Origin of the sequence: Pseudomonas sp. EMN2 (genome assembly GCF_009650555.1) — a bacterium.
In the GTDB taxonomy this organism is placed as follows: domain Bacteria; phylum Pseudomonadota; class Gammaproteobacteria; order Pseudomonadales; family Pseudomonadaceae; genus Aquipseudomonas; species Aquipseudomonas sichuanensis.
The window spans coordinates 1-43,196 of sequence record NZ_VZZR01000065.1 but is presented as its reverse complement, the minus strand read 5'-3'; the positions used below and the strand labels follow the sequence as shown (position 1 = coordinate 43,196).

The 43,196-nt window shown below is 63.9% G+C and carries 33 protein-coding genes; 14 read left to right on the top strand and 19 right to left on the bottom strand.

What is annotated here, in order from left to right:
• The first annotated feature begins 60 nt into the window (after positions 1 to 60).
• A protein-coding gene (locus F6X61_RS19225; RefSeq protein WP_153787961.1) for an IS5 family transposase occupies positions 61 to 914 on the top strand; the annotation gives its coding sequence in 2 pieces (ribosomal slippage) (positions 61 to 415 and positions 415 to 914; 855 coding nt in all).
• 3 nt (positions 915 to 917) lie between these two features.
• Here the strand turns inward: F6X61_RS19225 and F6X61_RS19220 are convergent.
• Complete coding sequence (locus tag F6X61_RS19220) at positions 918 to 1,832, bottom strand: LysR family transcriptional regulator (RefSeq protein WP_153787960.1); 915 nt, start codon at positions 1,830 to 1,832, stop codon at positions 918 to 920.
• Between the two features lie 208 nt (positions 1,833 to 2,040).
• Here F6X61_RS19220 and F6X61_RS19215 point away from each other — a divergent pair, with 208 nt between their 5' ends.
• Entirely contained in the window at positions 2,041 to 3,063 is a 1,023-nt protein-coding gene (locus tag F6X61_RS19215; RefSeq protein ID WP_153787959.1) for a zinc-dependent alcohol dehydrogenase family protein, read from the top strand.
• Positions 3,064 to 3,446: 383 nt separating this feature from the next.
• On the top strand, positions 3,447 to 4,856 hold the full coding sequence (locus F6X61_RS19210) for a hypothetical protein (RefSeq protein ID WP_153787958.1): 1,410 nt from the start codon (positions 3,447 to 3,449) through the stop codon (positions 4,854 to 4,856).
• A gap of 187 nt (positions 4,857 to 5,043) precedes the next feature.
• Here the strand turns inward: F6X61_RS19210 and F6X61_RS27300 are convergent, their stop codons facing one another.
• The gene (locus tag F6X61_RS27300; protein ID WP_256671385.1) at positions 5,044 to 5,340 is read right to left on the bottom strand and encodes a hypothetical protein; all 297 of its coding nucleotides are present in this window, start codon (positions 5,338 to 5,340) and stop codon (positions 5,044 to 5,046) included.
• A gap of 27 nt (positions 5,341 to 5,367) precedes the next feature.
• On the opposite strand from F6X61_RS27300, the gene F6X61_RS19205 reads away from it, so the two are divergent.
• From F6X61_RS19205 to F6X61_RS19190, 4 genes are all read left to right on the top strand, one after another.
• On the top strand, positions 5,368 to 7,353 hold the full coding sequence (locus F6X61_RS19205; RefSeq protein ID WP_256671384.1) for a TonB-dependent siderophore receptor: 1,986 nt from the start codon (positions 5,368 to 5,370) through the stop codon (positions 7,351 to 7,353).
• A gap of 140 nt (positions 7,354 to 7,493) precedes the next feature.
• Positions 7,494 to 8,006 carry a sigma-70 family RNA polymerase sigma factor gene (locus F6X61_RS19200; RefSeq protein ID WP_153787956.1) on the top strand — a complete coding sequence of 171 codons (513 nt, stop codon included), beginning with the start codon at positions 7,494 to 7,496 and terminating at the stop codon, positions 8,004 to 8,006.
• On the top strand, positions 8,007 to 8,981 hold the full coding sequence (locus F6X61_RS19195) for a FecR domain-containing protein (protein WP_256671383.1): 975 nt from the start codon (positions 8,007 to 8,009) through the stop codon (positions 8,979 to 8,981).
• A 190-nt stretch (positions 8,982 to 9,171) separates the two neighbouring features.
• Entirely contained in the window at positions 9,172 to 11,601 is a 2,430-nt protein-coding gene (locus F6X61_RS19190) for a TonB-dependent receptor (protein ID WP_153787955.1), read from the top strand.
• A gap of 15 nt (positions 11,602 to 11,616) precedes the next feature.
• Here F6X61_RS19190 and F6X61_RS19185 read toward each other — a convergent pair whose 3' ends face one another.
• From F6X61_RS19185 to F6X61_RS19145, 9 genes are all read right to left on the bottom strand, one after another.
• The gene (locus F6X61_RS19185) at positions 11,617 to 13,140 is read right to left on the bottom strand and encodes a glycosyltransferase family 39 protein (RefSeq protein WP_153787954.1); all 1,524 of its coding nucleotides are present in this window, start codon (positions 13,138 to 13,140) and stop codon (positions 11,617 to 11,619) included.
• Between the two features lie 3 nt (positions 13,141 to 13,143).
• The gene (locus F6X61_RS19180; protein WP_153787953.1) at positions 13,144 to 13,416 is read right to left on the bottom strand and encodes a lipid-A-disaccharide synthase N-terminal domain-containing protein; all 273 of its coding nucleotides are present in this window, start codon (positions 13,414 to 13,416) and stop codon (positions 13,144 to 13,146) included.
• Positions 13,413 to 14,156, bottom strand: coding sequence for a glycosyltransferase family 2 protein (locus F6X61_RS19175; protein ID WP_153787952.1), 744 nt, complete (start codon positions 14,154 to 14,156; stop codon positions 13,413 to 13,415). The genes F6X61_RS19180 and F6X61_RS19175 overlap by 4 nt, the downstream gene beginning before the upstream one ends.
• A gap of 35 nt (positions 14,157 to 14,191) precedes the next feature.
• On the bottom strand, positions 14,192 to 15,166 hold the full coding sequence (locus tag F6X61_RS19170; protein WP_153787951.1) for an NAD-dependent epimerase: 975 nt from the start codon (positions 15,164 to 15,166) through the stop codon (positions 14,192 to 14,194).
• The gene (locus tag F6X61_RS19165) at positions 15,154 to 16,491 is read right to left on the bottom strand and encodes a UDP-glucose/GDP-mannose dehydrogenase family protein (RefSeq protein ID WP_153787950.1); all 1,338 of its coding nucleotides are present in this window, start codon (positions 16,489 to 16,491) and stop codon (positions 15,154 to 15,156) included. Before F6X61_RS19165 ends, F6X61_RS19170 begins: the two co-directional genes overlap by 13 nt.
• 298 nt (positions 16,492 to 16,789) lie before the next feature.
• Complete coding sequence (locus F6X61_RS19160) at positions 16,790 to 17,002, bottom strand: hypothetical protein (RefSeq protein ID WP_153787949.1); 213 nt, start codon at positions 17,000 to 17,002, stop codon at positions 16,790 to 16,792.
• On the bottom strand, positions 16,995 to 20,171 hold the full coding sequence (locus F6X61_RS19155) for an efflux RND transporter permease subunit (RefSeq protein WP_153787948.1): 3,177 nt from the start codon (positions 20,169 to 20,171) through the stop codon (positions 16,995 to 16,997). Before F6X61_RS19155 ends, F6X61_RS19160 begins: the two co-directional genes overlap by 8 nt.
• A gap of 83 nt (positions 20,172 to 20,254) precedes the next feature.
• Positions 20,255 to 21,430: an efflux RND transporter periplasmic adaptor subunit gene (locus F6X61_RS19150; protein ID WP_153787947.1), complete on the bottom strand. Its 1,176-nt coding sequence runs from the start codon at positions 21,428 to 21,430 to the stop codon at positions 20,255 to 20,257.
• A gap of 74 nt (positions 21,431 to 21,504) precedes the next feature.
• Entirely contained in the window at positions 21,505 to 22,713 is a 1,209-nt protein-coding gene (locus tag F6X61_RS19145; RefSeq protein WP_153787946.1) for an MFS transporter, read from the bottom strand.
• A 134-nt stretch (positions 22,714 to 22,847) separates the two neighbouring features.
• Here F6X61_RS19145 and F6X61_RS19140 point away from each other — a divergent pair, with 134 nt between their 5' ends.
• The 4 genes from F6X61_RS19140 (at position 22,848) to pgm (ending at position 29,476) form a co-directional block, all read left to right on the top strand.
• Complete coding sequence (locus F6X61_RS19140; protein WP_153787945.1) at positions 22,848 to 23,750, top strand: LysR family transcriptional regulator; 903 nt, start codon at positions 22,848 to 22,850, stop codon at positions 23,748 to 23,750.
• 107 nt (positions 23,751 to 23,857) lie between these two features.
• The gene (locus tag F6X61_RS19135) at positions 23,858 to 25,507 is read left to right on the top strand and encodes a VRR-NUC domain-containing protein (protein ID WP_153787944.1); all 1,650 of its coding nucleotides are present in this window, start codon (positions 23,858 to 23,860) and stop codon (positions 25,505 to 25,507) included.
• Complete coding sequence (locus F6X61_RS19130; protein WP_153787943.1) at positions 25,504 to 27,759, top strand: ATP-dependent DNA helicase; 2,256 nt, start codon at positions 25,504 to 25,506, stop codon at positions 27,757 to 27,759. The genes F6X61_RS19135 and F6X61_RS19130 overlap by 4 nt, the downstream gene beginning before the upstream one ends.
• 79 nt (positions 27,760 to 27,838) lie before the next feature.
• Positions 27,839 to 29,476 (top strand): phosphoglucomutase (alpha-D-glucose-1,6-bisphosphate-dependent), encoded by a 1,638-nt coding sequence (pgm, locus tag F6X61_RS19125; RefSeq protein ID WP_153787942.1) that lies wholly within the window; start codon positions 27,839 to 27,841, stop codon positions 29,474 to 29,476.
• Between the two features lie 162 nt (positions 29,477 to 29,638).
• On the opposite strand, the gene F6X61_RS19120 is transcribed toward pgm, so the two are convergent.
• From F6X61_RS19120 to F6X61_RS19095, 6 genes are all read right to left on the bottom strand, one after another.
• Complete coding sequence (locus F6X61_RS19120) at positions 29,639 to 31,219, bottom strand: aldehyde dehydrogenase (NADP(+)) (RefSeq protein ID WP_153787941.1); 1,581 nt, start codon at positions 31,217 to 31,219, stop codon at positions 29,639 to 29,641.
• Between the two features lie 151 nt (positions 31,220 to 31,370).
• The gene (gene garD, locus F6X61_RS19115; protein WP_153787940.1) at positions 31,371 to 32,924 is read right to left on the bottom strand and encodes a galactarate dehydratase; all 1,554 of its coding nucleotides are present in this window, start codon (positions 32,922 to 32,924) and stop codon (positions 31,371 to 31,373) included.
• A gap of 79 nt (positions 32,925 to 33,003) precedes the next feature.
• Positions 33,004 to 34,359, bottom strand: coding sequence for an MFS transporter (locus F6X61_RS19110; protein WP_153787939.1), 1,356 nt, complete (start codon positions 34,357 to 34,359; stop codon positions 33,004 to 33,006).
• Positions 34,360 to 34,494: 135 nt separating this feature from the next.
• Positions 34,495 to 35,412, bottom strand: a complete 918-nt coding sequence (gene kdgD, locus F6X61_RS19105; protein ID WP_153787938.1) for a 5-dehydro-4-deoxyglucarate dehydratase — start codon at positions 35,410 to 35,412, stop codon at positions 34,495 to 34,497.
• Positions 35,413 to 36,010: 598 nt separating this feature from the next.
• Positions 36,011 to 36,820, bottom strand: a complete 810-nt coding sequence (locus F6X61_RS19100; RefSeq protein WP_153787937.1) for a gamma-glutamyl-gamma-aminobutyrate hydrolase family protein — start codon at positions 36,818 to 36,820, stop codon at positions 36,011 to 36,013.
• Positions 36,821 to 37,108: 288 nt separating this feature from the next.
• Positions 37,109 to 37,984 carry a helix-turn-helix domain-containing protein gene (locus F6X61_RS19095; RefSeq protein ID WP_153787936.1) on the bottom strand — a complete coding sequence of 292 codons (876 nt, stop codon included), beginning with the start codon at positions 37,982 to 37,984 and terminating at the stop codon, positions 37,109 to 37,111.
• Between the two features lie 127 nt (positions 37,985 to 38,111).
• Here F6X61_RS19095 and pobA point away from each other — a divergent pair, with 127 nt between their 5' ends.
• Positions 38,112 to 39,299 (top strand): 4-hydroxybenzoate 3-monooxygenase, encoded by a 1,188-nt coding sequence (gene pobA, locus F6X61_RS19090; protein WP_153787935.1) that lies wholly within the window; start codon positions 38,112 to 38,114, stop codon positions 39,297 to 39,299.
• Positions 39,300 to 39,408: 109 nt separating this feature from the next.
• Here pobA and F6X61_RS19085 read toward each other — a convergent pair whose 3' ends face one another.
• Positions 39,409 to 40,059 carry an ankyrin repeat domain-containing protein gene (locus tag F6X61_RS19085; protein ID WP_153787934.1) on the bottom strand — a complete coding sequence of 217 codons (651 nt, stop codon included), beginning with the start codon at positions 40,057 to 40,059 and terminating at the stop codon, positions 39,409 to 39,411.
• A 159-nt stretch (positions 40,060 to 40,218) separates the two neighbouring features.
• Here F6X61_RS19085 and F6X61_RS19080 point away from each other — a divergent pair, with 159 nt between their 5' ends.
• Positions 40,219 to 41,100 carry a LysR substrate-binding domain-containing protein gene (locus F6X61_RS19080; RefSeq protein WP_110996210.1) on the top strand — a complete coding sequence of 294 codons (882 nt, stop codon included), beginning with the start codon at positions 40,219 to 40,221 and terminating at the stop codon, positions 41,098 to 41,100.
• A gap of 9 nt (positions 41,101 to 41,109) precedes the next feature.
• Here the strand turns inward: F6X61_RS19080 and F6X61_RS19075 are convergent, their stop codons facing one another.
• Entirely contained in the window at positions 41,110 to 41,934 is an 825-nt protein-coding gene (locus F6X61_RS19075) for an aldo/keto reductase (RefSeq protein WP_153787933.1), read from the bottom strand.
• Positions 41,935 to 42,149: 215 nt separating this feature from the next.
• Here F6X61_RS19075 and F6X61_RS19070 point away from each other — a divergent pair, with 215 nt between their 5' ends.
• The gene (locus tag F6X61_RS19070) at positions 42,150 to 43,028 is read left to right on the top strand and encodes a DMT family transporter (RefSeq protein ID WP_153787932.1); all 879 of its coding nucleotides are present in this window, start codon (positions 42,150 to 42,152) and stop codon (positions 43,026 to 43,028) included.
• The last annotated feature ends 168 nt before the right edge of the window (positions 43,029 to 43,196 follow it).

The following is a 43,196-nucleotide window of genomic DNA, read 5'->3' as shown; positions in this document are numbered from 1 at the left end:
AGCGCCTCTGGAGGCCGGATTTTACGTAGAGTTCTCGCCTTTTAGGCGAAGGATTCTGCCATGCCCAAGCGCTACGAATTTTCTGAAGCAGACTGGGATTTAGTCGCTGATCTTTTTACAACTTATCGACGTGCCGGACGCCCAAGAGTCGATGATCGCTTGATGTTGAATGGCGTGTTGTGGGTACTTTGCTCCGGTGCGGCATGGCGAGACATGCCAGAGCGATTCGGCCCTTGGTCCACTGTCTATCAGCGCTTTCGAGATTGGCGAAATCAGGGCACCTTCAACAAGATGCTCAAACGTCTGCACGTCAAACTCAACGCTCAAGGCTTGATCGACCTGGACACCTGGTGCATTGACTCAACGGCAGTCAAAGCGACCCGAGCCTCATCTGGGGCAGGCAAAAAAGGGGGGCGGAAGAACCGGCGGACCACGCACTTGGGAGAAGTCGGGGCGGGCTAACAACGAAAATTCACATGGTCTGCGACACTCGAGGTGTGCCGCTGCACTTCATCCTTTCGGGCGGACAAGCCAGCGATATCTCCCACACCCAACCGTTGCTGGACGGAGTCCACATTCCCAATGAACGAGGTAGGTCGCGCAAGCGATGCCGCAAACTGATTGCTGACAAGGGCTACGACGCGGAGTCTCTCCGGCAGTACTGTGATCGCTATCGCATGCAACCTGTGATTCCCTATCGGGTCATGAAACGCAAACCTAAACCGGGTTTGCCGCGCCTATTCGATAAACCCAAGTATCGGGAACGGAACGTTATCGAGCGGCTATTTGGCTGGTTGAAAGAGCATCGCCGTCTGGCGACCCGTTACTGCAAGCTCGCGAAAAGCTATACGGCGATGGTCACGCTGGCCTGCTGGCGGCGGTGTCTAAGACATTACTTTTCGTACAGAACCTAAGAGTCACAGGCTGTCCGGATCCCCGAAGAACATTTGTATCCGCGACCTGAGCCAGCGCTCCGCCGGGTCATTGTCCTGCGCCCCCCGCCAGGCCATGTGCAACTCGAAACTGCGCACGTCCAGCGGCAGGTCCTCAGCCCGCAACCCGCCCGCAGCAGTGAGCGCATCCGCGGTGTAGTCCGGCACCGTGGCGACGATATCGGTCCCCGCCAGCAAACTCCCAAGGCCATTGAACTGCGGCACCGCCAGCACCACATGGCGCTTGCGGCCGATTTCGTCCAGTGCTTCATCGATGAAACCGGACAAGTCGCCGGCAAACGACACCAACGCATGGGGCCGGGCGCAGAAGTCATCCAGGGTGATGCTGCCGGGCATGCTATCGGCGCGCAGCAGCTTGGGCATGCTGCGGCGCAGCACCTTGCGTTTGGCGTTGGCAGGCAGGTCGCTGGTGTAGCTCACGCCCACCGAGATTTCCCCCGAAGCCAGCAACGTTGGCATGAGCAGGTAATTGACCCTGCGAACAACCAGCACAATGCCGGGGGCCTCGGCGCGGATACGCTTGAGCAGTTGCGGCAGCAGGGCGAACTCGGCGTCGTCGGACAGGCCGATGCGGAACACCGCGTTGCTGGTGGCCGGGTCGAACTCGGCGGCGCGGCTGACCGCCGTGGAGATCGAGTCCAGGGCTGGCGAGAGCAGGGCGAAGATCTCGTGGGCGCGGGCCGACGGCTCCATGCTGCGGCCGGTGCGCACGAACAGCGGGTCGTCGAACAGGCTGCGCAGGCGCGACAGCGCGGCGCTGATGGCCGGCTGGCCGAGGAACAGCTTTTCGGCGGCGCGGGTCACGCTGCGTTCGTGCATCAGGGTTTCGAACACGATCAGCAGGTTGAGGTCTACGCGACGCAAGTCGTTACGATTCATTCGATGCGGCTCGCCAGTCAGTGGGGCAGGGGTGAATCTTAAGGCCAAAGGCTGTTACCCTGCACCGATTTGTGGGAGCCAATGCGCAGATTTGCCTGGGGCCCAATCAATGACAGGCATGTCGACTATTAACGGCCACTGATGGCCCAAAGCGCAAAGCCCGGATAAAGTCCGTGGTAATACGAGATTCACACAGGCGAGGTATGCGATGTCCCGCATGATCCGTTTCCACAAGTTCGGCCAGGCCGATGTGCTCCTTTGCGAGGAGCAGTCCGAACCGTCCCCGGCGGCCGGCGAGGTGCAGGTGCGCGTCGAGGCGATCGGCATCAGTTGGTACGACGTGCTCTGGCGGCAGAACCTGGCACCTTCCCAGGCGCGCCTGCCAGCCGGCATCGGCCATGAAATGGCCGGTGTGGTCATGGCGGTTGGCGAAGGGGTGGACGACATTGCAGTGGGCGACCGGGTCGCCAGCTTCCCGGCCACCAGCCCCAATGATCACCCTGTCTATGGTGATGTGATCGTGCTGCCGCGCAGCGCCATCACCCGTTACCCCGATGTGCTGACCCCGATCGAAGCCAGCGTGCACTACACGCCGCTGCTGATCGCGTATTTCGCCTATGTCGACCTGGCCCGGGCCAAGGCCGGGCAGACCGCGCTGGTCACCGATGCCAGTCACTGTGCAGGGCCGGCTTTCGTGCAACTGGGCAAGGCCCTGGGGCTGAAGGTGTTCGCCGCCACCAAGGAGCCCGAGCAGCGTGAATACCTGCTCGGTCTGGGGGCGGACAAGGTGATCGTCACCGAAGAGCAAGACTTGGTCCTGCAGATCGGCAAGTACACCAATGGCCGTGGCGTGGATATGGTCCTCGACGGTATGGGCGGGCCGCAGATGTCGCTGCTCGGCGACGTGCTGGCACCGCGCGGCAGCCTGGTACTGTATGGCCTGCAGGGTGGCAACCAGACGCCGTTCCCGGCTTGCGCGGCGTTCCAGAAGAACATCCAGTTCCATGTGCACTGCATCGGCAACTTCACTGGCAAGCCGGAGCTGGGCATCGCCCAGGACCAAGTCGCCCTGCAGCGTGCGTTGCGCGACATCAACCAGTTCACCGCCGACCAACTGCTGACCCCGCAGATCATCAAGGTGTATCCGTTCGACCAGGTGGTCGCTGCCCATCGCCATATGGACGAATGTCCGTGTGGTGGGCGTGTGGTGTTGGATATGGCGGTGAGCTGATCATCAGCGACTGCTGCCATTATGAAAAAGCCCGAGCAATGTCTCGGGCTTTTTTTCGGATGCGTCCTACGGAGATATAAGATAATTTGCACAAAACGTAGTGGATGTTGCGAGTTAGCCCACTGCAACTTCAATAAAGTGTTCTTTGCCCGGGTTATTCATGATTTTTATGTCTCGGCTTGTCAGCATGTTTGTGTCGGGCCAATGACCGCGACCACAGGGCGCATTGGCACTGGCCCATGGCCTGTCCAGCGATAATCACCGAGGTATTAATCCTCTATTGTCTTTCCTGTTTTTAGGAAATTTCCTTCAAGATCGGGGTTTTATTCATCTGCCAAACTCTGCTTTTGGATCTGATCCGATCAGAAAGATGGAGTGATTACATGAACAATACCCATGACCAGGCCATGCACTATGTATATCAACAAGTATTGCAACGTATCTTCGAGCATTTGAATCAGGCGCAGCGCGCTTCCATTGCGCTATTGATGCAACGGTTGCTGGTGATCGCTGGCGGCCATGCGCAGATCGCTGATCTGCGTCTGGTGCTGTTACACGGTGGCGACCAGCGCAGCGCCCATTTGCTCGCCTACCTGCGCGCGGCGCAATTGAGCATCGCTGTTCGCCATCATGCAACCTTCCGCCTGCGTGTGCTCATTGCCAGGTCGCCCGGGCTGGATCGCGCGACGCTGGCCAGCCATGAGCGCTGCTTCAGTGCCTTGTTCCTGCATGACGACCCACGGGTGGAGTTGCTGCTCAGCGATGGTGAGCGGCTGGCGCCATTCATTACCGGCGAACCCAGTGGCGGCGGGCAGTTGGGCGATGTCGGCAAGGCCTGGCTGCTATTCGGTCATCTGTGTGGCGGGCAGCCCGATGCATTGCTCGGGGGGCAGGCTTATTTGATGCTGGCAGAAGGGCTGAACCAGGCGCTGACCGTTGCCGATCCAGAGGGTGGCGTCGATGCCTTGGTCACGGTGGTACCGGCCGGGCAGCGCCGTCGTTTGCTGGCCTGGGCCCGGCGCTGCCTGAGCCAGGCCAGCGATGCTTCACCACCGGCGCTGCCCCAGTGTGCACGGGTGCTGACGCAGCACCTGGCACAACTGCGCTACAGGCTGGACGAGCCTGCGCCGTCAGTGCAGGTTGCACCGCTACCCCAGGCTGTACGCCCCCTGCATGTGGTCGCGGTGGATGACCTGCTGCAGATGGACGAGGTGGCCTCACTCGAGCACATGCTGGGCCGTCGGGAGGTGCTGCCGTGTCAACTGCAGGGGCCGGCGGGCCTGTTTGATCCGCTGGCGCTAGCGCATCTGCATGGGTTGCATGGGCAGTATGTGAACCTGCTTGGCTATCGCGAGGGCGTACAGGGGTTGCTGCAGCGCCTGGGCCAGAGTCAGTTGGCTTGGCCTGAGGAGTACGGCTTGCAGGCGCAGGCCAGCTTTGCCCAAGCCTATGGGGTGACCGAAGAGCAACTGGTCTGCCTGCTGCTCACGCCGTTCGAGGCGCGGGGGCGCAACCTCGAGCGTTATGTGCAACGTTGTCACCCACGCATGCGGGTGGCGTTGCCTTACCTGCACCGGGCGTTGCAGGGGCGCCCTTGCCCGGCGGCGGTAAGCCGATGGCTGGTGGATGTCAGCGGGTTGGAACTGGAGCATCTGCGGGCGCTGTACACCGGTACGCTGCCTGCGCAGGTGAGCCTGCAGGCCCAGGTGCTGGCGCGGCGTGACCTATGGTTGCGGATGTTGCTGCGCCAGGAGCAGGCGCAGGTTGACCCACAGCGCCAGCGTCATGGCTGACCGCGGTGCTCAGGGCCTGGGCAAGAGCTTGTGCGGCATGAACTGACGGGCCGGCGAGAACAGTCGGTTGAATGTCAGCAGTACCGCGCAAACCGTGCCGAGCGTTGACCGAACCGGCGGCAAGGCAATGAAAGCCTTGCCGCTACTGTGCTGACATGTGGCGATAAGTGTTACCAAATATATGTAACTAAACATATGTAACTTGATTTGTGACATATAAAGTTACTTGGCGTAAATTTTGTAAATGAACTTTGTTCAATAAAACATCGCAAATAGGATTGCGCATCATTTCATAGGTGATGGCAATCAAATGGCAAGCACTCCAACAACAACCCGCAGCGCGCAATCTCCACATCTTTACACTGCCCTTGGCCTTGCCCTGGCGTCCTGTTCGACCGCAAGCCTGGCGCAAACCGCCGATGCCGGTAAAAACAAGTCGGGCTCGATCCTTGAACTGGACGCGACCGATGTAAAAGGTGTTCATCAGGCCGAGACTTTCAAAGTGGATGAAATGTCTTCACCGAAGTTCACCGCACCGCTGCGCGAAGTGCCCAAGTCCATCACCATCATCAACGAAGCCTTGATCAAGGAGCGCGGCGCCACCTCGCTGACCGACGTACTGCGTACCACCCCAGGCATTACCCTGGGCGCGGGCGAGGGCGGCACGCCACTGGGCGACCGGCCGTTCATCCGCGGCTTCGAAGCCAGTACCGATATCCAGATCGACGGCCTGCGCGACCTTGGCCGCATGTCCCACGAGGCGTTCAACGTGGAGTCGGTCGAGATCGTCAAGGGCCCGGGCTCGGCCTACAACGGCAGGGGCTCCACGGGTGGCTCGATCAACCTCGTGAGCAAGGCCGCCAAGGCCGAAGACTTCATCGCCGGCAGCGTCACGCTGGGTACCGACCAACTGTGGCGCAATACCCTGGACATCAACCAGTACCTGCCCGAGCAGGACCTGGCGTTTCGCCTGAACGCCATGAAGCACGAAGCCGATACCCCCGGCCGCGATGACGTCGAGGTCAAGCGCTGGGGCATCGCCCCGACCATTACCTGGGGCCTGCAGGGGCCGACGCGGGTCACGGCCAGCTACTATCACCTGGAAACCGATGACATTCCCGACCAGGGCCACCCGATTTCGTTGATCACCAACAAACCTGCGGATGTCGACCGGGACAACTTCTACGGGGTGGTTGACCGTGATTTCCGCAAGACTTCCGCCGACCTGGCCACCCTGCTGATCGAACATGAGTTCACCCCTGAGCTGACCGTGCGCAACACCCTACGCGGCGGGCGCAGCATGCAGAACTACGTGATGAGCCGCCCGGTGTTCGCCAACGTCGCGCAGGAACGCAACGGCCTGGTAGGTCGGGGGTTCCGGCCTCGCAACGTGGTCAACACCTCGGTGCTCAACCAGACCGACCTGTTCGGCACCTTCCACACCGGCGGCATCAAGCACAGCTATTCCGCCGGCCTGGAAGTCAGCCGCGAGACCATTACCGACAAGGACAAGCACGCTGGCAACAATGGCCGCCCGGGTAACCTGTACAACCCCAACCCGCACGACGGTGGCTGGACCTTGCTGCCGGGTACCGGGGAGGTCACCAGCAAGTACCAGACCGAGGTCAAGTCGCTGTACGCCTTCGACACCCTCGCGCTGCATGAACAGTGGGACCTGAACCTGGGGCTGCGCTACGACGACTACGACGTCAAGAACCGGGTCGAGGGCGGCGCCTCGTCGTCGAGCGAGCTGTGGAACTACCAGGTGGGCGTGGTGTTCAAGCCAATGCCCAACGGCAGCATCTACCTGTCCTACGGCACCTCGTCCAACCCATCGGGCGAGAACACTCAGTCCGGCGGCGCCGACGGTGCCGGGGCCGGCAACCTCAATGGCAACAAGGCCAACCTCGACCCGGAAAAGTCGCGCAGCGTCGAACTGGGGACCAAGTGGGATGTGTTCAACGAACAGCTGTCGCTGACCGCCGCGGTGTTCCGCACCGAGAAAACCAATGCTCGGGTGACCGACCCGATCAGCGGGCTGGTGGCCCTGGACGGCGACCAACGCGTGACCGGCATCGAGTTCGGCGTGACCGGCCGCATTACCGACGCCTGGGCGATCTGGGGCGGCTACACCTACCTGGATGCCGAAGTGGTGAAATCGGGCGGCGATGGCAGCAACGACGGCAACCGCTCCAAGTTCATCGCGCCGAACAGTTTCAGCCTGTGGTCGTCCTATGACCTGACCGACCGCTGGACCGTGGGCGCCGGGGCCAACTACATGGACCAGCGCTACATGAACGATGCCAACACCGTCAGCATCGATGACTACTGGCGCTACGACGCGATGGTGGCCTACAAGGTCAACAAGAACCTCGACCTGCAACTCAACCTGCTCAACCTGACCGACGAGACCATCTACGATGCCTCGCACGTCGGGCTGTTCGCCACGGTCGCACCAGGGCGTTCGGCGGAGCTCACGGCCAACTTCAGGTTCTGACCTGGGCTGCGTCGGCAGCGATCACCGCAAGGCGCCCGGTTGCAATCAACCGGGCGCCTTTCGTGTTCGGGCCTTGCCTTGCGGTCGGGGTGTAACTTAGCATTGCTAACAATTCTCAGTTACACAAAAAGAATCGCCCCATGAGCGAAGCCCAGGCTGTGCAAAACCCTCGACTATCTGCTGTCGAAGCGCTCTACAGCGCCCATCACGGATGGTTGTACAACCGCTTGCGGCGGCGCCTGGGCAACGCAATGGATGCGGCTGACCTGGCACATGACACCTTCGCGCGCATCCTGGCGTCGAAGGTCACGGTGTTCAACGAGCCCCGCGCCTATCTGAATTGCGTCGCCGGTGGCATCCTCGCCAACTGGTGCAAGCGCAAGTCGCTGGAGCGTGCCTACCTGGCGGCGCTGGAGCAGTTGCCGGCCCCCGAGGCGCCGTCGCCGGAAACCCGCTTGCTGATCCTGGAAACCCTGCATGAAATCGATGCGATGCTCGACAGCTTGCCGGCACTGGTCCGGCGGGCGTTCCTACTGTCGCAGTTGGCCGGCATGAAGTACGAAGACATCGCCGAGCAGCTCGGCGTCTCGCTGATCACCGTCAAGCGCTACATGAAACAGGCGTTTCTCCAATGCCTGAAGCTGGTTGACTGAGTGAGCGTCGAACACCCCCACGTTGAGCCTGACCCCGAAGCCCTGGCGGAGGCCGCCGAGTGGCTGATGTGCCTGAGCGACAGCGAGGTCACGGCAGAGCAGAAAGCTGAATGGGCGGCCTGGCGTAACAGCAGCGCCGGGCGTGCACAGGCCTGGGCGCGTGCCGAACTGCTGATGGGCAAGCTGGGTGGCTTGCCGCCGGCACTGTCGCTGTCGGCGCTGGATCGTCCAAGCGATCCGGGCCGGCGCCGGGCGATCACCCGCCTGGCAGTCCTGCTGGCCCTGGCGCCTGCAAGCTGGGCAGGTTGGCGGATGTACGGGCAAGGATGGGCAGCGGACTATCGCTCGGCGGTTGGCCAGCGCCGCGATGTCACCCTTGCCGACGGTACCCAGTTGATCCTCAACACCGACTCTGCGATTGACGTGCGCTTCGATGCCAACGAGCGTTTTATCCGTCTGTACCGTGGGGAGATCATGGTGCAGACCGCGCCGGATATCGTCGTCCCGGCGCGCCCGCTGCGGGTAGGGACCGGGGAAGGGGTGATGCAGGCTTTGGGCACACGCTTCAGCGTGCGAGAACGCGAAGGGCGCACCTATCTTGCGGTGCTCGAAGGGGCTGTGCGGGTGCAGCCCGCCAGCGCCGGACAGGCGCGGGGCCGGGTCGTGGCGGCTGGCGAGCAGGCCGATTTCGATGGCCAGGCCGTCGGCCCGAGCCAGGTGCTGGACAGCGCCGGCACGCTCTGGACCCAGGGCATGCTGCTGGCGGACAACATGCGGTTGGACGAGCTGCTGGGTGAATTGGCGCGTTACCAGCGTGGGTTCATCCGCTGTGACCGGCAGATCGCAGGCCTGCGGGTGTCAGGTGCGTTTCCGATCAGTGACAGGGGCCGCACCTTGGGGATGTTGCAGGCGACTTACGGGCTGGCGGTCGAGGAGCGCATGGGCGGGTATTGGACGCTGGTTTCTGCGCGGTAGGGCGGTTGGGGCTGCAAGGTGTTCGCCGTTAGATGTTCTGCGCCTGTCCTGCCCATGGGCTTCAAAACCAAATGGAATGTGCTTCAAACCGCCCCACAAAATTATTTCACCCCAAGCTGATACTTTTCCCGATCTCGATTGGCAACAGGAGCGAACCCTCTCCTTATCCGGTCACAAGGACCTTCCTGTCATGCCTGTTGCAAGCCGTCCCCACGCCGAGCGTGCGCTCGCCACCGCAGTCCGTAACGCCCTGTTGAGCCTGGCCCTGGTGGCCGGCGCCGCAGGCACCCAGGTGGCATTCGCGCAGCCCGAAAGCACCGTGGCCACCCAGACCTACGCCATCAGTCCCGGCCCGCTGGGCCGCGTGCTGTCCAGCTTTGCCGTGGCCTCGGGGATCGCCTTGTCTTTCGAACCGACGCTGACCGACGGCCTGCACAGCGCAGGCCTCAACGGCAGCTACTCGCTACAAGACGGTGCCGCCCGCTTGCTGGCCGGCAGCGGCCTTGAGCTGGTGGCTCTCGGCAACGGCAACTTCACCCTGGTCAAGCTGGCGCAGCAGGGCGATGGGCTGACGCTCGCCGCCACCAACATCGAAGCCAGCAGCCTGCGCCACGACAGCTTGCCGGAGGCCTTTGCCGGCGGCCAGGTGGCCCGCGGCGGGCGGCTGGGGATGCTGGGCAACAAGGACGTGATGGACACCCCCTTCAGCGTTACCAGCTACACCGCCAAGACCCTGGCCGACCTGCAGACGGTGACCGTGGCCGATGCCCTGGAGCGCGACCCGTCGGTGCGCTCCACCGGGCAGACCGGCGGCATTGTCGACTCGTTCTTCATCCGTGGCTTTCCGGTGGGCGAGGGCAACCTGGGTGAGCTGGCCTTTGATGGTGTCTACGGCGTTGCGCCCAACTACCGGGTATTCACCGAGTACGCCGAACGCGTCGAGGTGCTCAAGGGGCCCGGCGCGCTGATGTATGGCATCTCGCCCAACAGCGGTGTCGGCGGCGTGATCAACATCGTGCCCAAGCGCGCCCTGGCCGAGGACCTGACGCGCTTCACCGCCAGCTACAGCTCGGACAGCCAGGCCGGCGGCCACCTCGACATCAGCCGCCGCTTCGGCGAGGACAAACAGTGGGGCGTGCGTTTCAACGGCAGCCTTGCCCAGGGTGACACCGCCATCGACAACCAGCAGCGGGCCCTGGATATCGGCGCCATTGCCCTGGACTACAAAGGCGAGCGGCTGCGCCTGAACCTCGATTTCATCAGCCAGAAAGAAAAATGGGATGCCGCCTCGCGGCCCTTCACCGTGGCACCGGGCATCGATGTGCCGTCGGCCGCCAACGGCCGTACCAACCTGCCTCAGGATTGGGGTTGGTCCAACACCCGTGAGCAATCCGCGTTGCTCGGCGGCGAGTACGACCTGAATGATTCCTTGACGGTGTTTGCCCATGTCGGCGGCGGCAAGGCCGATGTAGAACGCATGTCCGATCAGGTGCCGAGAATCCTCAATGCGGCCGGCGATACCAGCAATATCCCCGGTTACTACAAGTTCAACGTCGACCGCTCCACCGCTGATGTGGGCCTGCGCAGCCTGTTCGAAACGGGCCCGGTCAACCACACGGTGACGGTCATGGCCACCCGTTACCAGGACGAGATGTCCCGCGGCATCAACAACGGCACGGCGATCCTGTCGAACATCTACCACCCGGTCGATGTGCCCAAGCAGCACATCAATGCACCGAAGGTATTGCGCATTTCCGAGTCCGAGCTGACCGGCCTGGCCGTGACCGACACCTTGGCAGTGCTCGATGACCGGCTGCAGCTGACCCTGGGCGTGCGTCGACAGGACATCGAATCGCGTAACTACAACGCGGCCGGCGCAGTGTCGTCGCGCTACGACGACAGCGCCACCACGCCCGTGGTCGGGGTGGTGGTCAAGCCGTGGGAGAACGTCTCGTTCTACTACAACTACGTCGAGGGGCTGAGCAAGGGCGACATCGCGCCGGCCACGGCCGCCAACGCCGGTGAAGCCTTCGCGCCCTACACCAGCAAGCAGCATGAGTTGGGCGTGAAGTTCGAACGCGACAGCTTCATGACCACCCTGGCGCTGTTCCAGATCGAGAAACCCAGCGGCGAGCTGGGTGCCGGCAACCAGTTCTCGGTACAGGCAGAACAGCGTAACCGTGGCGTCGAGCTGAGCATGTTCGGCGAAGTCAGCCCGGGCGTGCGCCTGATGGGCGGCGTGACCGCGATGGACGGCAAGCTGACCGACTCGGCCACCGCCGCCAACAAAGGCAACAAGCCGGTGGGCGTGCCTGAACTGCAGGCCAACCTGTGGGGCGAGTGGGATACACCCTGGCTGTCAGGCTTCACCCTGACCGGTGGCACGATCTACACCGCCAACCAGTACATCAACCAGGCCAACACCCAGGAGCTCGACGCCTGGACCCGCTTCGATGTCGGCGGCCGCTACACCACCCGTATCGGCGGGCACCCGACGACGTTCCGGGCGACGGTGCAAAACGTGTTCGACCGTGAATACTGGTCCGGCGTGGCGTCCTATGGCGCGATCTCGCCCGGTTACCCGCGCACCCTGCAGCTGTCTGCCACGGTGGATTTCTAACCCCACGGCGAGCTGCTATCGGGGCAGGGCGCCCCAGGCAAATGGGTAGACCTGTTTGGGGGTGGCCGGCTGGCATTGACCGGTGTCGGCATCGGCGCCCACCACATACCACTCGGCGCGCGAGGTATCGCCCAGCTTGCGTGCCTTGTCGGCACTGAAGCAGCGGCCCAGCTCGGTCGCCGGCAGCAGGGCGAACGCGGCGGGGTGCTGGCGCAACCAGTAGGCGGCCGTGTCTGCGGAAGAGCGGTTGGCAAAACCGAAGTGCACGATCGGCTGGCGGGCGAACAGCCAGTGCCCCTCGCGCCAGTTGACCAGCACCAGTTCGGCGCCGCCGGTGGCACGGGCGGCATCGGTCATCAGGGTTTCATGGGGGTTGCGGCCCTCCTTGATCGGCTCGACCAGGCCGCGTACGAACCACAGGCAGAACCACACCACGGCGATCACGGCAAACACTTTGCGCCAGCCTGGCCGGCGCTGGAACCAGCGCTTGAGCAACCAGGGCAGCAAGGGTGCGATGGCCAGCACCAGGCCGGGCAGCGCCGGGAAGATGTAAATCTTGCGCTTGCCGCTGCTGAGGCTGAAGAACACCAGCACCAGTGCCACCCAGCCGAGCAGCACCAGCAAGCGCCCGTCATGCTTGAGCAGTTGCCGGCGCCAGGCCGGTACCAGCCAGGGCAGGGCGAGGATCAGCGGCAGCCAGTACTTGGGGATGACCTTGGCGAAGAAGTACCAGAACGGCTCGCGGTGGTCCCAGGCATTGGCATAGCGGTTGGCGGTCTGGCGCAGCAGGATCTCCTTGAGGTACGCAAGCTCCGCCGCGCCGCCGCCATGGGCGATGGTCACCAGCAGTGGCAGCAGCCACACCGCGCAACCGGCCAGCAACCACGCCAGCCCCAGGCTCCAGCGCCAGCCCTGGCCAGGCATGGCCACCACGCCACGCCAGTTATGCCGAACTGCCCAGGCATAGGGCAGCAGCATCAGCGCCGGGACAAAGCCCACCCCTTTGCTGATGATGCCCAGGCCCATGGCCGCACAGCCCATGTAGAACCAGCCCCAGGCCGGGCCCAGCAGCAGGTGGCGAAGCAAACCGTAGAAACCCAGCGCAACCCACAATGCGAGGAAACTGTCGATCTGCCCGGTGCGCAGGATGCTGTAGCTCTGGTAGGTGGCCAGGAACAGCAAGGCGGCGATGCAACCGATGCGCTTGTTCCACAGGCGCCGGCCCAGGTCGTACAGCACCGCCGTGGTGGTGGCTGCCGAGAGCAGGCCGGGCAGGTACAGGGCGACCTTGGGCAAGCCGGTCAAGGCGCTGAACAAGGCCACGGTCCACATGAACAAGGGCGGTTTGTCGCCGTAGATTTCGGCGGCACGGTGCGGGATGAACCAGTTGCCGCTCTGCAGCATTTCCAGGGCGACACCGAGGAAGCGTTCTTCGTCGACGTTCATCGGCTGGCGCCAGCCGATGCCGGCACCGACCAGCAGCAACGCCAGGGCGACCAGCGCCAGGCATTGGGCTGTGGGGGTTGTGAACCTGGGCAAGGGCTATTCCTTCTGTTCTTTGAACCGGGCGATCAGCTGCAGGTTGCGCAGGTAGACCAGAAAGCCGAAGGCTTGGCCGATGATGAACACCGGGTCCTGGCGGTAGATGGCGTAGGTCAGCAGCAAGGCACTGCCGAGCATGCTCAGGTACCAGAAACCCACCGGGATCACGCTGCGGCGCTTGTACTCGCTGTACAGCCACTGCAGCACGAAGCGGCCGGTGAACACGGCCTGGCCGGTGAAGCCGAGGATCAGCCAGAGGGTTTCGCGGGTCATCCTTCGAGCTCCTGCGGGCGGGTGCCGAGGCGGGTGCGGCGGATCAGCCACCAGACCCCGAACAGGTCGAGAATGCCCACCAGGGCGCGGTCCAGGTTGCCGTACTTGGAGCTGCCGGCGTGACGCGGCCGGTGGTTCACCGGGTGCACCAGCATGCGGCCGTTGTGGCGCAGGATCAGCGCCGGGATGAAGCGGTGCATGTGGTCGAAGTAGGGCAGGCGCAGGAAGGCGGCGCGCTCGATCAGCTTCAGCCCGCAACCGGTGTCCGGGGTGGCATCCTTGAGCAGGCGGCTGCGCAGGCCGTTGGCGAAGCGCGAAGCCCAGCGTTTGCTGGCGGTGTCGCGGCGGTTGACCCGGTGCCCGGCCACCAGCTTGATGCCGCCGGCCAGGTCTTCGCTGGCACGCGCCAGCGCGAGCATCCCAGGGATATCCGCCGGGTCGTTCTGGCCGTCGCCATCCAGGGTTGCCAGCCAGCGACCGTGGGCGGCTTGGGCGGCGTGCCAGAGCGAAGTGCTCTGGCCCAGGCAGCGTTCATGGTGGAGGACGCGCAGTTGTTCAAAGCCTTGGGTACGCAGTTGCTGCAGCACGGCCAGGGTCGGGTCGCTGCTGCCGTCATCCACTACCAGGACCTCATAGCGCTCGTCTTGCAGCGCGTTGCGGATTTCCGCCAGCAGCGTCGGCAGGTTTTCAGCTTCGTTCTTTGCCGGAATCAGTACCGAAAGGTCTATCTGTTCAGTCATCGGGCCTGCCTGTGTTCTTGTTGTGAGTGCGTGGTTCAAGTCCGGTAGAAGTCCCGGTACCAGCTGACGAATTGGCTGACGCCCTGCTCGATCGAAACCTTGGGGGTGTAATCGATCCACTGCGCCAAGGAAGAAATGTCCGCCCAGGTTTCATGCACATCACCGTCCTGGAACGGCAGGTAATTGCGCGTTGCCGGGATGCCCAGGGCCTGTTCCAGGCACTCGACGAAGTGCAGCAGCCTGACCGGTTGGCCGCGGCCGATATTGAACAGTTGGCAGGGCGGTTGGCCTTCGGCCGGCTGTGGTGGTTTGCCGCGCAGGCGCTGGATGCTTTCGACGATGTCGTCGATGCAGGTGAAGTCCCGTGCCATCCGGCCGTGGTTGTAGACCTCGATGGGCCGGCCTTCGAGCATGGCCTGGGTGAACTTGAACAGCGCCATGTCCGGGCGCCCCCAGGGGCCATACACGGTAAAGAAGCGCAGGCCGGTGACGGGGATGCGGTACAGGTGCGCGTAGGTGTGCGCCATGAGCTCGTTGGCGCGCTTGCTCGCGGCGTATAGCGAAACCGGCTGTTCCACCGGGTCCTCGACGCTGAACGGCAGCTTGGCGTTGGCGCCGTACACCGAACTGCTGGAGGCATAGATCAAGTGGCTGGTGGGGTGCCAGCGGCAGGCTTCGAGGATGTTCAGAAAGCCGATCAGGTTGGCCTGGCCATAGGCCTTGGGGTTGTCCAGCGAGTAACGCACCCCGGCTTGGGCCGCCAGGTGGATGACCTCGCTGAAAGGCTGCCTGGCGAACAGCTGGAGCAGGGCGTCCGAATCGGCAATGTCCAGCCGCTGGAAGCGGAAGTTCGGCCACTGGGCCAGCTGTTGCAGGCGCGCCTGCTTGAGCTCGACGCTGTAGTAGTCGTTGAGGTTGTCGATGCCGACCACCTCCAGGCCTTCCTGGCACAGGCGCTGGGCGAGGTGAAAGCCGATGAAGCCCGCGGCGCCGGTGATCAATACGGGCATGGCGGCTGCACCTGGCCACGGCCGATGCCGTAGTAAGTCAGGCCGGCGGCGGTCATGTGCTCGGGCTCGAACAGGTTGCGCCCATCGAACACCACCCGGTCGGCCAGCAGCTGCGGCACCTGGTCCAGGTTCAGCACCCGGTAGTCCTGCCACTCGGTAACGATCACCAGCGCATCGGCGCCCTGCAGCGCATCGTCCTTGCACGGCACCAGCTGCAGGTCGGCACGCTCGCCGTAATGGCGTTGGATTTCCTCCATGGCCTGCGGGTCGTGGGCCTGCACCCGGGCGCCCGCGGCCCAAAGAGCTTCGAGCAGGACCCGGCTGGAGGCCTCGCGAATGTCATTGGTATTGGGCTTGAACGACAGCCCCCACAAGGCGAAGACCTTACCGCGCAGGCCATCGGGGTAGTGCCGGGCGATCTTGGCGTACAGCCGGTTCTTCTGTCGCGCGTTCACCGACTCGACCGCGCGCAGCAGTTGCGGCTCGAAGCCTTCGGCCTCGGCGCATTTGCTCAGGGCCTGCAGATCCTTGGGGAAGCACGAGCCGCCGAAGCCGCAGCCGGGGTAGATGAAGTCGTAGCCGATGCGCGGGTCCGAGCCGATGCCACGGCGGACCATCTCGATATCCGCGCCCAGGTGCTCGGCCAGGTTGGCCATTTCATTGATGAAGGAGATCTTCGTCGCCAGCATGCAGTTGGCGGCGTACTTGGTCAGCTCGGCGCTGCGCGCATCCATGACCATGAGTTTTTCCCGGTTGCGGCTGAACGGCAGGTACAGCTCGCGCAGCAGCTCAAGCTCGGCCGGCCCGGCGCCACCGATGATGATGCGCTCCGGGCGCATGCAATCGTCGACCGCCGAACCTTCCTTGAGAAATTCCGGGTTGCTGATCACCCGATAGTGCTCGGCATTGGCGACCGCCTGGCGGATGCGCGCCTTGATGCGGTCGACCGTGCCGACCGGCGCGGTGGATTTGTTGACGATGATCTTGGGGCCGTCAGCATGTTCAAGGATGTTGTCGACCACCGCGAATACATGCCTGAGGTCGGCGCTGCCATCGGCCTGGGGCGGGGTGCCGACCGCGATGAACAGCAAGGGGGCGAAATGGGTCGCCTTGGCTGCGTCGGTGGTGAAGCTCAAGCGGCCACAGGCCAGGTTCCTTTTCAGCAGTGAGGCAAGGCCCGGCTCGTAGAGGGGGCAATGGCCCTGGCTCAAGGTGGCGACCCGCTCGACGTCAACATCCATGCACAGCACCGAATGCCCCACCTGGGCCAGGCATGCCGCCTGGACGAGGCCCACATAACCCGTACCGAAAACCGTAACCTTCATCTCGCAGCTCCATGACCGAATTCGGGCGGGCCGTTACCCATGCCGAGGTACCTGGTGAGCAGGCTGAAAAAAAATGTCACAGTCTTGTTTAAGGTTTGTTACTGCACCTGGCGTACGGCGGGTTACCAAGCGCGCGACCCCGTTGGCGGCCAACGGATTCTGAAAAGGGGACCAGGTTTTGTACGAAAAGTATGGTCATCCGCGGATGTGGGAGCGGGCTTGCCCCGCGATCTGCCGCAATGCGGCAGCTTGCGGCATCTTTGACACTATTTGAATCGGGTAAAGGAGCGCATCGCGCTCAATCGCGGGGCAAGCCCGCTCCCACGGGGTCTTCAAACCCCTGCCAGAAAAGCTTCTCGTTGCTGGCCACCGCTCTGTCTGGAGCGTCACCCGGCGCTTGATCGTGGGTAAAGTGCTGAAACTGCGCCGGGCTCGGGGCCTGGTAGTCCGGGCCCACTGTGCAAGCACTGAGCAGCGCTGCCAGGGTAAAGAGTCCTGCCAGCTTACTCATGTGGCTTTCCTTGCAATTGTGCATCAGCCTTTTCCGGCATGCCTTCAAAGCGCTTGGCCAGCGTCCTCAGGGCAACATAGAACACCGGGGGCAGCAGCAGGCCGAACAGCGTCACACCAATCATTCCGGTAAACACCGTAATGCCCATGACGTTACGTACTTCGGCACCCGCTCCCGTCGCCAGCACCAGCGGCACGACACCAGCGATAAAGGCCACCGAGGTCATGATGATCGGACGCAGACGCAGACGGCATGCTTCCAGTGCTGCGCGGACCGTATCGCGACCCTGCATTTCCAGTTCGCGCGCGAACTCGACGATCAGGATCGCGTTCTTGCATGCCAGCCCCATCAACACCACCAATCCGACCTGGACGAAAATGTTGTTGTCGCCTCCGACCATCCATACACCGAACAGCGCCGCGAGTAGGCACATGGGTACGATCAGGATCACCGCCAGCGGCATCACCCAGCTTTCATACAGCGCAGCAAGCACCAGAAACACCAGCAGCAGCGCCAGCGGGAACACCACCATCGCCGCATTGCCCTGGGTCACTTGCGCAAAGCTAAGATCAGTCCATTCCAGCGTCATGCCAGCTGGCAGCACCTCATCCGCCACGGCCATCACTGCGGCAAGGGTCTGCGCTGAAGAAAGGACGGCCGGATTCGACTGGCCAATCAGGTCGGCCGCCGGATAGCCGTTGTAGCGGATCACCGGGTCTGGCCCAAAAGTCTCACGCAGCGTCACCATGGTGCTGAGCGGCACCATTTCGTTATTCGCGTTGCGCGTATAAAGGTGGTCAAGGTCACTGGGGTTGTCACGGAACTGCGCATCCGCCTGGGCCATTACCCGGTAGGTGCGGCCGAACAGATTGAAGTCGTTGATGTATTGCGAGCCGAAATACAACTGCAGGCCGGCGAACAGGTCATTGAGCCGCACCCCTTGTGCCTTGGCCTGCATGCGGTCTACATCGGCATCCAGTTGCGGCACGTTGGCTTGGTACGAGCTGAACGGGTAAACCATGCCGGGCGTTTCGCTCAGCGCCCGGGCCAGCTTGTCGGTCGCAGTCTGCAGTGCGCCGTAACCGGCGCCTCCCCGATCCTGGATATACAGCGAGTAGCCCGCGCCCGCGCCCAGACCAAACACCGGCGGCGGCATAAAGGTAATCGCAAAGCTTTCCTTGATGCCGCCCAACTGGGCGTTGAGGTCATCCGAGATCGCCTGCGCGGTACGCTCGCGTACGTCGAAGTCTTCGAACAGAATAAACACGGTGCCTACGTTAGGCGTGTTGGCGCCCTGCAGCGCATTGAAACCAACCAAGGCCACAGCGTGCTTTACGCCTTCAGTTTTCATCGCCATTTCACTGACTCGCCGGGCAACCGCTTCGGTCCGATCCAGCGATGCCCCTTCGGGCAAGCGAATACTGCCGATCAGGTAGGTTTTGTCCTGGCTCGGAATAAAACCGCCAGGCACCTGGGTGAACATCAATGCGGTACCACCGAGTAGCAAGAGATATACCCCGAAGACCAATCCCCGACGGCTCAGACTACGGCCAACCAGCACCTCGTAGCGCTGCGCACAGCGCAGGAAGAAGCGATTGAACGGACGGAATATCCAACCAAACAGCCGGTTGATGACGCGCGCCGGCAGATCTGGCGGTGCACCGTGCGCTTTCAGCAAAACCGCCGCCAGAGCGGGTGACAGTGTCAGTGAGTTGATCGCCGAAATAACCGTGGCGACGGCAATGGTCATCGCGAACTGACGGTAGAACTGGCCAGTGATACCGTCCAGAAATGCCATGGGTACGAACACCGCGCAGAGCACCAGGCTGATGGCCACGATCGGCCCGCTGACTTCGCGCATCGCCTCATGCGCGGCGGCCACTGGCGCGAGGCCGGCCTCGATATTGCGCTCGACGTTCTCCACCACCACGATGGCATCGTCGACCACAATGCCGATGGCCAGCACCATCGCGAACAGCGTCAGCGTATTGATCGAAAAGCCCATCATCAGCAGCACCGCAAAAGTACCGACGATAGATACCGGCACCGCCAGCAGCGGAATCAAGGATGCGCGCCAGGTCTGCAGGAACAGGATCACCACCAGAACCACCAGCGCGACCGCTTCAAGCAGGGTAAGCATCACTGCCTTGATGGAGGTACTGACAAACACGGTGGGGTCGTAGACCACTTTCCAGCTCAGGCCTTTGGGGAAATCCGCCTGCAGCTCGCTCATTTTCGCGCGCACGGCGGCCGACACATCCAGAGCATTGGAGCCCGGGGCCTGGAAGATCGGAATATCTACCGCCTGACGGCCGTTCAGTAATGCCCTCAAGGCGTCTTGCGACGGAGCCAGTTCGATGCGTGCGACGTCCTTGAGAAGCGTGACTTCGCCTTGCTCACCGGTTTTCAAGACGATCTTGCCAAACTCTTCGACGGTTTCCAGGCGGCCTTGGGCGTTGATCGAAAGCAGCATGTCCGAGCCATCCGGCATCGGCGGCGCACCGATCTGGCCAGCCGACACCTGGATGTTCTGCTCGCGTACGGCGGCACTGATATCACCTGCCGTAATGCCCAGCCCAGCAGCGCGCTGCGGGTCTATCCACAGGCGCATGGAATAATCGCCCGAACCATTCAGGCCCGTCCGGCCTACACCGGGAATGCGCGCCAGTTCGTCACGGATATGCAGTACCGCGTAGTTGCGCATGTAGGTGGCGTCCAAGCTGTCATCCGGCGAAGTCAGGTGCACCGCCATCATCAGATTCGGCACCTGTTTCTGGGTGGTCACACCCAGTTGACGTACATCTTCGGGTAATCGCGGCAGCGCCTGGGATACCCGGTTCTGCACCTGGACCTGGGCTTGGTCAGGATCAGTGCCCAGCGCAAAGGTCACGGTCAGTGCCAGGCTGCCATCGCTGCCGGCAACTGATTTCATGTAGATCATGTTCTCGACGCCGTTAATGGCTTCTTCCAATGGCGTGGCCACGGTCGTGGAAATGGTCTTGGGGTTGGCTCCCGGATAGCTGGCAGTGACCAGCACGCTGGGCAGCACTACCTCGGGATACTCACTGACCGGTAGCAGCGGGATGCTGATCAACCCGACCACAAAGATAATGATCGACAGCACCGAGGCGAAAATCGGCCTGTCTACGAAGAAGCGCGAAAAATTCACGGCAACAGCCTCCCGAAACGCGCCCGGAAGGCGCGTCCGTATCAGTCAGATAAAGAAACAAAGCTAGAAGGAGAGCTACTGCCTTACAGCGCTTTCGAGCTTACAACCGGGTCTGTGGTACGAGGCACGGGATGCGCGCTGCTGCGCATATCAACCGACTGCGGCACCACCTCGATGCCGGGGAACAGAATCTTCTGCAACCCGTTGACCACTACACGCTCACCTTCGGCCAGGCCATCGGTAATGACCAGCAGGCCATCGATTCGACGGCCAGTTTTGACAACGCGCCGTTCGGTCCGGTTGTCCTCACCCAACACATAGAGGTAGCGGCGATCCTGATCGGTCATTACAGCTTTCTGATCGACCAGCAATGCGGCACTTGCAGAGGCCACCGGCATTTCTACCCGGGCAAACTGCCCCGGACGCAGGGCGCCGTCCGGATTCGCCACCTGCGCGCGGTACTGCAGGGTGCCGGTGCGGGTGTTGTACTGGTTATCAACGAAGTCGAGTCGACCTTCGAAGGGAAAGTCGTCCTTACCCGTCAACCCGATACGCACCGGCACACGCTGGCCGTGTGGATTGTCTTGCACAGTCTGTTGGTCGCTTTCGAAGTAAACGTAGAGCGGGTCGACCGATACCAGCGTTGACAGCAGGGTACTGTCCGCCGTGGCCAGATTGCCCCGGGTCACCTGGGCACGACCGATACGACCGCTCACTGGTGCCTTGACCTGGGTGTACTCCAGATCCAGTTGTGCGCTTTTCAGCGCTGCGGCAGCCGCATTGACTGCTGCCTGCGCCGTGTTCCTGGCCGCTTTGCGCTGCTCGAACTCCTCGCGGGAGATCGCCCGATGCTCCCACAGTCGGTCAGCCCGCGCCGCTTCACTGCCGGCCAGGGTCAATTGGCTGCGCATGCGCGCCAGTTCGGCCTGGGCCAGTTGCTCACGGGCTATGTAGGGGCGCTGATCAATGACGAAGAGCACGTCGCCCTCGCTGACCAGCTCGCCTTCTGCAAAGGCGACCTGATCGATATAACCGCTGACCCGCGGCCGCAGTTGCACAGTTTGCGGCGCTTCGACCCGGCCGCTGAATGCACCCCAGAGCGTCACGCGTTCGGCCTGGACCTCGGCGACTTCAACCTCTGGCTTTGGCGCTGTTGGTACGGTTTTGTCCTGGCTGTGGGAGTCGCAGCCAGCCACGAGGGCCGACAACAGGGCGCCAAGCAGAGACGCTTTGGCTGCCTCGAAGGTGATTGCTTGCATGTGGTTCTCACTTCCCGTCGAGGGATCGCTGATCTGAATCGTTCTGGCTGCTTTAACCCGTGCACAGGAACAGACTATTTGCGGGGTTGCAGCAGCGTCAGTCCGACAGTCAACGAAGCAAGAATGGCAGTCAGTGTGATAGGCCCCATGGCGCCATAGGTGTCCACGACATAGCCGCCGACAACCGCGCCAGTCGTGATGGCGATCTGGAAGGAGGTGATCATCAAACTCCCCGCTGCCTCCAGTGAGTCGGGCGCGGCGCGGGACAGGTTGATCGGAAGCACCACCGGCGCCATGCCGAAAGCCAGGCCCCACAATGCAGCGAAGGCGAAGGCAACGTCCAGGCGCATGCCCCAAATGACCAACGCGAGTGCCGCAAACGCCATCAGCACTGCGGTGGACATGACAGCTGTGTGGATATTGGTGTCGGCCATACGGCCACCTGCAACGTTACCCACCACTGCGGCGATACCAAAACCGAGCAGCGCAAGGGCAATCGGCCCGGTTTCAAGATGAGTAATCTGTTCGAAGAAGGGGCGCAGATAGACCGAGCCCGCAAAATGTCCGGTCATCAGCAAAAGGATCACCAGCATGCCGAGCTGAATGCCGCGCCTGCGTGTCAGCCCCAGGACATCGCCAAGGCTGTTGCTGGTGGATGCGGGCAGTGCTGGCAGGGCGAGCCACTGCATGACCATCGCCAGCAAGGCAAGCCCAGCAGTCATCGCCATGGCGCTGCGCCAGCCCAACCAGTCGCTGATCAATGCCCCCATCGATGGCGCGGCAATGGTGGCGAGTGAAACACCGAGGGTGACGATAGACATCCCTCGACCCGTCGCGTTGGTGCCCACCAGCCGCGCGACGACGGCGAATGAAAGCGCCCAGAATCCACTGAGGGCGATCCCCAGCCCGGCCCGGCCGATCAAGATCTGCCAGAACTCGGTGCCCAAAGCCGCCAGCAGGTTGGAGAGGATAGCCAGGGCCATGAGGCCGATCAGTACTGTCTTGCGGTTCAATCTGCCGATCAGCACATTGCTCAACAGCGCCATGACGGCGCCGACAGATGCTGTGGCCGTGACGACCTGGCCTGCCGTTCCCTCACTGATGCCGAGATCGCGTGCCATGGGCGTCAACAGGCCCGCCGGCAAAAACTCGGCGGACACCAGAGCGAAGCTGGTAGCCGCCATGGAACTGACTGCGAACCAGGTTTTCAGGCTCCACCTGGCTGGCGCCTCGGTATCAAGGTCTAGCAGCTCGCCATCAAGCTGTAATGTTTTGTCAGTCATCGAGGTTTTCCAGTATTTCCAGGTCGTCGTGAGAAAAACGGTGCCGAGAGAACCTTGGCCAGCGCAATGTAGACACTCTCAATCTGGAGAACTAGACTGCCGATTAACAAGTAAGTATCTCGGAATATGAAATTATGGATCGGATCGAAGCCATGGGTGTCTTCGTCGCTGCCGCAGATGAAGGAAGCCTTTCAGCCGCAGGGCGGCGACTGCGCATGCCACTTCCTTCGGTCAGCCGAAAACTTGCTGATCTGGAGGCTCACCTGGGTGTGAGGTTGATGACCCGGTCGACGCGACAATTGACGTTAACGGATGCGGGTCGTGATTATCTGAGCGCGTCTCGCGAGATCTTGGACCGTGTGGCCGAGGCCGAAAGAGCAGCGATCGGCGGCAGCATGAATCCGCGGGGCGAACTGGTCATCGCCGCACCATTGATGTTCGGGCGCGAGCATGTGCTGCCGATTGTCACGGAGCTCTTGAATCGGTCCGACGATATGGATGTTCGCCTGGTGCTCAGCGACAGCAACGCGAACCTGTTGGAGGAGAACATCGATGTGGCCGTGCGCATTGGCACTCTGCCCGACAGCGGTTTGACAGCCCGGCAGGTAGGGGAGATCACCACGGTGGTGTGCGCCAGCCCCGCATACCTTAAGCAGCATGGGACACCGAAGGTCCCCTCCGATCTGCGTAATCATGAGTGCGTGACCTTCTCCGGCCTCACATCACCACAGGCATGGTCGTTTTCCAGCGCCAAGGGCACGACACGGGTGCCGATCCGTTCTCGCTTATCCGTGAACACAGCCGATACTGCGGTGGCCGCCGCCACGAATGGCCTGGGCATCACCCGAGTGCTTTGCTATCAGGCCGCTTCACAGTTCGCGCAGAACTCACTGGTCCGCCTGTTGAGGGAGTACGAACCCACGCCATCTCCGGTGAACTTGCTCTATGCACACCAAGGTAGACTGCCAGCTAAGACGCGTTGCTTCCTGGCGCTTGCGGCCGAACGTCTCGAACAGGTGCTGATCGTGAACAAATGATTTACAGGGTGGGGCTCGGGATTTTGCTCGCGCGACCCACGGCACTTGCCTGGTCCTGGAGTCTGTATGTATAACCAGTATCCATTTCCCGCGCCCGATCCCGTACCGTGATTGCCCATTCCGTCGACGATCCCTTCTATTACCTGCACAACTTCCGCCAGGTGCTGAACTGGGTCGAACAGCGTTACACCGACCTGCTCGATGCCCACGAGCACGGGTTCATCCGCGCCTTCGCCGGCTTGCCGGTGCCTGCCCAGGCCCTGTTGGTACGCATGGTCATGCGCAAGGGTGAGCTGTTTCGCAGCGACAAACTGAACTACGACGAGATCGGCGATACCGACAGCGCCCTGGTCCCCTTGCTGGGCCTGGGCTGGGTCGATGCCGAGGCGCCGCTGACGCTGGAGCAGTTGTGGCCGCTGCTGCGCAAGGACGAGGCACTGCAGTGTTTTGCCGGGCAACTGGGCCGGCCCAAGGCGGGCAAGGCCGAACTGCTGGCGCAGTTGCAGGCCTTGCAACTGGCGCCGCGTTCGCTCGCCGCGTGGTACCCCGATTGCCCTGCACAGATCATCCACTGGCGCTTGCAGCCGCTGTGCGACCGCCTGCGCCTGCTGTTTTTCGGCAATCTCTACCAGGACTGGTCGGAGTTCGTCCTCGCCGACCTTGGGCTGCTGCGCTACGAGCAGGTGGCCTTCGCCGAAGACTCACGGGCCCTGCGCCAGCGCAGCGAGGTCGAGCTGGCCATGGCCCTGCACCAATGTGGCGAACGCCTGGAGCAGGGCGAGGCGCCCGCCACGCTGCTGGCGACGCTCGACGGGCTGGGCAGCGACAACCCCTGGCTGGCCCGGCGGCGTGCACGGTTGCTGTTCAATCTCGGGCAGCACTGCGAGCGCTTAGGCGAATGGGACCTGGCGCTGCAGGTGTATGGCGATTGCGCCCACCCCGAGGCGCGTATCCGCCAGGTGCGGGTGTTCGAGCGCAGCGAGCAGTGGCCGCAGGCGCACGCGCTGGCGGCCGACATGGCGGCGGCGCCGGCCAACCCGCTCGAGCGTCAGGCCCTGGAGCGCATGCTGCCGCGCCTGGCGCGCAAGCTTGGCGGGCCGGCGCAACCCCGTCGACGCAGCGATGCAGTGCAGGTGATCGAGCTGGAACTGCCGGCCGAGCTTGCGGTTTTCGGGGTGGAGGAGGCGGTCCGCCGGCATCTGGAACAAAGCGGCGGCGTGGCCCACTACGTCGAGAACACCCTGTTCAACAGCCTGTTCGGCCTGCTCTGCTGGGACGCCATCTTCGCCCCGTTGCCAGGGGCGTTCTTCCACCCGTTCCAGAGCGGGCCGCAAGACCTGCACGATGGCGACTTCCAGCAACGGCGGGCGGCGCTGTTCGAGCAGTGCCTGGGGCGGCTCGACGATGGCAGCCATGGGCAGGCGATCCGCGACTGCTTCAGCGCCAAGCAGGGCCTGCAGTCGCCTTTCGTGTTCTGGCAGATGCTCGATGAAGCGCTGCTCGAGCAGGCCCTGACGTGCCTGCCCGCCACGCACTTGAAAGCCTGCTTTGTGCGCCTGTTGCAGGATATCCGCAACAACCGCGCGGGCATGCCCGACCTGATCCAGTTCTGGCCCGACGAGGGGCGCTATCGCATGGTCGAGGTCAAGGGCCCGGGTGACCGCCTGCAGGACAGCCAACTGCGCTGGCTGGCGTTCTGCAAGGAGCACGGGCTGCCGGTGGTGGTCTGCCATGTGCGCTGGCAGTCGGCGCCATGAGCTACACGGTAGCGGTACGCGCGCTTTGCGAGTTCAGCGCCAAGGTGGGCGACCTCGACCTGCGCTTCACCCCGTCACCGACTGCCCAGGAGGGGATCGCCGGCCATCGCCGGGTGGTGGCTCGGCGTGCTGCCGGCTACGAGGCCGAAGTGGCGTTGGAGGGCGAGTACCAGGGCCTGCGTGTGCGCGGCCGCGCCGATGGCTACGACCCGGCAGGCAACCGCCTGGAGGAGATCAAGACCCACCGTGGCGACCTGGCCCGCCAGCCCGACAACCACCGCCAGCTGCACTGGGCCCAGGCCAAGGTGTATGCCTGGTTGCTGTGCCAGGCGCGGCAGCTGACGGACATCGAGGTGGCGCTGGTCTACCTGGATATCGACAGCGACAGCCAGACGGTTATCAGCGAGCGCCACAGCGCCGCCGATCTGCAGCAGTTCTTCGAAGCCCAGTGCCAGCGCTTTCTCGCCTGGGCAAGGGCTCAGGAGCAGCGCCTGGCCGAGCGCAACCGTGGCTTGCAGGCGTTGGCGTTCCCTTACCCCGAACTGCGCCAAGGTCAGCGCCAGTTGGCCGAAACCCTGTACAAGGCGGTGAGCACCGGCCGCTGCCTGATGGCCCAGGCCAGCACCGGCATCGGCAAGACCCTCGGCACCCTGTTCCCGCTGCTCAAGGCCGTGGTGCCGCAGCAGTTGGACAAGCTGTATTTCCTCACCGCCAAGACCCCGGGCCGGGCGCTGGCCCTGGATGCCCTGCGCCAGCTTACCGCTGACGGCACCCAACCGGCCCTGCGCACCCTGGAGCTGATCGCTCGCGACAAGGCCTGCGAGTACCCCGAAAACGCCTGCCATGGCGAGTCCTGTCCTTTGGCCAAAGGTTTCTACGACCGCCTGCCCGCGGCGCGTGAGGCAGCAGCGGCAGTGCCGTTGCTCGACCTCGCAGCCCTGCGCGAGGTGGCCCAGGCACACCAGGTGTGCCCGTATTACCTCGGCCAGGAAATGGCGCGCTGGGTCGACCTGCTGGTGGCCGACTACAACTACTACTTCGACGCCCATGCGCTGTTGTTCGGCCTGGCCCAGGCCAACCAGTGGCGCACGGCAGTGCTGGTGGACGAAGCGCACAACCTGGTCGAGCGCGGCCGGCAGATGTACAGCGCCAGCCTCGACCAAGGCCAGTTGCAGGCGCTGCGCCAGGCCAAGCCGGCGGGCCTTGGCAGCGCGCTGGATCGGCTCAACCGCCAGTGGAATGCGCTGTACAAGGCGCAAGTGGCGCCGTACCAGGCCGGCGAGCAGCTGCCCGATGGATTTCTGCGTGCGCTGGCGCAGTGCATCGGGCTGATCCAGGAGCGCATGAACCAGGCACCCGCCGAAGTGGAGCCCAAGGTGCTGGAGTTCTTCTACCAGGCATTGCAGTTCAGCCGTATCGCCGAGTTGTTCGATGAGCACTTCCTGTTCGATATCAGCCAGCGCAATGGTCCGCGCGGCCGGCGCCTGGCCACCCTGTGCCTGCGCAACGTGGTGCCGGCCCGGTTGCTCGGTCCGCGGATGAGTGCCGCGCGCAGCGTCACGCTGTTCTCCGCCACGCTCAACCCGCGGCACTACTACAGCGACCTGCTGGGCATGCCGGCCGACACCGCCTGGCTGGAAGTGGCCGCACCGTTTCGCGCCGAGCAGCTGGAAGTGCGCATCGTCAGTGAAGTGTCCACCCGTTACCAGCAGCGCCAGGCCTCGCTGGCGCCGATCGTCGAGCTGATCGCTGCGCAGTACGCGCGTCAACCTGGCAATTACCTGGCGTTTTTCAGCAGCTTCGAATACCTCGAGCAGGTCGCTCGGCTATTGGCCGAACGCCACCCCGGGCTGCCCCAGTGGCGCCAGGCGCCGGGCATGGACGAGGCCGGGCGCGAGGCCTTCCTCGCGCGGTTTGTGGCTGACGGGCAGGGCGTTGGTTTTGCCGTGCTCGGCGGTGCCTTCGGCGAGGGTGTCGACCTGCCGGGAACACGGCTGATCGGCGCCTTCGTCGCCACCCTGGGCCTGCCCCAGGTCAACCCGGTCAACGAGCAGTTCAAGCAGCGCCTGGGGCGTCAGTTCGGTGCCGGTTTCGACTACGCCTACCTGTACCCGGGTGTACGCAAAGTCATCCAGGCCGCCGGCCGGGTGATCCGTGGCGACCAGGACCGTGGCGTGCTGCTGCTGATCGACGAGCGCTTCGCCGAACCCCGGGTGCGGCAGATGTTTCCCCGTTGGTGGCGATACGCCTGAACGCGCCCATCGCCTGGCGTTGAAACTCCCAGTACACTTCGCGTTCCAACCCCAACATTCGTTGCTTTCGAGGTTTTGCATGACGCTCAGTCCTTTGGCAGGCAAGCTGGCTCCGGCCAGCGTGCTGGTCGATATTCCCCGGCTGTTGACCGCCTACTACACCGGCCGCCCCGACGCCGCCGTGGCGGCCCAGCGCGTGGCCTTCGGCACCTCGGGGCACCGGGGCAGCTCGTTCGAGCTGAGCTTCAACGAGCATCACGTGCTGGCCATCACCCAGGCCATCTGCCTGTACCGCCAGGAAAAGGGCATCGACGGCCCGCTGTTCATCGGCGCCGACACCCACGCGCTGTCCGCCCCGGCCGCCGCCAGCGCGCTGGAAGTGCTGGCCGCCAACGGCGTGCAGGTACGGCTGAGCAAGGACGACGAGTACACCCCAACGCCCGCGGTGTCCCACGCCATCCTCTGCCACAACCGTGGCCGTACACAGCAACTGGCTGACGGCATCGTCATCACGCCGTCGCACAACCCGCCACAGAGCGGCGGCTTCAAGTACAACCCACCCAATGGCGGCCCGGCCGACAGCGACGTGACCAAGTGGATCGAGGCCAAGGCCAACGAACTGCTGGCGGCCAACCTGGCCGGGGTCAAACGTATGGACTACCAGCAGGCACTTGAGGCCGCGACCACCCAGCGGCATGACTACGTGAGCAGTTATGTCGCCGACCTGGAAAACGTCATCGACTTCGACGTGATCCGCGGCGCCAACCTGCGCCTGGGCGTCGACCCGCTGGGCGGTGCCGGAGTGCGCTACTGGTCGGCCATCGCCGAGCGCTACCAGCTGAACCTGGAAGTGGTGAACACCGAGGTCGACCCGACGTTCCGCTTCATGTGCGTCGACTGGGACGGCCAGATCCGCATGGACCCGTCCTCGCCGTATGCCATGCAGGGCCTGATCGGCCTGCGCGAGCGTTTTGACGTGGCCTTCGCCTGCGACCCGGACCACGACCGCCACGGCATCGTCACCGCCGACGGCCTGCTGCAACCGAACAACTACCTGGCCGTGGCCATCGACTACCTGTACCGCAACCGCCCGCAGTGGCGCAAAGACGCGGCCGTCGGCAAGACCGTGGTCTCCAGCGGCCTGATCGACCGCGTCACTGCCGCGCTGGGCCGTGAGCTGTACGAAGTGCCGGTGGGCTTCAAGTTCTTTGCCCCGGGCCTGTTCGACGGCTCCTTGGGCTTCGGTGGCGAAGAAAGCGCCGGTGCCTCGTTCCTGCGTAAGGACGGCTCGGTCTGGGCCACTGACAAGGACGGCCTGATCCCGGCCTTGCTGGCCGCCGAGATGACCGCCCGTACGGGCCGTAATCCGAGCCAGATCTACGCCGATCTCACCGCAAAACTGGGCAAACCCTTCGCGACCCGTGTCGAGGCCAAGGCCGACCTGCGGCAGAAGGCGGCGCTGAGCAAGCTGGCGCCGGAGCAGGTCAAGTCCACCGAGCTGGCCGGTGAGCCGATCGAGCAGATCCTCAGCCATGCCCCGGGCAACAACCAGGCCATCGGCGGCCTGAAAGTGATGACCGCCAACGGCTGGTTCGCCGCGCGGCCGTCCGGCACCGAGGACATCTACAAGATCTACGCCGAAAGCTTCATCGACGAGGCGCACCTCAAGCGCCTGGTGGAAGAAGCCCAGGTGCTGGTGGACGCGGCGATCGCCTGATCGCCAACGCTGCTGGATCTAAACCAATGGGGCTGCTCCGCAGCCCTTCGCGGGTAAGCCCGCTCCCACAGAATTTGCGCTTGCAGTACCTGTGGGAGTGGGCTTACCCGCGAAGGGCCGCAGAGCGGCCCCATTTGATTTATCTGCATTGCATCCAGCTGATCAGATCGCCGCGTCGCTCCACTGGCCATTGACCAGGCGGCGCAGCCCCAGCGGGTTGCCGTCGCGCAGGGCTTCAGGCAGCAGCGCCTGCGGGTAGTTCTGGTAGCACACCGGGCGCAGGAAACGGTCGATGGCCAGGGTGCCGACCGAGGTGCCACGGGCATCGGAGGTGGCCGGGTAAGGGCCGCCGTGGACCATTGCATCGCACACCTCGACACCGGTCGGGTAACCGTTGACCAGGATGCGGCCGACTTTCTCCTCCAGCAGCGGCACCAGCCAGGCGAAGGCTTCGAAGTCCTCCGGCTCGCCAATCAACGTGGCGGTGAGCTGACCACGCAGGCCGAGCAGGGCGGCGCGCAGTTGCTCGTTGCCGGTGACTTCCACGGCCACGGTGGTCGGGCCGAACACTTCTTCCTGCAGCAGCGGGTCGGACTCCACCAGCAGGCGGGCGTCGGCCTTGAACAGCTGGGCGCGGGCCTGGCTGCCTTCTTGGGCCTGGCCGGCCAGGTGCTGGATGCCGGCGTGGGCGTGCAGGTGTTCCAGGCCGCCAACGTAGCTGCGCAGGCCGCCCGCATTGAGCATGGTCTGGCCGGCCTGGGCGTCCAGGTGCTGGCCGAGGTCAGCCAGCAGTTGGCTGAACTGCGGCGATTGCAGGCCGATGACCATGCCCGGGTTGGTGCAGAACTGGCCTGCACCCATGCATACCGAACCGGCCAGCTCACGGGCGATGGCCTCGCCACGCTTGGCCAGGGCGCCTGGCAGGATAATTACCGGGTTGATGCTGGACATCTCGGCGAATACCGGGATCGGCTGCGGGCGTTCTGCGGCCATGCGGCACAGGGCGTCACCGCCTTTGAGCGAACCGGTGAAACCGACGGCCTGGATAGCTGGGTGCTTGACCAGCCATTCGCCGACACCGCCACCGAAGACCATGTTGAACACGCCCTTGGGCATGCCCGTGCGTGCGGCGGCGCGCTCGATGGCGCAGCCGACCAGGTCGGCGGTGGCCATGTGGCCGCTGTGGGCCTTGAACACCACCGGGCAACCGGCGGCCAGGGCGGCGGCGGTGTCGCCACCGGCGGTGGAGAAGGCCAGCGGGAAGTTGCTGGCACCGAACACCGCCACCGGGCCGACGCCGATGCGCATCTGGCGCAGGTCGACCCGTGGCAGCGGCTGGCGCTCGGGCAGGGCCAGGTCGATGCGTGCGCCAAGGTAGTCGCCGCGGCGCAGCACCTGGGCGAACAGGCGCATCTGGCCGCTGGTACGGCCGCGCTCGCCCTGGATGCGGGCGGCGGGCAGGGCGGTTTCACGGCAGACGATGGCGACGAAGCTGTCGTCCAGCTCGTCAAGCTCGGCGGCGATGGCGTCGAGGAATTCAGCGCGGCGTGCCGGGGGCAGTTGGCGGAACTCGGCGAAGGCAGCCTTGGCGGCGTTGGCGGCCTGGTCGACTTCGCTTTCGGTGGCTTGGGCAAAGCTGTAGGGCAGGGCTTCGCCGCTGGTGGCGTCCAGGCTCTGCAGGCGCTGGGTGCCGGCGGCGCTGCGTTGGCCTGCGATGAAGTTGTGGCCGAGGATCTCAGGCATGGGGTGCTCCTGTAGTCGCTGAAGGAAGAGTGCTATTGGGGCAGGTTTGCTTGGCCGCTGTGGGAGCGGGTTTACCCGCGAAACAGGCGACACGGTGCATGGCACCGGCTTCGCCGGTGTTCGCGGGTGAACCCGCTCCCACAGGGGCGCATCAGGTAATCGGGGCCGGGTTGAACAGGGTGATGTCGTTGTGCAGCCCGTGTTGCTCGGCCCAGGTCTGCTTGCGGCCGCTGGCCACGTCCAGGTAATAGCGGAACAGCTCCCAGCCCAGCTCCTCGATGCTCGAGCGGCCGGTGGCGATGCGCCCGGCGTCGATGTCGATCAGGTCGGGCCAGCGCTGGGCCAGCTCGGTGCGGGTGCACACCTTGACCACCGGCGCCATGGCCAGGCCGTAGGGCGTGCCGCGCCCGGTGGTGAACACGTGCAGGTTCATGCCGGCGGCCAGCTGCAGGGTGCCGCAGACGAAATCGCTGGCCGGGGTGGCGCAGAAGATCAGGCCCTTGCGCGTCACCCGCTCGCCCGGGCCGAGCACGCCCTGGATGGCGCCGCTGCCGGACTTCACGATCGAGCCCAGGGACTTCTCGACGATGTTCGACAATCCGCCTTTCTTGTTGCCCGGCGTGGTATTGGCGCTGCGGTCGGCGGCGCCCTGTTGCAGGTAGCGGTCGTACCAGTCCATCTCGCGCACCAGCGCTTCGGCCACCTCTGGCGTTTCGGCGCGGGAGGTGAGCATGTAGATGGCGTCGCGCACTTCGGTGACTTCCGAGAACAGTACCGTGGCCCCGGCGCGCACCAGCAGGTCGGCGGCATAGCCCAGCGCCGGGTTGGCGGTGATGCCGGAAAACGCATCGCTGCCGCCGCACTGCATGCCGAGGATCAGCTCGCTGGCCGGTACCGTCTCGCGGCGGCGCTGGTCGAGTTTTTTCAGACGGGTTTCGGCCAGTTGCATGATCTGCTCGATCATCTCGACGAAGCCCAGCGAGGCGTCCTGCAGGCGATACAGCCACGGCTCGCTGAGGTCCACCGAGGGGTCGCCTTCGTGCATCACCTGGCCGGCCTGGAGTTTTTCGCAGCCCAGGCTGATCACCAGCGCTTCGCCGCCCAGGTTGGGGTTGCGCGCCAGGTTGCGCACGGTGCGGATCGGGATGTAGGCGTCGCGGGCGTTGATCGCCACGCCGCAGCCGTAGCTGTGGGTGAGGGCGACCACGTCATCGACGTTGGGGTACTTGGGCAGCAGCTCGGTGCGGATGCGCTTGACCGCGTGATCGAGCACACCGGTCACGCACTGCACGGTGGTGGTGATGCCGAGGATGTTGCGGGTGCCGACGGTGCCGTCGGCGTTGCGGTAGCCCTCGAAGGTGAAGCCTTCGAGGGGCGGCAGGGCGGCGGGCACGGCGTCGCAGCGCGGCAGGCTGTCGAGCTCGGGCGCGGCCGGCATGTCCAGCTGATCTTCCTTGACCCAGCTGCCTTGCCGCAGCAATTCGCGGGCATAGCCGATGACCTGGCCGTAACGGCGCACAGGGGCACCGGGCTGGATATCGACGGTGGCCACCTTGTGGCTCTGCGGCACGCCTTCGACCAAGGTCAGGCCGTCGGCGAAACGGGCGCCTTCGCCCAGGCCGCCGTCGTTCACCACCACCACGACGTTGTCGTCATCGTGCAGGCGGACGTAGCGGGGCGACTCGGAATGTTCGATCAACTGCATGGTCAGGCCCTTCTGGTTATTTCTCTCAGGCGTTCATACGGCCGCTGGCGCCACATGCACGGGCGCCGGGGGCTTTCACTCAGTGGCGCGAACCTGCAAGTTCAGCGGTTGGCGCGGGTTCTTCCTTTGGGCCGTCCTTGAGCTCGATGCGCTTGATCGGGCCGACGATCACCAGGTAGCTGAACACCGCCACCAGGGCGTTGGCGCCGACGTACACCAGCGCCCACTTGAACGAACCGGTAGCACTGATGATGTAGCCGATGACGATCGGTGTGGTGATCGAGGCGATGTTGCCGAAGGTGTTGAACAAACCACCCGACAGGCCGGCGATCTGCTTGGGCGAGGTGTCGGCCACCACGGCCCAGCCCAGCGCGCCGATGCCTTTGCCGAAGAAGGCCAGGGTCATGAAGCCCACCACCATCCATTCGGCGTCGACGTAGTTGCAGAACACCATGGTGGTCGACAGCAACAGGCCACAGACGATCGGCAGCTTGCGCGAGAAGGTCAGCGAGTTGCCGCGGCGCAGCAGCCAGTCCGACAGCACACCGCCGAGCACGCCACCGATGAAACCGCAGATCGCCGGCAACGAGGCGATGAAACCGGCCTTGAGAATGGTCATGCCGCGTTCCTGCACCAGGTACACCGGGAACCAGGTGAGGAAGAAGTAGGTGATGGCGTTGATGCAGTACTGGCCCAGGTACACGCCCAGCAGCATGCGGCTGGTCAGCAGCTGCTTGATGTAGCCCCATTTTGGACCGTCGTTGCCGCGCTTCTGGTCCATGTCCACCAGGCCGCCGTTGTTCTCGATGTGCTCGAGTTCTTCGGCGCTGATGCGCGGGTGCTGGCGCGGGTTGTAGATGGTCTTCATCCACACTGCGGAGAACACGATGCCCAGGGCACCCATCACCACGAACACGTGCTCCCAGCCAAAGGTGAACACGATCCAGCCCATGATCGGGGCGAACAGGGCGGTGGCGAAGTACTGCGCCGAGTTGAAGATCGCCGAGGCGGTGCCGCGCTCCTGGGTTGGGAACCAGGCCGCAACGACACGGGCGTTACCCGGGAACGACGGGGCTTCGGCGAAACCGACCAGGAAGCGCAGGGTGAACAAGGTCACGACCGCCCAGGCCACCGGCAGACCGCCGACGAAACCTTGCAGCAGGGTGAACAGCGACCAGGTGAAGATGCTGAAGGCGTAGACGTTCTTCGAGCCGAAGCGGTCGAGCAGCCAGCCACCGGGGATTTGCCCGGCCACGTAGGCCCAGCCGAAGGCGGAGAAGATGTAGCCGAGGGTGACCGCGTCGATGCCAAGGTCTTTTTGCAGGCTGGAGCCGGCGATGGCGATGGTGGCGCGGTCGGCGTAGTTGATGGTGGTCACCAGGAACAGCATCAACAGTATCAGGTAGCGCACATGCGTCTTTTTCGTCGCTTGCATGCTGCTTACTCCCACTAGTTATTTTTGTGCGGGCTTTCAGATTGTGTTTGGCGCCAGGGCAGGGCGCTGGACCGCGTTGCGGCCCATTGCCGACAAGCCGGCCCCTGTGGGAACCGGTTTGTCGGCGATCGGGGCTTACAGCGTCTGTGGCCCCATCTTGTCCATCAGCGCGGCGAGCATCTCGTACTCTTGCGCGGTCAGGTCGGTCAGCGGCGTGCGCACCGGGCCTGCGTCGTAGCCGGCGATCTTGGCACCGGCCTTGACGATGCTCACGGCGTAGCCGGCCTTGCGGTTGCGGATGTCCAGGTACGGCAGGAAGAAGTCGTCGATCAGCTTGCCGACGGTGGCGTGATCGTCACGGGCGATGGCGTGGTAGAAGTCCATCGCGGTCTTGGGCACGAAGTTGAACACCGCCGAGGAGTACACCGGCACACCGAGGGCCTTGTAGGCGGCAGCATACACCTCGGCGGTGGGCAGGCCACCCAGGTAGCTGAAACGATCACCCAGGCGGCGACGGATCGACACCATCAGCTCGATATCGCCCAGGCCATCCTTGTAGCCGATCAGGTTCGGGCAGCGCTCGGCGAGCTTTTCCAGCAGGTCGGCATTCAGGCGGCAGACGTTGCGGTTGTACACCACCACACCGATGTTCACTGATTTGCACACTGCTTCGACGTGGGCGGCAACGCCGTCCTGGCTGGCTTCGGTGAGGTAGTGCGGCAGCAGCAGCAGGCCTTTGGCGCCCAGGCGCTCGGCTTCCTTGGCGTATTCGATGGCCTGGCGGGTCGAGCCGCCGACACCGGCGAGGATCGGTACCGAGGTGGCGCAGGTGTCGACTGCGGTCTTGATCACCTGGCTGTACTCGCTGGCGGCCAGGGAGAAGAACTCACCGGTGCCGCCGGCGGCGAACAGTGCGCTTGCGCCATAGGGGGCCAGCCATTCCAGGCGCTTGACGTAGCCGGCAGGGTTGAAGTCGCCCTGGGCGTCGAAGTCGGTGACCGGGAAAGACAGCAGGCCGTGGGAGAGGATGGATTGCAGTTCTTGTGGAGTCATTGTTGTAGGCATCCTGTGGCGCTTGGGTGAAGGGTGTTGTTCTGCGTTGGAGGTAAGTTATCGTACAACTTGCGCGATGACTAGTCCCCCTCGGGCAGATTTTTTGAGTTGGGGTGTTCGCCTTCAGGTGTTTGTTGGCTGGGAGATCGAGCGCCGCCCGAGCGGCGCATCGCTGGCAAGCCAGCTCCCACAGTTTGTTTCGGGCCAATTATTCCTGTGCAAGTACCGGCGCCTGCCTTGGTGCATGCCTCGAGTCATGTGGGGCGGCGGCAACGCCCACGCTGAAACCGCGTCGTACCAACAAGGCGGACAGTGATGAACTTGTAGGAGTAACTGGCCCGAAACAGATGTGAGAGCTGGCTTGCCAGCGATGCGCCGCGCGGGCGGCGCTCGATCTCACAGGCGCAGAAGATCTTACGACAATCACTTTGTAGTCATCGTATCTCTATGCAGGAGGCAGGAAAAAAAGATCGCGGAGACAGGCACAAGCCCGCCGCCCGCTTCCACGGGAAGTGTTCTGGGACCAGCAGAGGGTGACCGGGGAAACGGGGGCGACCTTGCGCCGCCCCGCGATCAAAGCTAACGAAGCTTTGCTGGATCAGGCTGCCTGATGGCGCTTGACCTGTGACTTGCGGACCTGGGCGCGGCACGCGTCGCCGAAGGCCTGGAACATCTTGATCGAGTCAGGGTTCTTAGCCGCCTGCCACTCAGGGTGCCACTGCACCGCGAACAGGAAGGGCGAAATGCTCGGTGCGTGGATCGCCTCGACCAGGCCGTCTTCGGCATGGGCAATCGGCTCGATACCGGCGCCCAGTTTGCGCAGGCCCTGGCCGTGCAGCGAGTTGACGCGGATCTCGTCGGTACCCAGGGTGTCGTGCAGCCAGCTGCCCGGCTTGATCTTCACCCCATGCACCGGGGCGTATTGCACTTCGACCGGATCTTCCGGGTTTTCCCGGTGGTCGTTGAAGCCAGGCTCGGCGTAGACCTTCTGGTAGATGTCGCCGCCCAGGGCCACGTTGATTTCCTGCATGCCACGGCAGATGCCGAAGATCGGCAGGCCACGCTTGATAGCCGCCTTGACCAGCGGGATGTCGAACAGGTCGCGGTTCTGGTCCTGGCCCTTGCCGGGGGTCTGGTTCTCCTGGCCGTACAGGGCCGGGTCGATGTTGCTGCCGGCACCGGTCAGGTAGACGCCGTCGGCCATGTCCAGGTACGTCTCGAGGTCGTCGCTGCCGCAGCAGGTGGGGACCAGCACCGGGACGCAACCGGAGAACTCGACCAGCGGGGTGATGTATTTGTGGGTCATGACCTGATAGTCATGGCCTTTGCGCTCTTGGCTGCCCATGGTCATCAGGACGACGGGTTTGCGCAGGGAAGGTTGCTTGTTGCCAATGTTGCTGTTGGACATATGTCACCTTGGGACAGGTCTTGCCTGTCGTTGTTGTGCAGGCGCACGGCGGGGCCATGGGTGCAGCCTGTAGCCTCGAGCACTGCCGGCTCGCCTCAGGGGCGATGCCGGTCGGGGCATGACTGATAGCTTGCCAGAGCCGTTCGATATGTCAAACGAGTGGCAGGGCGCCGAGGCGCCGTTTTTCGGGGGCTTGAAGGTCTCGGAGCCTTGGGTGACAAGGGTTTGGCGGGGGTTTTGGTCAATAATATTTAACGACGCAGTTGGCTCTTTGCGTGGCTGCAATGATTATTCACTTTGCGTGGCGCGGCGGTAGGCGTTGGGCGTATGGCCGCTCAATCGCTTGAAGAAGCGGGCGAAGTAGGTGGGGTCGCTGAAACCCAGGCTGTCGGACAGCTGGCCGATGCTCATGCGCGTGTACGACAGGTTGCGCCGGGCTTCGAGCAGCAGGCGCTGGTGCACCACCTGCAGTGCGGTCTGGTTGGCCAGGGCGCGACACAGCTGATTGAGCTGCAGGCTGCTGATGCCCAAACGCGCGGCATAGGTTTCCACGGCCAGGTGCTCGCGGTAGTGCGCCTCCACCAGGCGTAGATAGCGGCCAAGCAATTGTTGCTCGCGCTCGCCACGGGTGCGCGGGGCACGGTCCTGCTGCTGGCGGCTGATCCACACCATCAGCGCGGTGACCAGTGCTTGCAGCATCGCCGCCCGTGCCGGGGCGTTGTCCTGGTATTCCTGTTGCAGCGTGTCGATCAACGTGTGCAGGCGCAGGCGGTCCTGGCCCAACGGATAGCAGCCGGGCGCGGCCAGTACGCTCAATGGCGCGCCCAGGCGTTGCTCGAGGTCGGCCACCAGCGCCGTGCCGAAGGTCAGCACATGGCCCTGGATATCGGCACTGAAACGAAAGCCATGCACGGTCAGCGGCGGTACCACCTGGATCGCCGCCTGGCGGATCACGCTGCGCTCGCCCTCGATCTGCACCTGCGCCTCGCCGCGCTGCACGTACAGCAGCTGGAACAGCTCGGCGTGGCGGTGCGCCTTGATCTCCCAGTGGTGCAGGCGGCTGCGTGCCGGGATCGACTCGCAGTGCAGCAGGTCGGTGTCGGGCCAGGCGTGGTTTTCGCCGTAGAGCTGGAACAGCGGAACGCCGGAAAGAGGGCTGGGCATGGTCTTGTCCGTTAATCGAACGATTTTTGTAAAAGTGCAGGTTTTATAGCGGATAACACACTTTTTCGGCCTGAAACGCTCGTAAAAATGCAGAGGAGAACCGTAACAGCACAAAGAGACAACAACAATGAAGACTCAGGTTGCAATCATCGGCGCAGGCCCGTCCGGCCTGCTGCTGGGCCAATTGCTGCACAAGGCCGGCATCGACACGCTGATCGTCGAGCGCCAGACCCCCGACTACGTACTTGGGCGCATTCGCGCCGGGGTGCTCGAACAGGGCACCGTCGATCTGCTGCGCGAGGCCGGGGTCGGCGAGCGCATGGACCGTGAAGGGCTGGTCCACGAAGGTGTCGAACTGCTGGTCGGTGGCCGTCGCCAGCGCCTGGACCTCAAGGCGCTGACCGGTGGCAAGACAGTAATGGTCTACGGCCAGACCGAGGTCACCCGTGACCTGATGCAGGCCCGCGAGCAGAGCGGGGCGCCGATCATCTATTCAGCCAGCAAGGTGCAGCCCCATGACATCGACGGCGCGCGGCCCTACCTGACGTTCGAGAAGGATGGCCAGCCGCAGCGCATCGACTGCGACTACATCGCCGGCTGCGACGGCTTCCACGGGGTCGCCCGGCAAAGCATTCCCGAAGGTGTGCTCAAAACCTACGAACGGGTCTACCCGTTCGGCTGGTTGGGGCTGTTGGCCGATACGCCGCCGGTGAACCATGAGCTGATCTACGCCCACCACGAGCGCGGTTTCGTGCTCTGCAGCCAGCGTTCGCAGACCCGCAGCCGCTACTACCTGCAGGTGCCGCTGCAGGAGCGGGTCGAGGATTGGTCGGATGCGCGCTTCTGGGGCGAGCTCAAGGCGCGCTTGCCGCAAGAGGTGGCCGAGCACCTGGTGACGGGCCCGGCCCTGGAAAAGAGCATCGCGCCGCTGCGCAGCCTGGTGGTCGAGCCCATGCAGCATGGCCGTTTGTTCCTGGTCGGTGATGCCGCGCATATCGTCCCGCCCACGGGTGCCAAAGGCCTCAACCTGGCGGCCTCGGACGTGAACTACCTGTACCGGATCCTGCTCAAGGTGTACCGCGAAGGCCGTACCGACCTGCTGGCCCAGTATTCACCCATGGCCTTGCGCCGGGTGTGGAAGGGCGAGCGTTTCAGTTGGTTCATGACCCAGTTGCTGCATGATTTCGGTGAGCATCAGGATGACTGGGACCGCAAGATGCAGGAGGCTGACCGTGAGTATTTCCTCAGCTCCGAGGCGGGGTTGGTGAATATTGCCGAGAACTATGTGGGGTTGCCGTTCGAGGTAGTGGAGTAACGGGCCGGATCAGCGCTGCTCCAATGGCTTGAAGTCGACGCGGCCGCTCCTACAGCTTCCGTGCAGTACATGTGGGAGCCGGCTTGCCGGCGATTGGGCCTACAGCGAATCAACGCGCCAGCAGCACCTCCATTTCCCTATACCCCCGCTGGCGCGCATGCTCCAGCGCCGTCACCCCATCCTTGTCGGCAATCGCCGGGTCGGCCCCGGCCGCCAGCAGCCGGCGCACGATCTCCACATGGCGCGGCCCACCATCGCCGAGGATCACCGCCTCCAGCAGCGCGGTCCAGTGCAGGCGGTTGAGGTGGTTCACTTCGACCCCGGCATCGATCAGCAACTGCACGGTCTGCACATGGCCGCGCTCGGCCGCCGGAATCAGCGCGGTGCCGCCATAGCGGTTGGTACTTTTCAGGTCGGCGCCATGGGCGAGGGTAAGGCGCAGTATTTCGTCGAGGCCGCGGGCTCCGGCATACAGGTAGGGGCTGTCGTGGATGTTGTCCTTGGCATTGACGTCGGCACCCGCCTCGATCAGTACCTGCGCAGCGGCGACCTGGTTGGCGTGGGTGGCCACCAGCAGCGCGGTCTGGCCTTGGTCGTCACGGGCATCGAGGGTAGCGCCCTGGGCGAGTGCCTGGCGGATGGCGGGCAAGTCGCCAAGGCGGGCGGCATCGATCAGGCGGGTATTCATGGGCAGGCTCTCGGCGTGAGCGGCAAGGCTGGTGAGCAGGGCCAGCAGCAGGGTGGCAATCGGCAGGCGCATGGTCTGGGTTTCCTGGCAGGACGAGCGCTCATCCTAGGTAACTGCGCGTGGCGCCAGAAGTGAATTTTCTGGATGCCAGGCAGTGGATTTGCGCATGGTTGCCGGGCGTGGAGGGGCGTGATAGAAGTCAGGCTTGTCATTCAGAAGTCGAATACCAAGATGTCCATCAGCGTTAAATCGAATAGAGCCCTGTTCGACCTCGACCTGCTGCGCGCCATTGTCGTGGTGGCCGATTGCGGCAGTTTCACCACTGCGGCGGCGCGCCTGCATTCCACCCAATCGACCATCAGCCAGAAAGTCCGCCGCCTCGAAGAAATGGTCGGCCACCGCCTGTTGGTGCGCGGTAACCGCGACGTGTTGCCTACCGATGCCGGCCAGACCCTGCTGGGTTACGCCCGGCACATGCTGGCGCTGAACGACCAGATGCTCGAAGCGCTGGCCGGGGCCATGGTCGGCATGACCGTGCGCCTGGGCGTGCCGGAGGACTTCGTTGGCGGGCGCACCACCAATGCACTGTCGGCCTTCAGCCGGCGCCACCCGCAGGTCAAGCTGGAGGTCACCAGCGGGCTGTGCCGCGACCTCAGCCAGGCCTACGACAACGGCGAGCTCGACCTGGTGCTGCTCAAGCAGCGGCGCAACAGCCGCGAAGGCGTGGCCTGCTGGCCAGAGCGCCTGCAATGGATCGACAGCGCGCGGATGCCGGCCTTCGAACTCGACCCGGTGCCGCTGGTGACCTTCCCGCCGCGGGGCCTGTACCGCGACGACATGATCAGCGCCATCGAGGGCATGGGCCGGCGCTGGCGGATCAGCTTCACCAGCTCCAGCCTCAGCGGCATCCAGGCGGCAGTGGCAGATGGCATGGGCATCAGCCTGCTGCCACCGCGGGCGGCGACCCGCGAGCACCGGGTGCTGGGGGGCGAGCAGGGTCTGCCGGAGGTGGACAGCTACGAGATCGTGATCGTGCACCGGCCCACGGCCGATGTGATGGTCAAGGCGTTGGCCGAGGTGCTCACCGAGCTGCTGGCGGTGCAGGCGATCTGAAGGGGATGTTCAGCTGTTCCACTGCGGGGCGAAGTCCGGGCTGACCAGGCGCCGGTCCTTCGCCAGCGCGGCGATGCGTGCGCGGTCCTCATCATCCAGTCGCAGGTCCAGCGCCGCCAGGTTGGCCAGTTGGTTTTCACGGCTGCTGGCTTTCGGGATCACTGCCACGCCGGATTGCTCAAGCAACCAGGCCAAGGCCACTTGGCTGGGCAGCACGCCGTGTTTGTCGGCGATGGTGCGGATGGCCGGTTGTTCGGCAGCCTGGCCACGTGCCAGCGGGGTGTAGGCGGTGAAGGCCAGGCCATGCTGGCGAGCGAACTCGAGCAGCGGCGTCTGGTCGAGCAGCACGTGGTACTCGACCTGGATCGCCGACAGCGGGGCATCCAGTTGTTCGATCACCTGACGCAGCAGCCCGAGGGGGAAATTGGCCACGCCGATGCAGCGCGCCTTGCCTTCGTCGCGCAGCGCCACCAAGGTCTCGATGCTGCGCGCCAGGTCCCAGTCCTTGCCCGGCCAGTGGATATGGAACAGGTCGACCTGCTCGGTGCCCAGGGCGCGCAGGCTGTCTTCCAGGGACTGGCGCATGGCCTGGGGGGCGAGGCGGTCCCACCAGACCTTGGTGGTCAGGTGAATGGCCTCGCGCGGTACGCTGCTGTCACGCAGGGCCTGGCCGACGGCGGCTTCGTTGTTGTAGGCCGTGGCGGTGTCGATATGCCGGTAGCCCAGCTCCAGCGCCTGGTGCACGGCGCGGGTGCACTCGGCGCCGGTCATTGGCCAGGTGCCCAGGCCGATGGCAGGCATGTCGAGGCCGTGGCGAGTGGTGAGCCTGTGCATGGCGGTACTCCTTGTACTGAGGGAAAAAGGTGGACGGCCATGATCGGCCATCGGCGAATGGCTGCCAGTGGGCGCAGGGGGAAAGTGGTCGATCAGCGAACGAAATGTACCGGGCAGTACAGAAGCCTGGGCCCAGGCAATGTTCATCGCCCGGGATCTCTTCTAGAATCCGCGGATGCCCGGGCGCAAGGCCGGGGCCACCGCTCGAGAGCCCCATGAGTTCCAGTACGCCGCTGTCCGGAGTCAACCAGCCGCTGCGCGGTATCACCCTGGTGGTGGTGGCCACCTTCCTGTTCGCCGGCCACGACGCGTTGTCGAAATTCCTCGGCGGTATCTACCCGATCATCATGGTGGTGTGGGCCCGTTACCTGGTGCATACCCTGCTGATGGCGGGGATCTTCCTGCCCAAGGCCGGCATGGCGGTGCTGCGTACCCGGCGCCCGTTGTTGCAGACCCTGCGCGCCTTGAGCCTGCTCAGCACCAGCCTGTTGTTCACTGCCGGTTTGCAGTATTTGCCGTTGGCCGAGGCGACGTCGGTCAACTTCCTGGCCCCGGTGCTGGTGACCGCGTTGTCGGTGCCGCTGCTCAAGGAGCGGGTCACGGCGGGCCAGTGGGCGGCGGTGGTGATGGGGTTTGTCGGGGTGCTGGTGGTGGTGCATCCGGGCGGGGCGATGTTTACCCCGGCGATCCTGTTTCCGCTGGGGTCGGCGCTGGGGTTCTGTTCGTATCAGTTGCTGACGCGGGTGCTGGCGGCCCATGACAGCCCGACCACCAGCAACTTCTATGCGGGGTTGTGCAATACCTTGGTGCTGAGTGCGTTGGTGCCGTTTTTCTGGCAGGTGCCGCAGTGGCAGCATGCGTTGTTGATGCTGGCGCTGGGGGGGTGTGGGATGACGGCACATCTGCTGCTGACGCAGGCGTTCAGGTATGCGGCGCCGGCGCTGTTGGCGCCGTTCAGTTATTGCCAGATTGTGTTTGCGGGGTTGTTGGGGGTGGTGATTTTTGGGCAGGTGCCGGATGGGATGAGTTTGGTGGGGATTTCGGTGATTTGTTTGAGTGGGTTGGGGGCGGCTTGGATGCAGCGGCGCAAGTAGGGGTGGAGTTTGGAGGTTGTTGCAGTTATTGCTTAATGGTTTCAAGTTTCTTGGGTTTTGTTATCTGTTGGTTTTGATAGTTGTATGTGTATTCATTTGTGATGTCGACGCGTAGTCACCTTTCCGCCCTTACGGCGGGTTACTTTGGTCTTGGCCAAAGTAACCAAA

Coding starts and splice junctions, on each gene's coding strand:
- F6X61_RS19220 (WP_153787960.1), bottom strand. CDS start 1,832: ATGAATCGTAACGACTTGCGTCGCGTAGACCTCAACCTGCTGATCGTG.
- F6X61_RS19215 (WP_153787959.1), top strand. CDS start 2,041: ATGTCCCGCATGATCCGTTTCCACAAGTTCGGCCAGGCCGATGTGCTC.
- F6X61_RS19210 (WP_153787958.1), top strand. CDS start 3,447: ATGAACAATACCCATGACCAGGCCATGCACTATGTATATCAACAAGTA.
- F6X61_RS27300 (WP_256671385.1), bottom strand. CDS start 5,340: ATGAACACCTTTTACATCGGTCGCGTCCAGTTCAAGGATCGAGCCCGA.
- F6X61_RS19205 (WP_256671384.1), top strand. CDS start 5,368: ATGTCTTCACCGAAGTTCACCGCACCGCTGCGCGAAGTGCCCAAGTCC.
- F6X61_RS19200 (WP_153787956.1), top strand. CDS start 7,494: ATGAGCGAAGCCCAGGCTGTGCAAAACCCTCGACTATCTGCTGTCGAA.
- F6X61_RS19190 (WP_153787955.1), top strand. CDS start 9,172: ATGCCTGTTGCAAGCCGTCCCCACGCCGAGCGTGCGCTCGCCACCGCA.
- F6X61_RS19180 (WP_153787953.1), bottom strand. CDS start 13,416: ATGACCCGCGAAACCCTCTGGCTGATCCTCGGCTTCACCGGCCAGGCC.
- F6X61_RS19175 (WP_153787952.1), bottom strand. CDS start 14,156: ATGACTGAACAGATAGACCTTTCGGTACTGATTCCGGCAAAGAACGAA.
- F6X61_RS19170 (WP_153787951.1), bottom strand. CDS start 15,166: ATGCCCGTATTGATCACCGGCGCCGCGGGCTTCATCGGCTTTCACCTC.
- F6X61_RS19165 (WP_153787950.1), bottom strand. CDS start 16,491: ATGAAGGTTACGGTTTTCGGTACGGGTTATGTGGGCCTCGTCCAGGCG.
- F6X61_RS19160 (WP_153787949.1), bottom strand. CDS start 17,002: ATGAGTAAGCTGGCAGGACTCTTTACCCTGGCAGCGCTGCTCAGTGCT.
- F6X61_RS19150 (WP_153787947.1), bottom strand. CDS start 21,430: ATGCAAGCAATCACCTTCGAGGCAGCCAAAGCGTCTCTGCTTGGCGCC.
- F6X61_RS19145 (WP_153787946.1), bottom strand. CDS start 22,713: ATGACTGACAAAACATTACAGCTTGATGGCGAGCTGCTAGACCTTGAT.
- F6X61_RS19140 (WP_153787945.1), top strand. CDS start 22,848: ATGGATCGGATCGAAGCCATGGGTGTCTTCGTCGCTGCCGCAGATGAA.
- F6X61_RS19130 (WP_153787943.1), top strand. CDS start 25,504: ATGAGCTACACGGTAGCGGTACGCGCGCTTTGCGAGTTCAGCGCCAAG.
- pgm (WP_153787942.1), top strand. CDS start 27,839: ATGACGCTCAGTCCTTTGGCAGGCAAGCTGGCTCCGGCCAGCGTGCTG.
- F6X61_RS19120 (WP_153787941.1), bottom strand. CDS start 31,219: ATGCCTGAGATCCTCGGCCACAACTTCATCGCAGGCCAACGCAGCGCC.
- garD (WP_153787940.1), bottom strand. CDS start 32,924: ATGCAGTTGATCGAACATTCCGAGTCGCCCCGCTACGTCCGCCTGCAC.
- F6X61_RS19110 (WP_153787939.1), bottom strand. CDS start 34,359: ATGCAAGCGACGAAAAAGACGCATGTGCGCTACCTGATACTGTTGATG.
- kdgD (WP_153787938.1), bottom strand. CDS start 35,412: ATGACTCCACAAGAACTGCAATCCATCCTCTCCCACGGCCTGCTGTCT.
- F6X61_RS19100 (WP_153787937.1), bottom strand. CDS start 36,820: ATGTCCAACAGCAACATTGGCAACAAGCAACCTTCCCTGCGCAAACCC.
- F6X61_RS19095 (WP_153787936.1), bottom strand. CDS start 37,984: ATGCCCAGCCCTCTTTCCGGCGTTCCGCTGTTCCAGCTCTACGGCGAA.
- pobA (WP_153787935.1), top strand. CDS start 38,112: ATGAAGACTCAGGTTGCAATCATCGGCGCAGGCCCGTCCGGCCTGCTG.
- F6X61_RS19085 (WP_153787934.1), bottom strand. CDS start 40,059: ATGCGCCTGCCGATTGCCACCCTGCTGCTGGCCCTGCTCACCAGCCTT.
- F6X61_RS19080 (WP_110996210.1), top strand. CDS start 40,219: ATGTCCATCAGCGTTAAATCGAATAGAGCCCTGTTCGACCTCGACCTG.
- F6X61_RS19075 (WP_153787933.1), bottom strand. CDS start 41,934: ATGCACAGGCTCACCACTCGCCACGGCCTCGACATGCCTGCCATCGGC.
- F6X61_RS19070 (WP_153787932.1), top strand. CDS start 42,150: ATGAGTTCCAGTACGCCGCTGTCCGGAGTCAACCAGCCGCTGCGCGGT.